This is a genomic window from Comamonas resistens (genome assembly GCF_030064165.1).
GTDB lineage: Bacteria > Pseudomonadota > Gammaproteobacteria > Burkholderiales > Burkholderiaceae_C > Comamonas > Comamonas resistens.
The window spans coordinates 1196536-1252811 of the sequence record NZ_CP125947.1; the positions used below are offsets into that span (position 1 = coordinate 1196536).

The window sequence follows — 56276 nt, forward strand, 5'->3', positions numbered from 1 at the left end:
GTGGCAAAGCATAGAGCGGGCGCTGCAGGCCGAGCAGCCTTTTCCCCGCACCCTCCATGCCCTGGCCGAGCCCGAGGTGGCCCAGGCATTGAAGCCGCAATTGCGCCATCTTCTGCAATACCATTGCGGCTCAACCATGCTGCGCACCCGCCAGCTGATGATGGATCTGCAATCGCTATGAAACCTTCCGCTTCCCCGCGCACCGCGCTTTCGGTCAATGTCAACAAGGTGGCGCTGCTGCGCAATACCCGTCATCTGGGCATTCCGTCCGTGACCCGTGCAGCGCAGATCTGCCTGGAAGCAGGCGCGCAGGGCATCACCATTCATCCGCGTCCCGATGAACGCCATATCCGCGCTCAGGATGTGTTCGAGCTGCATGCACTGATGAAGAACTGGCCCGATGCCGAGTTCAATATCGAGGGCAACCCCACGCAGAACCTGATGGACTTCATCCGCCAGACGCGCCCTCACCAGGCCACGTTTGTGCCCGACAGCGAAGACCAGTTCACCAGCGACCATGGCTGGACCTTTCCGCAGGATGCCGAGCGCCTCAAGCCGCTGATCGACGAATGCAAGGCCCTGGGCGTGCGCGTGAGCCTGTTCATGGACCCCATCTCCGAGCAGATGGCCGCAGCCAAGGCTGTGGGGGCCGACCGCGTGGAGCTCTACACCGAGCCTTTTGCCGCCAACTGGGGCCGGGCCGGCCAGGAGCAACAGCTGCAGACCTATGCCAAGGCTGCGCAAGCCGCGCTGGATGCGGGTCTGGGCATCAACGCCGGCCACGACCTGAACCGCGACAACCTCGCGGCCTTTGTGGCCCGTGTGCCCGGCCTGGCCGAAGTCTCCATTGGTCACGCCCTGATCGCCGATGCGCTGGAGCTGGGCTATGCCGAGACCGTCAAGGCCTATCAGGCCTGCATTGATGCGGGCATGGCGGCCAAGTAATCCTGAAAACATAGCTGCTTGCGCTTGACTGCCAAGCGCTAGAGCCCGATTTGGCTGAAAGGAGTCCCGCATGATCTACGGCATAGGCACCGATATCTGCGATGTGCGCCGCATTCGCGTCAGCCTGGAAAAGCATGGCGAACGCTTTGCGCTCAAGGTGCTGGCCGAGGGTGAAATCGCCACCTGGAAGGCCCGCAGCGCCCGCTGGCCCGAGCGCGGCATCCGCTATCTGGCCACGCGTTTTTCCGCCAAGGAAGCGTTCAGCAAGGCGGTCGGCATGGGCATGCGCATGCCCATGACCTGGCGCCATTGCGAAGTCATCAAGCTGCCCAGCGGCCAGCCTGCGATTCGCCTGCACGGCGAACTCAAGCAATGGTTCGAGCAGAACAATCTGACGGCGCATTTGTCCGTCACGGACGAATCCGATTACGCAGCCAGCTTCTGCGTCGTGGAACGAAAAGAGTGAAATTGGTCTGTAGCGCTTGATGGATAAGCGCGAGTAGCTATCAAATCTGAATCAAACCTCATGAGCATGCACGCCCCTCTCATCATTGATATTGCAGGCACATCGCTGACCGATGTGGATCGAGAACGCCTGGCCCATCCGCTGGTGGGCGGCATCATCCTGTTCAAGCGCAACTGGGAAGACCGGGCCACGCTGGTGCAGCTGTGCGCTGACATCAAGGCCGTCAAGCCCGATCTGCTGATCTGCGTGGACCACGAAGGCGGCCGCGTGCAGCGTTTCCGTACCGACGGCTTCACGCATATTCCGCCCATGCGCGCCTTTGGCGAGATGTGGATGGACGACGGCAAAGGTAAAAAATACCGCGAAGGCAGCGGCGCCATGCGTGCCATGAATGCGGCCACAGCCGCTGGCTATGTGCTGGGCACGGAGTTACGCGCCTGCGGCGTGGACTTCAGCTTCACGCCGGTGCTGGACCTCGACTATGGCGAATCCTCGGTCATCGGCGACCGCAGCTTTGGTCGCGACCCGCGCGTGGTGGCTGCCCTGGCCAAGAGCCTGATGCACGGCCTGCTGCAGGCGGGCATGGGCAACTGCGGCAAGCATTTCCCCGGCCATGGTTTTGTGAAGGCAGATTCGCATGTCGATATCCCCGTGGACAAGCGCAGCCTGTCGGCCATCCTCGATGAAGATGCTGCGCCGTATCCCTGGCTGAGTAGCGTGCTCACGGCGGTGATGCCTGCCCATGTGATCTATCCCAAGGTGGACCAGCGTCCCGCAGGTTTCAGCGAAAAGTGGCTCAAGGACATTCTGCGCAGCCGTCTGCGCTATGACGGAGCCATCTTCAGCGACGACCTCAGCATGGAAGGCGCGCGCCGCATCAATGGCGAGCTCATCAGCTACACCGAAGCGGCCCTGTCGGCGCTGCAGGCGGGTTGCGATATGGTGCTGCTGTGCAACCAGAGCCTGGGCTTTGGCGAGCATGTGGACCAGCTGCTCGATGGCATGGATGCCGCGCTGCGCGACGGCCGCTGGGTGCCTGACGAGGATAGCGAATCGCGCCGTGTTTCCCTGTTGCCCGACACCGAACCCCAGGTCTGGGATGAGCTGATGCGCCAGCCGGCTTATTTGCAAGCGCTGGATCTGCTGCCTTGAGCACAGGTGTAGCTGCGCGGTTCACACAAGAGGCCTGAGGGCCTCTTTTTTTGTGCCCATCCTTCTCAAATACCCAATTTCAGGGAGTTACTTTTTGTAGGAAGCCAGCCATTCTTCTCCAACAAAGGCCAAGTCAAGGGAGAAGTGAAAAATGTCCAGATCGTCATCGCCATCGTCCATGTGGGCGCAAACCTGGAGCCTGATCAGGCCGTATTTCTGGGAATCTCCCCAAAGAGCGTCTGCGCTGGCGCTGATCGCTTTTGTGTTGGTGCTGTCTGTCTTTGGCGGCTGGTGGCAGACCAAGCTGGTCGCCTGGATGGGAGCAAAGACCAATGCCTTGCAGAGCAAGAATCGGGAACAGTTCTATGCATTGCTGCCAGATTTTTGCTGGCTCTTGCTGGTGCTGATTGTGGTGGTGGTGATGGCGTTCTATCTGGCGGAGGTGCTGGAGATTCGCTGGCGGCGCTGGTTTACCAAACGACTGCTGGCTCGCTGGTTCGAGCACAGAGCTTTTTATCAGCTGGAGTTGATGCGCAATATGCCTGGCTCGCAGATGCCGGATAACCCGGATCAGCGAATCCATGAAGATGTTCAGCGATTCGTGAGCAGTACCTGCAGTCTTGTGACCGGATTGATGGTGTCATTGGCGACACTGGTGGTTTTCGGTGCGGTCCTGGCAGGCATAGACGATGGTGCAGATCTGATGATTGCCGGAGAGGCTGTGAATATTCCGGGCTTCATGCTGTGGGTGGCCTTGCTGTACTGCGGCGCGGGAACGCTGATCACCTACTGGCTGGGCCGTGCGCTCAAACAGATGAACTTTGAGTTGCAAAAGCGTGAAGCACATTTTCGCTATCACATGGCCCGCGTTCGTGATAACGCAGAAGCCATTGCTCTCGATCGTGCGCAGGAGATCGAGCATTTTCAGCTGGACCAGAAGCTGGAAGCCTTGCTGCAAAGCAAGTATGCGTTGGTCAAGCGACAGACGAGGCTGAGCTGGTTCACCAATTTCTTCAGCAATCTCTCCATGCTCTTCCCTTATCTGGTATTGGCGGAACGCTATTTCGGCGGTCATATCAGCATGGGAACCCTGGTGGAGGTCAGCATGGCTTTTGGCATGGTGCAGACCTCGCTTTCCTGGTTCATCAACAATTTCAGCGGCCTGGCCGAGTGGCGAGCATCGGCACAGCGTCTGGCTGAACTTGAGTCCGCTCTGGATAGGGCTGTAGAGCCCTCAGCGCTGCATCATGACAGCGTGGATTCGCATCTGGCTGTCGAAGGACTTGAGCTGCGCCTGCCGTCAGGCCAGCTACTGCTGCAGAACATTGCCATACGTATTGAAAAAGGCTGCAATGTGCTGATTGGCGGGCCTTCCGGCTGCGGCAAATCCACCTTGCTCAGGGCTTTTTCAGGCATCTGGCCCTTTGCCAAGGGGCATGTCAGTCTTCCGGACAAAGTGATGTTTATTCCGCAGCAGCCTTATTTCCCCGAGGGGCGTCTGCGGGATGCCCTGGCCTATCCATCTCATGCAGAAAACTATTCAGATACGCAGTTTGCGCAAGCCTTGATGCAGGCGGGGCTGTCGGCACTGCAATCACGGCTGGATGACTTCGAAGCATGGCAAAGCCTGCTGTCGGGAGGAGAGAGACAGCGCTTGGCGGTTGCCCGTGTCTTGCTCAAGCAACCGGCCTGGGTGTTTGCGGATGAGGCTTCCAGTGCGCTGGATAACGCTTCGGAGGCACGGGTATATGAGGCGCTGACCCAGATGGCGCAACGCAATGGCGGTGCGGTGATTTCCGTCGCGCATCGGGACAGCGTGCGCAAGTACCACCAGCAGCAGTGGCTGCTTGATCCGAAGACGCATGGTTTGAATGCAGCGATGGTGACTGAGCGTCCTGCCCCAAGCAGTACTGCGACAGCTTGTTGAGCGAGCATGAGTACGAATGAGTCTGTGCCGCTCAGGTGGCTATCACCGGTCCAGCCTGCTAAAGCCAGGAGGCAAACGTTTGCGCCTTGGCTGCCCATCATTGAGACTGAGATACGGCTCTTATCCGCATAAGGCCGCTGATCACTTCGACAGCCCTGTCCTGCGAAAGCCGGCAGGGCTGTCTTGTTGTCGGACGCCGTGACTTGCTTTTGCCTGGTGCTCCCGGCGAAAGAGGCGAAGCATGCAGGCGGATTTTCGGCCAGGCTTTTCAGAAAACTATTGGCTGGGCCGCGCGAGTTTTTAAGCCTGGCCTCAGTCGGCAGAGGTAAGTTGGTGGCCTGATTCTCACCAGAAGAGGCCGCATGACCACCAACGCATCAGCGGCGGCTGCCCCCGGGCACAGCCGCCTCCATGTCTTCAAGCAGGCATTTGACCTGAGCCGGCCGTACTTCGTTTCCGAGGAAAAAGCCAAGGCCTGGGGCCTGCTGGCCGCCATCGTGGCGCTCAATCTGGCGGCCGTGTTCATGCTGGTGCAGATCAACGAGTGGAACCGCGTGTTCTACGACGCGCTGCAGAACAAGCAGGCCGACGTTTTCTGGCAGCAGCTGTGGCGCTTTCTCTGGCTGGCGCTGGCCTATATCGTCATTGCGGTCTACAAGTTCTACCTGACCCAACTGCTGCAGCTGAACTGGCGGCGCTGGCTCACCCAGCACATGCTGGGGCGCTGGCTGGCGCATCAGGCGTTTTACCGGCTGGAACTGGGGCGCTATGGAGAAGGCTCCGGCAAACGTTCCGGCGCGCCGGACAATCCCGACCAGCGCATCCAGGAAGACCTGAATCTCTTCACTACCTACACGGTGTCGCTGAGCATGGGGTTGCTCAACGCCTGCGTCACCTTCGTGAGCTTTGTCGGCATTCTGTGGGGCCTGAGCGCGGCCATGGATGTGAGCCTGCCGCAGCTGCCGGGTGTCCTGGATGGGGGCGAGCTGCATATCCCCGGCTTCATGGTCTGGATGGCCGTGCTGTACTGCCTGGTGGGCAGCGCCATCACCTTCTGGATCGGCAAGCCGCAGGTCTGGCTCAATAATCGCCAGCAACAGCTGGAGGCCAATTTCCGCCACCACATGATCCGCGTGCGCGAGCATTCCGAAGCCATTGCACTCGATGGCGGCGAGCGTGTGGAGGGGGGCCAGCTGTCGCTGCGCTTCACGGATGCGCTGGCCAACTATCTGCAGCTGATCCGCAAACAAAAGAACCTGATCTGGTTCACCAACTTCTTCGGCCAGGCGGCGGTGGTGTTTCCCTTCATCATCGCGGCGCCGCGCTTTTTCAGCGGTGCCATCCAGCTGGGACAGCTCATGCAGATCGCCTCGGCCTTCAATCAGGTGCAGGACTCGCTGAGCTGGATCGTCAACAACTACGCCGACATCGCCGCCTGGCGCGCCACCACCAATCGCCTGGGTGGTTTTGATGCCAGCCTGCACGGCGAGGAGACCGCAGCCGAAACGGTCCGCGTGCAGACCGGTGCACAACTGCATGCCGAAGCCCTGGAGGTGGATCTGCCCAATGGCGAGCGCATCATGCGGGCCAGCGACCTGAGCGTGCAGCCCGGCGACAGATTGCTGATCAGCGGCCCTTCGGGCAGCGGCAAATCGACTCTGCTGCGCGTTTTTGCGGGCATCTGGCCGTTTGCCAAGGGGCGCGTGCAGCGACCTGCGGATGCCATGTTCATTCCCCAGCGTCCCTATTTCCCCGACGGCAGCCTGCGCGATGCGCTGGCCTATCCCGAGCCGGCTTCGCGTTATGCCGATACGGCGCTGGAGCAGGCGCTGGTCGATGCGCAACTGCCGCGGCTGGTGGGGCAGTTGGACCGGCAGGCGGCCTGGAATGCGCTGCTCTCTGGCGGCGAGCGCCAGCGCCTGGCGATTGCGCGCGTGCTGCTCAAGCGTCCGGCCTGGGTGTTTACCGACGAAGCCAGCAGCGCGCTGGACGGCCAGGCCGAGGCCGAGGTCTACGCGCGCCTGGTGCAACTGGTGGGAGAGCGGGGCGGGGCGCTGGTCTCCGTGGCTCACCGCGACAGCGTGGCGCGTTTTCATGACAAGCGCTGGGTGCTCGATGCCGAGACGGGCAAAATCCGCGCGGCTGGTATTTCCTCTGTGGCGCCAGCTGTTTGAGCGACTGGCGCCGTGGGATGATAGAGGCTGTTCCTGTTTTTGGAGAGTTCCTTCATGCGCGTTGGTGTGTTGACCGGTGGCGGAGATTGCCCAGGCCTCAATGCGGTGATCCGTGCGGTCACCAAATCCCTGATCAACCATGGCCAGTGCGAGGTGCTGGGTATCGCCGATGGCTTTGAGGGCCTGATGGACGAGAAACCACGCGTCAAGCCGCTGAGCTGGGATGAGGTCAGCGGCATTCTGCATATCGGTGGCACCATACTCGGCACCAGCAACAGCGCCAACCCGCTGCGCGATGCTGCCACGCTGGAGCAGGTGGCCCGCAACGTCAAGGACCTGAGCCTGGATGTGGTGGTCGCCATCGGCGGCGATGGCACGATGAGCCTGGCCCATGGCCTGGCCCAGGTGGGGCTGCAATGCGTGGGCGTGCCCAAGACCATTGACAACGACATCGCCAACTGCGAGCGCAGCTTCGGTTTCGATACCGCCGTGACCACGGTGACCGAGAGCCTGCGCCGCATCGAGAGCACGGCCATGAGCCACCACCGCGTGATGATCGTGGAAGCCATGGGCCGCCACGCGGGCTGGCTGGCGCTGGAGTCCGGCATCGCAGGTGCAGCCGACATCATCTTGCTGCCCGAGATCGATTACGACCTGCAGGCCATCGTCGACTTCTGCAAGGCGCGCGAAGAGCGTCAGCGCTACACCATCATCTGCATCGGCGAAGGTGCCAAGGAAAGCGGCCAGAGCCTGACGGTACGCGAGCGCATAGAGCACAGCCCCGACCCCGTGCGTCTGGGTGGTGTCGCTCATGTGCTGCGCGAACGCCTGCAGCCGCACCTCAGGAGCGAGGTGCGCGCCACGGTGCTGGGCCATGTGCAGCGCGGCGGCGACCCCACGCCCTTCGACCGTGTGCTGGCCACCCAGTTCGGCCACCATGCGGCGCAACTGGTGCTGAACGGAAAGTTCGGTCATATGGTCACGCTGCAAAACGGGCGCATCGGCAGCGTGGAAATTGCCAAGGTGGCCAATACCCAGCGCACCGTGCCGTTGGACAGCCCCTTGCTGACCATGGCTCGCGATATTGGCATTTGCTTTGGCGAGGTCTGAGCTGCGCTAAGGTGTGAGCTGGCACGCACTTTGAGCCTGCGTGCAGGAGATATACCGGATGGACCGACATGAAGAAGCCGTGATGCAACTGCTCACGGCCAATGGCGAAACCTTTGTAGCCCCCAAATACGAGCTGGCGGATGGCTGGCAATGCCCGGCTTTTGTGGCGCTGCGCCCCGCACGCAAGCAGGTCTATGTGGTCGAGGTATCTGCCTCGGGCTATCCGCTGGCGCTGGTCAACCGCCTCAACGAACGTGTCGAAAAATGGTATGCGCCGTTGCTGGCCCAGCTGCATGGCCTGGCCATCACCCGGCCCGACTGGGAAATCGCCTGCCTGGTGTTTGTGCGCAGCGACCAGGCCGAGTGGCTCAAGGAGCGCGTCAAGGACATGAGCGGCGTGCATGTGCTGAGCCTGGAGCAGGCCAGCAGTCCCTGGAACTGGGACGACGCGGTGTGGACGGCGGACATGCGGTTCGACAACGCTGGCGGCATCCCGCAGCGCGGCGTCAACCCGGCTGGGCTGACACACTGAAATCTGAATGAAATCGGCTGCAAGCGCTTGTCCTTCAAGCGCTTGCAGCTATTGAATCGATAATGAATTGAATCCAAGGAGATCTCTGTGAGTGAGCGGAACCCTTCCCAAGGCTTTGCCGAACAGCTGCGCCAGTCCTGCATTGCCGACTGGGATGCCTGCGTGCAGCACCGCTTTGTGCACGAGATCTTTGACGGCAGCCTGAGCGATGCGGTGCTGCGCAAATATCTGGTGCAGGACTATCAGTTCATCAACCGCTTCGTGGCCCTGCTGGGGGCGGCGATTGCCAGTGCCGATGTGTTCGCACCGCGTGTGACCCTGTCGCAGTTCGCGGCCATGATCACCAGCGATGAGAACACGTATTTCCTGCGCAGCTTCGATATGCTGGGCGTGCCGCAGCAAGAGCGCCTGGCGCCGGCGCTGACGGCGCCTACCCAGGCCTTTCAGCAGCTCATGCACGAAGCGGCCCAGAGCCTGAACTATGCCAATTGCATGGCGGTGCTGACGGTGGCCGAAGGCATCTATCTGGACTGGGCCGATCAGGAGGCCAAGAAACAGCTGCCCATGCCGGAACGCTTCGAGCATTCGGAATGGATAGTGCTGCATGCCAATGACTTCTTCCGTGGCTTTGTGGGCTGGTTGCGCAGTGAGCTGGACCGTATCGGTCCCGCGCTGGATGCGCAGCAAAAAGCCGAAGCCACCCGCTATTTCCAACGTGCCGTGAAACTGGAGCGCCAGTTCTTTGACCATGTCTATGAATAAAAGCAAAAACTGCCTGGCGATTGCCGCCTTGCTGTTTGCCGCCAGCGCCCCGGTCTTGGCTGGAAACTGGGAGATCTGCGACCTTCAGGTCGAGGTGCGTGACAAGCAAACCGACCGCCACCAGCTGCAGACCCGGGTCATAGAAAGCCAGGCCCAGGCGCAGGCCGAGTGCCCGCAGGCCGGTACGGCGCTGAGCTTCAGGCCGGAGACTGTCGATTACCAGAGCGAGCTGCCGCGTCGCCAATGGCCCAAGCCCGGCACAACGGTGACGGTGCGCTACCGCTATCTGGATGGCGAGTGCAAGGACCGTGGACCCTGCCGCATCCAGCATTACTCGCCGGTACTGCGCTGATTGGTGTGGATGAGCGGGCAGCTTGCACGAGGCATGGCAGGCCCAGGCAATGGGTGCCGTCAAGGTGCAGGAATACCGGTTCGGTATAATGCGGGTCTGGGCTGAGAGGCCGCCCATCTCGCAAAAGCAGACGCACCTTCATCGACTTACGCAAACGGGCCGCAGCTGCGGATGTGCCAAACGGCTTCCTTGAAGCAAACAGGGCCTGATTTGCGCAAGTCGTATCACTGTCGATCGCAAGCATCAAGCTTGCATACCATTCCGGGCGTGTAGCGAGACCTGCCTAATTCACAGGAGTTGGTATGCATACCTCACCCTTATTTCATCCTTTCGAAGCCCGGGTTCCCGAGCGAGTGGCCGCTGTCTTGCGTGCCGCCAAGCTGCTGCATAGGCATGCCGTGGCCGATTCGCGCATGCAGTCGCTGCCCGTATTGCGACGCTTGATTTCCAGTCAGGTTCTTTGGGGGCTGAATCTGCCTCAGCTGTTTGACCAAAAATCCATGGTCCAGCGCAAACATGTGCTGCAGATGCTTGCGCTGGAGGCCGGCATGTCGGACTGGGCCAGCTATCGGGACGCGCTGGCAGGCAACAGCCCGGATGTGCATCTGCCCCTGGAGGCCTTGAGCTTGCATGCGGGCTACCCCAATCACTGGTTCTCCACGCTGGAACAGGCCAGGGCGCATGCGGCGCAGCGCGGGGGGCAGGTGGTGCAGGTCGGTACGCAGGCCGTGGTGTTGCCCAATGTGGCTGAAGCACCCGCAGGGCATTGGGGCTGACCTATGATCGGGGCCCGGCAAAGGTGACTTTGCCGGGCTTTTTTCATGGCGCTACCCATAGATGCCGCACACCTGCAGGATGCACTGATGACCACCTTAGGAACCCCTCTCACCCCCCACGCCACCAAAGTCATGCTGCTGGGCAGCGGCGAACTGGGCAAGGAAGTGCTGATTGCCCTACAGCGTCTGGGCGTGGAAACCATTGCCGTGGACCGCTACGAGAACGCGCCCGGTCAGCAGGTGGCTCACCATGCGCGCACCATCACCATGAGCGATCCGGCTCAGCTCAAGGCACTGATCGAGGAAGTCAAGCCCGATCTGGTCGTGCCCGAGATCGAAGCCATTGCCACGCCCATGCTCGAAGAGCTGGAGGCAGCGGGCGTGGTTACCGTCATCCCCACGGCCCGGGCGACGCGATTGACCATGGATCGTGAAGGCATTCGTCGTCTGGCCGCTGAAACCCTGGGCCTGCCGACCAGCCCCTACCGTTTCTGCGATTCGCTGGCCGAGCTGCAAGCCGCGATTGATGGCAGCGACGGCCAAGTTGCGATTGGCTACCCCTGCGTGGTCAAGCCCGTGATGAGCAGCTCGGGCAAGGGTCAGAGCAAGATCGATGGGCCGGCCGATGTGCAAAAAGCCTGGGACTACGCCCTGGCCGGCGGCCGCGTGGCCAAGGGCCGCGTGATCGTCGAAGGCTTTATCGACTTCGATTACGAAATCACCCAACTGACCGTGCGCGCCAAGGGCGCAGATGGCCAGATCGAAACTCACTTCTGCGACCCCGTAGGTCATATCCAGCAAGCCGGTGACTATGTGGAAAGCTGGCAGCCTCACCCCATGCATCCCGCAGCGCTGGAAAAGTCGCGCCAGATTGCCAAGGCAGTGACCGACGATCTGGGTGGCCTGGGCCTGTTTGGCGTGGAGCTGTTTGTGAAGGGCAAACAGGTCTGGTTCAGCGAAGTCTCGCCGCGTCCGCATGACACGGGTCTGGTCACGCTGTGCACACAGTGGCAGAGCGAGTTCGAGCTGCATGCCCGTGCGATTCTGGGTCTGCCCGTGGATGCGAGCCTGCGCAACCCCGGAGCCAGCGCCGTGATCTATGGCGGCCAGGATGCAGAAGGTCTGGTCTTCGATGGCGTGAATGAGGCCCTGGCCGTTCCCGGCACCGACCTGCGCCTGTTCGGCAAGCCCGAAAGCTTTGTGAAGCGTCGCATGGGCGTGGCGCTGGCGCGCGCGGCCGATGTGGAGCAGGCCCGCGTGAACGCCAAGCTGGCCGCCAGCAAGATCAAGCCTCGCCTGCCGTAAATATTTCCATTCTGGCGCAAACCCTGAGCGCTTGGGGCTGTCCTCCCCCCTCTCTGGGGGCGGAACCGTTCAGGGGGTGTTTGGCGTCACCATAGCAATGGCGCAGGCTTCTTCCTGGGCGCTGGCAGGAGTGTTTTCAGTCACGGCAGGCAGGCCACCCTTCCAGCGGCGTATGACACGCTGAAAGACCAGTGAATTGGGTATCTGCAGCAGGTTGGGCGTACCTGCGGGCGCACTGTCATCCTGCAGCGTGATATAGAGCATGTTGAGGTCCACCACGCGGCCCTTGGCTCCGGGCTTCTCGGCGGTGTCCAGGACTTCGATATGGTCGCCAAGCCGGAAGGGGCCCACCGTCACGATCAACACCGCGCAGAACAGATTGGAGAGCACGCTCCAGGCGGCAAAGAACGCCACTGCACCCACGGTGGCAAAGCCGGTGAAGGCCGTCCACAAGACGGTGGCAGACATGCCCAGGCGCTCCAGGATCGCCAGGATGGCAGCCGCAATGATGAGCCAGCGAAATATGCCGCGCAGCGGCATCAGCAGCTCATGTGGCAGGTCGTAGGCCTTGCCCACGCGCGCAAAAATGCGCTTGAACAGCCAGTTGAGCAACCAGGCGACAAAGATGATGAGAACGATCTGAACGCCAGGGATCAGAACTTCCAGCCAGTCCTGCATCCAGTCGGGCAGGTGCATTTGAAGACGACGCATAACCAAAGCCAATAAAACGCTAGAAGGGCATCCTAGCGTTTTATTGCCGGGCTGCGGCTCAAAGCTGGCGCTGCTCTATGGTGTCCATCTGCATCTCGAAGCTGAAAAAGCGATTGCGGCCTTGCGACTTGGCCGCATACAGGGCCGCGTCGGCCCGCATCAGCATGGACTCGGCGCTGGTGTTGGCATCGGGGATGCAGGTGGTGATGCCTCCCGACAGCGTGAGCAACAGGTCTTCATTGATTCCGGGTGGACGGATTTTCAGGAACTTGAGCATCTGCCCCAGTGCGCGGGCAAACGTCATGGCCCCTGAGCGTGGCGTGTTGGGCAGGATCAGTGCGAATTCCTCACCACCATAGCGCGCTGCAATATCGCGTGGGCGTACGCAGACTTCTCGCAGCAGGCGGCCGATCTGCTTCAGGCATTCGTCGCCCTGGACATGACCGTAGGTGTCATTGAAGTGCTTGAAGTGATCAAGGTCGCAGAGCATCAGCGTCAGCGGCTTGCTTTCGCGCTGGGCTGCGGCAATCTCGGCATGCAGCATGCGGTCCAGGCCGCGGCGATTGACCAGTCCGGTCAATGCGTCAAGCTCCACCATTTCATTGAGCTTCTGGTTGGCCAGATGCAACTCTGCAGATACCGTCACCAGGCGGCGGCGCATGTCCAGCAGGCGGCGCATGGCGCGCAGCTTGGCCACCAGCACGATGGGCTTGACGGGCTTGACCAGATAGTCGTCGCCACCGGCTTCGATACCGCGCCAGACGTCCAGGTCATTGTCCAGGCCGGACAGGAAGATGATGGGGGTCCATTCTCCGGGCTCTGCCTCGCGCAACTGGCGGGCGACCCAGTAGCCATCCTCGCCGGGCAGGCGAATATCGAGCAACACCATGTCGGGGCGTTCGCTGCGAAACAGTGCCAGAGCAGCGCGGCCATTCTCGGCTTCCAGAACCTGGGTCACACCGGCCTGCTTCAGCTCGGTCACCAGCGCCGCGCGCATGACGGCCTGGTCTTCCACCACGAGTACGGAGAAGGGGGCCAAGGAGTTCGGCGACGAAAGACGTGCCCCGGTGGCTTCAATGGCCGCGGAGGCTGGAGCAGTGGGCGGCAATGCTGTCATGGAGGAGAAGATAAGCGCGATCCATTCAGATATTCACGGCGTGTGGCTATGACTGCGTGGGCTTTGTAATCTCTTGTTACTTTATACGACAGATTACAGATCTGGGAGTTTTGCTGTGAATTAGTGGTTCAGGCCAGTGGCAGCGAGGACTGGGCCTTGCTGGCGCTGTCATGCCAGGGGACAAATGCCTGTGCCTCAAGGCAGAAAGTGCTTGGCCCCAACTGCTGCAGAAAGCGGCAGGCGGCGAACCGTTCGGATTTTTGCTCATAGAGCTGGCACCATTCCTGGCGCGCCGATAGATTCTCTGCAGAAACCGGCCAGCGCCGCGCCTGGGTGGAAAGACCGCTGATCCCCATGCGCCAGGGCTTGCCGCTGACGCGGGCTCTGAAGCATTGCTGCTTTTCGCACAGCAGGGCGTAGACGGGGTCTGCCCCCAGTTCCTGAAACAGTGTCTTGACTTCGGGGGCCTGCGGAGCCCATGCAGCATGGGTCACGATCACGCGCAAGCCCTTTGGCGTTTCATAAACGCGCAGACCCCAGTCCGGATGATTGGCCTGTGCCTGCTGCACGCGGGCGACGGCCTGGTCCAGGGCGCGGGCCTGACGCGTCTGCTTCGTCTTTCTGGCGCTCAGCCATTGCTTGAGCCTGGAGTGGAATACTAGGCCCGTGGCTGCAATGATGACGATCAGGACAATCTGCTGAACGCTCCAGACCAGAGGCGTCAGCCACAGCCATGGCAGAGCCAGCAGCATGAAGATCATCGACAAAAACGGGAAACCTGGCAGCGGCTTCTCGCGTGGATAGTCCATGTCGGCAATCGCCACTTGCGCGGTGTTCAGGCAATGGGCGCCGTAGTTGTTGCGGGTCATGACCGTGTCGTTCTGGCGCTCCAGCACTTCCTCGCGAATGGGCGTGCTGCCATACAGGCCATATTCTCCTGCCCATTCCATGCGCTCGAAGTCACTGTCGAGGTGATGCGTTTGCGGGGCCTTGAGTACATCCTCCAGCGCTTGCTGGGCACGCTGCTGGGCATGGTTCTGAGCGTCGGCCTGGCTGATGTCAGACCAGCCCCAACGCAGCACCGTGGCTCCATGGCGAATGCCGGTTTCATGACGCAGCCGCACTTGTGCCCAGTATTGAGGAATCTGCATGGGATTCAGTATAGCCAGCCCCCTGTTACCAGGATTTGACTTGCTTCAGGGAAGACAGGCCCCGGCCGGCGCAGGACCATGGAGCCAAGTTGTCGGCGATGTAATGCAGGGGCCGGGTCTCATTGCGGATGCTGGCGCTGCCGGTCAGCAGCAGGCTGAAACAGCCGAGGCCCAGCCTGGCTGGGCAAGCTCTCAGGACGGAATGGGGGCGAACGGCAGGTAATCGACCTGCGCACCGCGCACGACGATCGCCGTGGACTCGGGCACCTGGGCCCAGGCCTGCGGCAGATCGACCAGCGGCTCGGACACGATCAGATACGCATCGTCACCAACGGCCGCGATGCGCGGGTCGTCGGGATACAGCGCGTGAAGATGCTTGAAGGAGGTGCTGTGATAGAGCGAGCGCGGCGACTGGCCTTCGCTCGCGTAGCGTACGGCCACCAGTTGCTCGCCATCGCTGGCGCAGACGGTCATGCTCAGCGGGTGAGCTATCCCATGCCTGCGCGCCGTGGCCTCGACAAAACCCGCCATGCGCGCGATGGCCGGCACAGGACTGTGCTCCAGCCCGAAAGTCATGGCCAGAAGGAACATGGTCTCCGAGTCCGTCGAGCCTTCCAGCGAGGTGAAGAGCTGCGGATCGATGGCCATGAGCAGATCGCGCCGTACCAGGGGAAAGTCCTCGATCATGCCGTTGTGCATGAACATCCAGCGCCGGTGGCGGAAGGGATGGCAGTTGGTCTCCTGCACAGGCGTATGCGTTGCCGCGCGAACATGCGCAAGAAACATGGGGGCGGACACGGCGCGCGAGAGCTCGCGCAGGTTGTGGTCGTGCCAGGCCGGCTGGATGCTGCGATAGCGAAAAGGCATCTCGTGTGGATGCTGGTACCAGCCCAGTCCGAAGCCATCGCCATTGGTCGTCGTCGCGCCTAGCCGCGAATGCAGGCTTTGGTCGATCAGCGAATGGCGCGCATGGAACAGCATTGTTTCCAGGGAAACAGGATTGCCCGTATAGGCCAGCCAGCGACACATGGCGCTCTCCTTGAGACCTGGAACCGATGATTCATCCTATCGGTTCCAGGTGCTTGCCAGGCAAAGCCTGTTTTTGCCGATTCTTTGATAGCAGGTAGCGCATGCTCTGCTTGGTTTTCAGTAATAAAAATATCTGAAGACCAAGACGGATAAGCGCTAGAAGCTATCAATTTTCAGGCTTACTGTTCGCGACGCAGGGCAGGGAACAGAATCACGTCACGGATGCTGGCGCTGTCCGTCAGCAGCATCATGAAGCGGTCGATGCCGATGCCGCAGCCGCCGGTGGGAGGCATGCCGTATTCCAGGGCGCGCACAAAGTCGTGGTCAAAGTACATGGCTTCGTCGTCGCCGCCATCCTTGGCTTCCACCTGGGCATTGAAGCGCGCGGCCTGGTCTTCGGCGTCGTTCAGCTCGGAGAAGCCGTTGCCGAATTCGCGGCCGGTGATGTAGAGCTCGAAGCGCTCGGTCACCTCGGGGCGCTCGTCGTTGGCGCGGGCCAGCGGCGAGATTTCCGTGGGGTGCTCCATGATGAAGGTGGGGTTCCACAGCTTCTCTTCCACCACTTCCTCGAAGTACAGCACCTGCAGGCTGGCGAGAGTCCGGGTGGACAGCTTGTCCTTGTCTTCCTTCATGCCCAGCTTCTTCAGGGCATTGATCAGCCAGTCGCGGTTGGCCACGCGGCGCTCCGTGCCGCCTTCGATGACTTCGCCGGCTTCGGTGTACTTGACGATGGCTTCCACGATGGTCAGGCGTTCGAAGGGCTTGGTCAGGTCCACGGGCTTGCCGCCATAGGTCAGCTCCAGCGTGCCCACGGCCTTGATGGCGGCGTCGCGGATCAGCTTTTCGGTGTAGTCCATCAGGTCCTGGTAGTTCCAGTAGGCCGCATAGAACTCCATCATGGTGAACTCGGGGTTGTGGCGTACCGAGATACCTTCGTTGCGGAAGTTGCGGTTGATCTCGAACACGCGCTCGAAACCACCGACGATCAGGCGCTTGAGATACAACTCGGGCGCGATGCGCAGGTACATCTCCTGGTCCAGCGCATTGTGGTGGGTGATGAAGGGCTTGGCGTTGGCACCGCCGGGGATAGGGTGCAGCATGGGAGTTTCGACCTCGAGGAAGCCGTGCTCGACCATGAAGTCGCGGATGCCGGCCACGGCCTTGCTGCGGGCCACGAAGCGCTTGCGCGCCTCTTCGTCGGTCATCAGGTCCACATAGCGCTGGCGCACCTTTTGCTCCAGGTCGGCCATGCCGTGGAACTTGTCGGGCATGGGGCGCAGGCTCTTGGTCAGCAGGCGGATCTTCGTGGCCTTGATCGACAGCTCGCCGGTCTTGGTCTTCATCAGCTGACCTTCGACGGCGATGATGTCGCCCAGATCCCACTTCTTGAAGTCGGCGTAGACCTCTTCACCGACGGCATCGCGGGTGACATAGGCCTGGATGCGGCCGGTCGCGTCCTGCACGGTGGCAAAGCTGGCCTTGCCCATGACGCGCTTGAGCATCATGCGGCCGGCTACGCTGACGGCGATGGCGGCAGCGTCCAGCGCCTCGGCGTCCTTGTCGCTGTGTTCGGCAATCAGGGCAGCAGCGCGGTGCTCGGGCTTGAAGTCGTTGGGGAAGGCGACGCCGCCGTTGGCCTTGGAAGACTCGCGCAGGGCTTTGAGTTTTTCGCGGCGCTCGGCGATGAGTTTGTTTTCGTCCTGAGGGGCGGTGATTTCTGCCGCAGAAGAGGTATTTTGTTCAGTCATGAAAATGAGAGCGCCGGCGCCGTGCGCCGCTTGAAGACCACAGGGATGGGGCTGCCGCCGTTGCTGCAGCCCGAAACGAGAGATTTTAAGTTTTTTGCCAAACTAAGGGGCAGATGGCGGTCAAAGCGCGGATTGCCGCTGAGGATTGCGCATGCGTTGCCAGCGGGAAAAGTATTGCTGGTGCTGGAATCTGCTATCTGAATAAGAGCGTCATGCGCAATGTCGTAAAGCGTCAGAGGTTGTTCTTATGCTTATTCCGGTTGGGTTGGTGGTTGGGCTGAGCCGATGCCGTTCTGTTCCAGCACATCGGCCACCAGCTCCAGCCGCAGCAGCGGACTGTCCAGGGTCATCAGCTGTTGCTTGACGCTGACAGGCAGTGGCAGCATCTCGGCCCAGCGATTGGCGACCCAGCCGCAATCGTTGAGCTGCGAGGGTGTGGGCAGGTAGCGGTGGTCGATGTCCTGGCCGTGCATATTCATCAGCACCTGAAACAGCGCGTGTGCCATGTTCAGCAGATGGGGCGGGATGGGCATGGCCGTATCGGCGTCTTGCATGTTCACATCGGCCACCCACAGGCCGTGCGGAAGCTGCCAGCTGTTCTGGATATGAAAGCGCTGCATGCCCAGGCACTGCAGATGCAACAGGCCCGCTTGCAAGGGCTCCAGCGCTTCAATGCGGGCCAGCACGCCTTCGGCAAACAGCTGCTCGGGCTGGGCGCCGGCCTTGCGGACTTCGTGGCCGCTTTGCAGTGCGACGACACCGAATGGCGCACCCGTGCTCTGGCATTTGCGCACCATATCGAGGTAGCGTACCTCGAACACGCGCAGGCTCAGGTGCCCGCCGGGAAACAGGACTGTGCCCAGCGGGAACAGGGGCAGCGAATGCAGACTTGAGGTTTCAGCCATGGTGCCCGGCTATCATCCCACGAATACGACTTACGCAAATGAGGTTCAGGCCAGACGGTTGTCCTATGGGAATGCCTTTGGTGCATCCTTGTTTGCGTAAGTCCTAACGAATACGACTTACGCAAATCAGGTTCAGGCAAGGCGGTTGTCCTATGGAAATGTCTTTGGTGCATCCTTGTTTGCGTAAGTCCTAACGAGAATAGGCAATTCGCCTGCCATCTAATGGACCGAGCCCATGCTGTTTGAAATTGTTGTATTCCTGCTGGATATTGTTGTTGGCCTGATCAGCGGCGCCTGCCTGCTGCGCATGTATATGCAGGCCCAGCGCGTGCCGTTTGGCAATCCCGTGGGGCAACTGGTTTTTGCGCTCAGCGATTGGATTGTTCTGCCGCTGCGCAAGGTCGTCGCAGGCAAGGGGCGCTGGGATATGAGCTGTCTGCTGGCTGCATTTGCGCTGCAACTGGTGGAGATGCTGCTGCTGTGGTTGCTCCAGGGAGCCAACAGCATGGTGCTGGCGCTGCCCTGGCTGGCGGTTTGCGGGCTGGTCAAGGTCGCGCTGTCCGGGCTGATGGGTATTTTGCTGATCTATGCCATCTTGTCCTGGGTGCAGCCCTATTCACCGATTTATGGCGTGCTGCAGCGCCTGGCCGAGCCGGTAGTGGCACCTGTTCGCAAGCGTGTGCCCCTGATCGGCAACGTGGACTTTTCCGCCTTGATCGCGTTGATCGCGCTGCAGGTGTTGCTGATGGTGCTCAACTATGTGCAGGCTGGCGGCTTGCGCTTTCTGGCAGGCATGTAAGGTGGAACCGCTTCCGAGCGGTTTGTGATGTGGCCGTGCAATGAAAAAAGCGGCTGACGTAGATTTAATCTACGTCAGCCGCTTTGCTTTTGATAGCGTCTGGATTTATTCCACGGCGTCGGCAGGCAGGCGTTGCAACATGGCCAGCGAGCTGGAGATGCGGTCGCGCAGTTCGCGGCGGTCCACGATCATGTCCACGGCCCCCTTTTCCTGCAGGAATTCGGCGCGCTGGAAGCCTTCGGGCAGCTTGACGCGCACGGTGGTTTCGATCACGCGGGGGCCGGCAAAACCGATCAGGGCCTTGGGCTCGGCCATCACGATGTCACCGACAAATGCGAAACCGGCAGACACGCCGCCCATGGTGGGGTCGGTCAGCACCGAGATATAGGGCAAGCCTTTCTTGGCCAGGCGGGTCAGCGCGGCATTGGTCTTGGCCATTTGCATCAGCGACAGCAGGCCTTCCTGCATGCGCGCACCGCCGGTGGCGGTAAAGCAGATGAAGGGGACTTTTTGCTCGATCGCTGTTTCCACGCCACGCACAAAGCGCTCGCCGACCACGGAGCCCATGGAGCCGCCCATGAAGTCAAACTCGAAGCAGGCCACGACCACATTGATGCTCTTGACGGAGCCACCCATGACAACCAGTGCATCGGTCTCGCCGGTGTTTTCCAGCGCTTCGGCCAGACGCTCGGGGTACTTGCGGCTGTCCTTGAATTTGAGGGGGTCGACGGGAATGACTTCCTGGCCGATTTCATAGCGGCCCTCGGCATCGAGAAAATGGTTCAGGCGCGCGCGTGAACCGATGCGGTGATGGTGGCCGCAGGTCGGGCAGACGTTCTGGTTCTTTTCCAGATCGGTCTTGTACAGAACGGTTTCGCAGCTGGGGCATTTGATCCACAGACCTTCGGGAATCTGCTGGTGGCGTTCCGTCGGGTTGGTCTGCTGGATTTTTGCAGGCAGAAGTTTTTCAAGCCAAGACATGGTTATTTCCTTTTCAGTTTCCACTGCACTGCGCGCCACCCGCAACCCATGAGAGCGGCGCGGCGCAGGCACTGGCGCAATCCCGGTCAGGGACGGCGAGCAAGGGCCGCCCCGCTGCGAGGCTATCGTCCCCCTACAAGGGGGAAGCGGCAAAGCCGCTCAGGGGGTGGCTGATTTCAGGGCTGCATTATGCGTCGAGAGCCTTTCGCACGCCGCGCAGAAAGTCTATTGCCAGGGGCACGATTTTCTCATGCGGCTGGTTGTCGAGCAGATCGATGATGCGGCTGCCGATGATGACGGCGTCCGAGACGCGGCCCACGGCCTGCGCTGTCTGGGCATCGCGGATGCCGAAGCCCACGCCCACGGGAATGCTGACATGCTGGCGAATGCGGGGCAGCATGGCCTCCACGGCCGAGGTGTCCACCGCTGCCGTGCCTGTGACGCCCTTGAGCGAGACATAGTAGACATAGCCGCTGGCCACGCGCGCGACCTGCTGCATGCGCTCGTCGGTGCTGGTGGGGGCCAGCAGAAAGATCAGGTCCATGTCGCGCTCGCGCAGCTTGGCGGCGAACTCTTCACATTCCTCGGGCGGATAGTCCACGATGAGAATACCGTCCACGCCGGATTCTGCCGCGTGATTGACGAAGGCGTCTTCACCGTGGATCTGGTCGTAGCGCTCTACGGGGTTAGCGTAGCCCATGAGTACCACGGGGGTGGTGCTATCTTTTTTTCGGAACTCGGCCACATAGGCCAGCACCTGCTTGAGGCCCACGCCGTTGGCAATGGCCTTGTCGCCGGCGCGCTGGATGGTGGGACCGTCGGCCATGGGGTCGGAGAAGGGGACGCCCAGTTCGATCACATCGGCGCCGGCCTCCACCATGCCGTGCATGAGCGAGGGCGTGATGGCCGCAAAGGGAAAGCCTGCCGTGATGTAGGGAATCAGCGCCTTGCGGCCTTCTTCCTTGAGCTTGCTGAAGGTGTCAGAAATTCGGCTCATTATTTGTTGCCTCCCGTGGTGGGCGCATGGGGCGCGGCTTTGGCGGCCTCCAGGCTGTGCGCGCCCTTGACGGTCAGGCCGCGCATGGAGGGGCGGTCAAAATATTCGGCACCCGACAGATCGGCCACGGTGCCTATGTCCTTGTCGCCACGGCCCGAGAGGCTGACGAGAATCGACTGGTCGGGGCGCATGGTCTTGGCCAGCTTCATGGCATAAGCCACGGCATGGCTGGATTCCAGCGCGGGAATGATGCCCTCGGCGCGGCACAGATAGTGGAAGGCATCCAGGGCTTCGGTATCGGTGATGCCCACGTACTGGGCACGACCGATTTCCTGCAGCCAGGCATGTTCCGGACCCACGCCCGGATAGTCCAGGCCGGCGCTGACCGAATGGGTCTCGGTGATCTGGCCGTTCTCATCCTGCAGGATGAAGGTGCGGTTGCCGTGCAGCACGCCCGAGCTGCCTTTTTGCAGCGATGCAGAGTGCTTGCCGGACTCCAGGCCTTCACCCGCAGCTTCCACGCCGATCAGCCGGGTGTTCTCGTAGGGGATATAGGGGTAGAAGATGCCCATGGCATTGCTGCCGCCGCCCACACAGGCCACAACGGCGTCGGGCTGCTTTTCGGGGCCGAGGAATTCGGGCATCTGGGTCAGGCATTCGTCGCCGATGACCTTCTGGAAGTCGCGCACCATCATGGGGTAGGGGTGGGGGCCGGCCACGGTACCGATGATGTAGAAGGTGTTGTCCACGTTGGCCACCCAGTCGCGCATGGCTTCGTTGAGCGCATCCTTGAGGGTCTTGGAGCCGGACTCCACGGGCACCACGGTGGCGCCCAGCAGCTTCATGCGGTAGACGTTGGGGCTTTGGCGTTTCACGTCCTCGGCACCCATGTAGATGATGCATTCCAGACCGTAGCGCGCGCAGATGGTGGCCGTGGCCACGCCATGCTGGCCAGCGCCGGTTTCGGCAATGATGCGCGGCTTGCCCATGCGCTTGGCGAGCATGGCCTGGCCGATCACATTGTTGATCTTGTGGGCACCCGTGTGGTTGAGGTCTTCGCGCTTGAGGTAGATCTGCGCACCGCCCATTTCACGCGACATGCGGTCTGCGTGATAGACAGGGGAAGGGCGGCCTACATAGTGGGCCAGCTCGGACTGGAATTCCTTGATGAACTCGGGATCGTTCTGGTGTCTGGCATAGGCGTCGCGCAGCTCGGCCAGCGCGTGGGTCAGGGTTTCGCTGGCGAAGCTGCCACCGTAGCGGCCGAAGTGGCCGAGGGCGTCAGGGTATTGGTATTCAAACATGAGCTTGTCTGCAAATAAGAGGCATCAGCTGCACGGACGGCAGCAATGAAGCGGTGAATCTTGTGGGCATCCTTGATGCCTTTGAGGGGCTTGCCATCGGGGCCGTCGGCCTCGACTCCGGAGCTCACATCAACGGCCAGTGAGAGCCCGCGAGGGCGCACTTGCAAGATGCCATCGGTCACGTTTGCAGGCGTGAGTCCACCAGACAAAACGAGGTGAGAGGCGACGCTTGTTGGCAGAAGTGACCAATTGAATGCTTTCCCGCCACCGCCATAGCCGTCGACATGGGCGTCGAGCAATATGGCCTGGGCCTTTGAATAACGTTGTGCATATTCTACGAGGTCGAACCGGATCGCATCATCCCCAAGGGGTATGCGCGCTGCTCGCATCCAGGGTTGTACGCCCCGGGTTGCGGCCTCGCAGTCCTCGGGCGACTCGTCACCATGAAATTGCACGCAAGCGTTTGGTATACGTGCGCAAGCAGCTATGACATTGTTAGCGCTTTCGTTGACGAACAGCAGAACAGGCGTGACAAAAGGCGGCAGGCGCCCGGCCAGCTGCGCCGCGCGTTCCAGCGTGACGGCACGCGGGCTTTGGGCATAGAGCACAAAGCCGATAGCGTCGGCTCCGGCCTGGACGGCGGCATCGACGTCCTGCTCGCGTGTCAGGCCGCAGATCTTGATGCGGGTACGGGGGGCAATGAAAGACATGACAGGCTTGTGGCGGCGGCAGCTCAAGGCAGCCAGGCAAATGGAGGCGTATCGCCAGGCAGCCCCCAGCGTGCGTCGTAGATGGGGCCGAGGAAGTACAGCCCGTCGGGGGAGAAGGTGGGCGCGGCCACTTCGCGTGAGCGTGCATCCAGCACCTGTTGCATCCACTCTACCGGCTTGGAGCCCTGGCCCACGTAAATCAGGCAACCCATGATGTTACGAATCATGTGGTGCAAGAAGGCGCTGCCTTCGAACTCAAAACGCCAGTAGCCACATTCCATCTGCCCATCTCGCATGGGAGCCTGGCCCGCAGGGCGGTAGTGGATATCGATGCGGTGAAGGGTCTTTACCGGGCTCTTGGCTTGGCAGCCTGCGGCGCGAAAGGACGAGAAATCATGCTCGCCCAGCAGCAGATCGGCGGCAGCGCGCATGCGCTGTGCATCCAGAGGCTGGAACACCCAGCCGACCCGGCCATGGTCCACGCTGGGGCGCACGGGGGATTGCAGCAGCACATAGGCATAGCGGCGGGCGGTGGCGCAGGCGCGGGAGTGAAAGCCATCCAGGCCATCCGGTACTTCGGCCGCCCATTGCACGGCGATGTCTTTGGGAAGAAAGGTGTTGGTGCCGCGCACCCAGGAGTTGGGCACCCGCTGCAATTCGGTGTCGAAATGCACGACCTGCATCAGCCCGTGAACACCGGAGTCGGTGCGGCCGGCGCAGATTGTGGACACCTCTTGAGCAGCAAAGCGGCCCAGGGCCGCTTCGAGTTTGTCTTGTACGGTGTTGCCATCGGGCTGGCTTTGCCAGCCGCGATAGGCCTGACCGTTGTAGCTGACACCAAGAGCTATGCGCATGGCATGGCCCCTGGCGCGGATTTTTCACGCATCAAATTCAACCAATCTGAGAGAGCAAGGCTTGAGCCTTGGCCTTGAGATCGCCATGGGCTTCGGCGATCACTTCTTCGATGAGTGTACGCGCTCCGTCGCTGTCGCCAATGGCGTTGAACTCTTCGGCCAAAGCCAGCTTGGTGGCCATGGGGTCTTCCGGCATGGAGGGGGTGGCCGCGGCAGGAGCCATGGCAGCTTCTGGCGAGGTTCCCAGATCCAGCGACAGACCGCTGAGGTCGAACACAGGCTCCGGCTCAGCCTGAGAAGCAGCATTGGCATGGCTGTTGCCTGCATCCGCATCGACAGGCAACTCCAGTGTTACGTCGTCACCGGCCAGCGACAGTTCCGAATCCGCAGGGGAGGCTTCGACCTTTGCCTGTGGCGGGGCGAAGCTATCCAGGTCGAACTCGAGCGCATTGAATGTGTCGGCAGGCGATGGGGTGGCTGCGGGCTCGGCGACTGCCGGTGCCTGCGCGGCAGGCAGGCTGAAGGAGGAGGCCAGATCGTCCAGGTCCAGATTCAGGCTGTTGTCCGCCGCGGGAGCGGGGACCGGTGCGTCCCACTGTGCCAGCGAAGCGAAGTCTTGCTCGCTGGGCTGAGGAGCCATGACGTCGGGCAGAGGCTGCGCGACAGGAATCTGGGCATCGGCAAGGCCCGTGGGCAGATCCAGATCCAGGCCGAAGTCCATATTCGTGGGCACGGTGGGAGGGCCTTCGTGATCTTGTGCTGGAGTCGGCTCCTTGGGTGCCTGATTGACCGAAGCCAGGGCATCGCCGAATGCCATGCCGCCAGCGACGGCAACAGCAGGAGCCCCCCCCACCGTGTTCTGGCCCATCAGGCCTTGAGAAGCAGAGGCGCTGGCTGCAGCCTGGCCGCCGGGTTGGTACAGGGCGTTGTCGGGATCCAGAGTCCGACCCTGATCGGCCACGCGCTGCCATTCGGAGCCCTTGCCCTGGGTCAGGTTGTAGAGATTGCCTGCGACAGCGGCATAGGCAATCCGGTCGTTGCGCTTGGCATAGATTTCCGCCAGCTTCTGGTGTAGAACCAGACGGTTGGGGTCGGTGCGCAGGGCTTCCTTGAGGATTTCCTCGGCTTGCAGATCACGGCCATAGGCCAGATAGACGTCGGCTTCGGCCAGGGGGTCCACATCACCGGCGTCCAGCTGGCTGGGCGAGTACTGCATGGATTGGCCCGACATCTGGCTGCTGCTTGTGGTGGTGTCCACGCGCTGGCCGCCGCTGGCGCCAAAGAAGGAGTCGGCTGCCAGTTGGCTGTCGCCCAGAGAGCTGTCGGCACTGGCTGCTGCAGCAGCCTTGCGGCGCTGGGCCACCCGGTAGCCGCCATAACCGAGCAGCAGAGCCAGTATGGCTGCGCCCGCCAGCGGAATGGTGGGGTCATCCATCAGGCCGTCTATGAAGCTGGGCTCGGGCGGTGGCTCCACGGGGATCGGGGCCGGCTTGGGCGCAGGTGCTGGCGCAGGGGTTGCGGGGGGCGCTTCTGCAGAGGGGGCATCTGTGGTTGGCGCAGCGGAGTCCGGCGCGCTGCCTGCCTCTGCTGCAGCTGCGGCTGCTGGTTCAGCTGGCTTGGCGGTTTCGGCAGGCTGTGCACCTGCTTCAGGCGCGGGTACAGAAGCCGCAGGAGTTGCAGCGGCGGGAGCAGGAGTGGCTGCCGCATTATTGGCTGCGGTTGCCAGTGGAACGTTTACCCCTGGCGTTGTTACCGGAGCTGCTGCGCTGGCTGCTGGTGCTGCGGCACCGCCGGCCGGTTGTGTGGCAGCGGCGATCTGGCTGAGCTCGGCCATGTTGCGCTTGAGCTCGTCGGTGCGGGCAGACTGATCCGAGGCCTGCTTTTGCTGTGCCAGCTTTTCATCGGCGGCCACGCCCTTGACCGAGCCCTTGGAGAGGGTCAGCTTGTCAGGCGCTGCCGTGTTGGGCTTGCTGTCTTCCACATGGGCCTGAACCTGACCCGACGCACTGCGCGTGGCTGCAGCAACAGGGGCAACCGGTGCGATGCCGGCCAACTGGCGACGGAACTCGTTGAAGTCGCGCGATTGAGCGGCCATGATCTGGCGCGCTTCCTTGTTGGAGGTCGCTTGTGCAGTGGCTGCATCGGGCAGTTGAATCACGGCGCCGCTGCGCATGCGATTGATGTTGCCGTTGACAAAGGCCTGGGGGTTGCTGCGCAGCATGGCGACCAGCATCTGATCCAGCGACACGCCAGCGGGCTTGTTGGCGGATGCAATGCGGCCGGCGGTATCGCCTGTCTTGACGCGAACCGTGTCTGCCTCGTTGCCTTGGGCTTGAGCGGCAGCAGCCTGGCCCTTGTTCCTAGAGGTGCGGGCGGTCTTGGTTGAACCTTCATCCAGATCGCGGTCGTTGCGCAAATCGCGACCTTGCGCGGCGGTCACGGCCGGTGCTGCGGTGGCCTGGGCAGGGCGCTCGACGACCGCTGGGCGGGCAGGGCGAGGCTGCGTCTCCGCAGGAACCTGGGCTGCAGTCACAGGGGCGGGGGTCGACCGGCGGGATGCAGGAGGATCGAGCAGCAGGGTGTAGTTGCGCTGAATCTTGCCGGACGCCCAGTTGGCGTCGATCACCAGATCCACAAACGGGTCGTTCACAGGCTGGAAGCTGCTCAGCTGCAGTACCGCTGAACCGTTGGCACGCTTTTGGACCTTGACGCGCACGGAGTTGGCCGTGCTGGTGTATTCCATGCCTTGAGCGCGGAAGGTGGCTGCGGGCGCGATGGCTGCTTGCAGGCTTTCGGCCTCGGCAGCGCTCAGTTGGGGAATTTCAACTTCTGCACGCAGTGGCTCTCCCAGCGCCGACTGAACGGTGATGCGGCCCAGTGCCAGGGCCCAAGCATCGGTGGCCGTAAGGCTGGACAGAGCGAGGGAGGCAGCGGCTAGCGCAGAGAGTTTCCAGCGTTGCATAAGGCATCAAACTTGGTTTTTGCATCCAGCCCGCTCTATTGTTTTTTTAGCGAGATCCAAGGGTGGATGCGTCAGTCAATGAAATTTCCGACGGTCAGCGAAGTGTTTCTTGGCCCGTAGGACACAGTTTGCATTGTCAACGACGCTATTGCATTGTGAGCAATTGCGTCTTTGTCAAGGCGAAGTAATGTTGTCGATTGGCAACGAGATGCCTGCGAATATAGCGCCAGCCTGGCAGGCTGACTCGGTGAAACAAGCGGGTGATTGTGACCCAAGCCTGGTCTTGGACATGAAAAAGCGCCATCCGCGACGAGCGTGGTATGGCGCTTTTTGCGCTGGCTCAAGCCAGCAAGAGGTGCTTAGCGAGCTCAGGCTGCCAGCAGGATGCGCAGCATGCGGCGCAGCGGCTCGGCAGCACCCCACAGCAGCTGGTCGCCGATCACGAAAGCGGACACGTACTCGGGGCCCATGTTGAGCTTGCGCACGCGGCCCACGGCCACTTCGAGGCCGCCGGTGGTCGCGGCAGGTGTCAGCTCCTTGACGGTCTCTGCGCGGTCATTGGCCACGAACTTGACCCAGGGATTGCCACCCTTGATCAGCGCTTCGATCTCTTCCAGGGGCAGATCCTTCTTGAGCTTCAGCGTCAGCGCCAGGCTGTGGCAGCGCATGGCGCCGATGCGCACGCACAGGCCGTCGACGGGGATGGTGGCTTCGGTGCCCAGGATCTTGTTGACTTCGGCCTGGCCCTTCCATTCCTCCTTGGACTGGCCATTGGGCAGTTGCACATCGATCCAGGGGATCAGGCCGCCGGCCAGAGGTGCGCCGAAGAATTCGGTGGGTACATCGGTACGGATGGTTTCGGCCACCTTGCGGTCGATTTCCAGGATGGCGGAAGCGGGTGTTGCCAGTTCGTCGGCCACGGCAGCGTGCACCACGCCCATGCCCTTGAGCAGTTCGCGCATATGGTTGGCGCCGCCGCCCGAAGCTGCCTGATAGGTCATGGAGCTGACCCACTCCACGAGACCGGCCTTGAACAGGCCGCCCAGGCCCATCAGCAGGATGGAGTTGGTGCAGTTGCCGCCGATCCAGTTCTTGCCGCCGGCGGCGAGCTTCTGCTTGATCAGGCCGTCGTTGACGGGGTCCAGCACGATGACGGCATCGCTCTCCATGCGCAGCGAGGAGGCTGCGTCGATCCAGTGGCCGTTCCAGCCGGCGGCGCGGATCTTGGGGAAGACTTCCTTGGTGTAGTCGCCGCCCTGGCAGGTGATGATGATGTCGCACTTGGACAGCTCGGCGATGTCGTTGGCGTCCTTGAGCTGGGTGTGCACCGTGGCCATCGCGGGGGCCTTGCCGCCGGCATTGGAGGTGGAGAAGAACACCGGCTCAATCAGCGCGAAGTCGCCTTCGACCTGCATGCGGTCCATCAGCACGGAGCCGACCATGCCGCGCCAGCCCACCAAACCTACCAGTTGCTTACTCATTTGAAATGCCCTTTCAGTTTTGAAAACCGTTGTTTTCGACTGCTTCGTCCGGCTCGTCTGAGCCGGAAAGGGCGCACGACGAACCGGGCTGGGTCAGCCTGTAATCGTCTTAATGGTGATTGCGCGCGCGTCCAGACCGGCAAGCATTGCGGGTGTGGCTGTTTCAGTGTTGAAGGTACGTGCGGCAAACATAAGAGTTGTCATTCTAGCGACTAGAGAAAAAGCGTGAAGAATTAAAAGTGCTTAAAACTATAGTCAAAACGTCGAAATAAATTATTTATTTATGACGTTTTGTTTTATCTGGCATCGAAAAATACGACAAACATAAAGCCACCGCTTTTGCGGCGGTGGCTTCGCATCAGCCGTTCATGGTCATTTGATGGCCATCAGTCAGACGCTGGCCAGGGCTTTGACCACGGCATCGCCCATCTGGGCGGTGCTGACCTTGGTCGTGCCTTCGCTGTAGATGTCGGCAGTGCGCAGGCCGTCTGCCAGCACCTTCTGCACGGCAGCTTCAATCCTCTGGGCAGCGGCTTCCTGGTTCAGCGAGAAACGCAGCATCATCGCGGCCGAGAGGATGGTGGCCAGCGGGTTGGCGATGCCCTTGCCGGCGATATCGGGAGCCGAGCCGTGGCTGGGTTCGTACAGGCCTTGCTTCTTGTCGTTGAGCGAGGCCGAGGGCAGCATGCCGATGGAGCCGGTCAGCATCGAGGCTTCGTCGGAGAGGATGTCGCCGAACATGTTGCCGGTGACGACCACGTCGAAGCGCTTGGGTTCCTTGACCAGCTGCATGGCGGCGTTGTCCACGTACATGTGGTCCAGAGCCACATCGGGGTACTGCTTGCCCACTTCGGTGACCACATCCTTCCACAGCTGGAAGGTTTCCAGCACATTGGCCTTGTCCACGCTGGTCACACGCTTGCTGCGCTTTTGCGCGGCCTGGAAGGCGACATGGGCGATACGCTCGATTTCGGGGCGGGTGTAGCGCATGGTGTCGAAGGCTTCCTCGGCGCCGGGGAAGTGGCCGTCGGGAGCCACACGGCGGCCGCGTGGCTGGCCGAAGTAGATGTCGCCGGTCAGCTCGCGGATGATGAGGATGTCGAGGCCTGCGACCAGCTCGGGCTTGAGGCTGGAGGCATGGGTCAGTTCCTTGTAGCAGATGGCGGGGCGGAAGTTGGCGAACAGGCCCAGGGCCTTGCGCAGGCCCAGGATGGCCTGCTCGGGGCGCAGCGGACGGTCCAGCGTGTCGTACTTCCAGTCGCCCACGGCGCCGAACAGGATGGCGTCGGCTTCCTGTGCCAGCTTCAGCGTGGCAGGAGGCAGGGGGTGGCCGGCAGCTTCATAGCCGGCACCGCCCACGGGAGCTGTCTCCATCTCCAGGCCCAGATTCAGGGCCTCAAGCACCTTGACGGCTTCCGCGACGATTTCGGGACCGATACCATCACCGGGCAAAACTGCAATCTTCATGATGTTCCTTTGATTAATTTGATAGCTGCTTGCGCTTGATATTCATAGACTTCATATTGAATTTGCTTGAAAGTCTATGAATGGAGAGCGCTGGCAGCTCATTTATTGATAGAAATGAATCAGCGCTGGATCAATGTGTGAGCCAGCCAGGGCTTTTGCGCCAGACGCTCGGCCTCGAAAGCCTTGATCTTGTCGGCATGGCGCATGGTCAGGCCGATGTCGTCGAAGCCGTTGAGCAGGCAGTACTTGCGGAAGGCGATCACGTCGAAGGGGATCTCCTCGCCCTGGGGCCTCAGGATCACCTGGCGCTCCAGGTCGATGGTCAGTTCGTAGCCGGGGAAGGCCGCCACTTCGTTGAACAGCAGGTCGATCGTGGCCTCGGGCAGAACTATGGGCAGCAGGCCGTTCTTGAAGCTGTTGTTGAAGAAGATGTCGGCAAAGCTGGGGGCCAGAATGGCGCGGAAGCCGTACTGGTCCAGGGCCCAGGGCGCATGCTCGCGGCTGGAGCCGCAGCCGAAGTTCTTGCGCGCGATCAGGATGGAGGCACCTTTGTAGCGCGGCTGGTTGAGCACGAAGTCGGGGTTGGGCTTGCGCTCGGATTCAGGAACGCCGGGCTGGCCGGGCTGGTCCAGGTAGCGCCATTCGTCAAACAGATTGGGTCCGAAGCCGGTCTTCTTGATGGACTTCAGGAATTGCTTGGGAATAATGGCGTCGGTGTCGACGTTCTCGCGGTCCATGGGGGCGACAAGGCCCTTGTGCACGGTGAATTTCTGCATGGTGTGATTCCAGAATCTTGTGTCTTGATGGCTTACGCGAACTTTCGGATATCCACGAAATGGCCGTGAATGGCGGCCGCTGCGGCCATGGCGGGGCTGACCAGATGGGTACGGCCACCGGCGCCCTGACGGCCTTCGAAGTTGCGGTTCGAGGTCGAGGCGCAGCGCTCGCCGGGCTCCAGGCGGTCTGCGTTCATGGCCAGACACATCGAGCAGCCGGGCTCGCGCCATTCAAAGCCGGCGGCCTTGAAGATCTGGTCCAGGCCTTCGCGCTCGGCCTGTTCCTTCACGAGGCCGGAACCGGGAACGACCATGGCCAGCTTGATGTTCTTGGCCACTTTCTGGCCGAGCTTCTTGACCACGGCGGCGGCTTCGCGCATGTCCTCGATGCGGCTGTTGGTGCAGGAGCCGATGAAGACCTTGTCCACGAAGATGTCGTTGATGGGTTTGCCGGGCTCCAGTGCCATATAGGTCAGCGCGCGCTCGATGGCGCCGCGTTTGCCCGCGTCCTTTTCCTTGTCGGGGTCGGGCACGCTGGCGTCGATCCCCAGCACCATCTCGGGGCTGGTGCCCCAGGTCACTTGCGGCACGATGTCGGCCGCGTTGAGCTCGACCACGCGGTCGAACTTTGCATCAGCGTCGGAGTGCAGCGTTTTCCAGTAGGTCACTGCAGCATCCCATTCGGCACCTGTGGGGGCCAGAGGGCGCCCTTTGATGTAGCTGATGGTCTTGTCGTCCACGGCCACGAGACCTGCGCGCGCGCCGCCTTCGATGGCCATGTTGCAGACCGTCATGCGGCCTTCCATGGACAGATCGCGGATCGCTTCGCCCGCGAATTCGATGGTGTAGCCCGTGCCGCCAGCCGTGCCGATCTTGCCGATGATGGCCAGAACAATATCCTTGGCCGTGATGCCAGGAGCCACCTTGCCGTTGACCTGCACCAGCATGTTCTTGGCCTTCTTGGCCAACAGGGTCTGGGTGGCCATCACGTGCTCGACCTCGGAGGTGCCGATGCCGTGGGCCAGCGCGCCGAATGCTCCGTGCGTGGAGGTGTGGCTGTCGCCGCAGACCACGGTCATGCCGGGCAGGGTGGCGCCTTGCTCGGGGCCCATCACGTGGACGATGCCCTGGCCCTTGTCCATGAAGGGGAAGAAGGCCGCAGCACCGAAATCGGCGATGTTGCTGTTGAGGGTGATGATCTGTTCCTTGCTGATCGGATCGGCAATGCCGTCATAACCACGTTCCCAGCCATCGGTGGGGGTGTTGTGATCGGCGGTCGCCACTACGGAGCTGGTGCGCCACAGCTTGCGACCGGCTTCGCGCAGACCTTCGAACGCCTGGGGGCTGGTCACTTCGTGCACCAGGTGGCGGTCGATGTAGAGGATGGAGGTCCCGTCTTCCTCGGTGTGAACGACGTGCTCGTCAAAAATCTTGTCGTAGAGGGTGCGTCCCATGGTGCTATTGCTCTCGTGAGTTGGAGTTGTCGGGTGGTTTATTCGGTACAGGCCAAGGCCGTTTCAGGCCTTGGCGCTGGTGGGGCAAAGATGGTCCACCAGCAGGCGGGCCGTGACGGGCAGGGCGTCAAAATCGCGGGCGACCACGCATAGTTCGCGCAGGGCCCAGTCGTCGCTGAGCTGCACGGCGCGCAGATGGCCCACGCCATGCATGAGCTCGAAGGCGCGGTCGGGCAGCAGGCCCAGTCCCAGGCCGTTGTCGATCATGCGACACATGGCGTCCAGGCTGGTGACCTGGATGCGCTGGTGCAGCGCATGGCCGGCCTGGGCTGCCGCGGCGCGCATGGCCAGGCTGATGGAGGAGCCTGCGTGCAGGCCGACGATGTCCCATTCCAGCACTTCGGAGAAAGCCACGCTCTCGCGCGAAGCCAGTGCATGGCGCTCGGGCACGACGACGACCAGACGGTCTTCGCGGTAGTTGCGGTACTGCAGGGCTACATTGCCCTGAGTAAGCGGCACGGTGGCCTGGTTGCCTTCGCCACTCTTGACATTGCCCAGCGTGCAGATGCCGATGTCGGCCGTGCCTTCGGCCACGGCGCTGAGCACATCGGGGCTCAGGTGTTCCTGCAGATCGATCTTGATCTGGCTGTGTTCGCGGGCAAAGGCGCCCAGGTCTTCGGGCAGGAACTGCACGATGGCCGACATATTGGCATGCATGCGCACATGGCCGCGTACGCCGTCGGCGTATTCGGAGAGCTCGCCCTGCATGCGCTCCAGCCCGTACAGCACATTGCGGGCATGGTGCAGCAGGCTTTCGCCAGCAGGTGTCAATGTCACGCCGCGGCTGTGCCGATAGAGCAGGGCGGTATCCACCGTGGCTTCCAGGTCCGACAGACGCTTGCTGACGGCCGAGGCGGCAATGAACTCGCGCTCTGCGGCACGGCCAATGCTGCCCAGTTCGCATACGGCGACGAACAACTGAAGAGAGGTGAGATCGATGCGGCGCGCAAAACTGCGCTCTGAATTCTTCATGGGGCTGGCTCAAGTCTTCTCATTTTGAGAAGTTCTCTGTATTTTTACCGATTAAAAACCATTCATCCATCTTTGAATGAGATGTCTTGTTTCGCGATGATTAATTGATGAAGATGGTTGTAATCGTGATTTTCGATGGCTTTCGGGGTGCCTGCTTGGGTGTCCGTGCAGGTGTTTCCATATATTTCAAAATTGATAGCGCTTGTCGAGCGCCAGGCAATAGTTTGTGTCAAATTTCATGAATAATTCCGTGGCACGGTATTTGCAACGATGTTTGCAAGTGTTAACCGTCAGTAAAGGGCGTCCTGCATGGGCTATTTGCTGCAAAAATGTGAGTTATGAGAGCCTCCAATACCGAAACAAGCAAGGGTGCAATCGTGGCTGCGCCAACTTTTCCGATACCGCCGAGCGCGGGCAGACGCTGGGGGCAGCTTTGCGTGCTGGCGGTTGCTCTGACGCTGGGGGGCGTGGTCTCCGTGCCTGCTGTCGCCAAGGGCAAGACCAGCACGGCTGCCAAGCCCGCAAGCAAACCTGCCGGCAAGAGTGCGGCTACAGCCGCCAAGCCGGGCAAGGGGGGGAAAGCTGCCACGGGCAAGGCAAGCGGCAAGGCCGCTGGCAAGAAAGCAGCGCGCGGCGGTCATGTCGCGCGTGGCGCTGCGATTGGCGCGGCTGCAGCGGCTGCGCCCATGGGGCTGGAGCACTGGTCGCCCGGTAATGCCAAGTCCGACCATGTGGAGGACGCCAAGGAGTTTGAGTCGATTCGGGCGACCGCCCAGACCGGAGATGCCAAGGCTCAGTATCTGCTGGGATCGCGTTATCGCTTTGGCAAGGGGGTGAAGCAGGATCTGGCGCAGGCCGTGCAGTGGTATCGCAAGTCTGCCGAGCAAGGCTATGCGCCCGCCCAGTCCGATCTGGGTGTGATGTATGCCAACGGGCGCGGTGTGAGCCAGGATGAACAACAGGCGGTGCGCTGGTATGGCAAGGCCGCAGAGCAGGGCGACGGCATTGCCCAGAACAATCTGGGCCTGATGTATGCCGAAGGGCGTGGAGTGGCCAAGGACGAGGCGCAGGCTGTGCAGTGGTTTCAGCGCTCGGCGCAAAGTGGCGAGGCTGCGGGCCAGTACAGCCTGGGGGTGATGCTCTCCAGTGGCCGCGGCATCAAGGAGGATGGCCGCGCATCCCTGCAATGGTTTGAGAAGGCGGCCGAGCAGGGCCATGCCGATGCTCAGTACAACACGGGGATGATCTATGCCGTGGGCGCCTTGGTGCCGCAGGATCTGCCGCGAGCCGCGAAATGGCTGGACAAATCGGCGAACCAGGGTAATGCCGCGGCCCAGTCATCACTGGGCTTTCTCTATGCCAACGGCCAGGGAGTGAGTCAGGATGCCAAGACCGCCGCTCGCTGGTTCGAGCGCGCCTCCAGGCAGGGGTATACATTGGCGCAGTCCAATCTGGCGGCCATGTATGCAGGCGGTCAGGGTGTTGAAAAGGATATGGCCAAGGCTTATTACTGGCTGCTGATTGCCCGCCAGCAAGATCCCGCACTGCAAAGCCGGGTGGAGACGGCAGAGCAGGAGTTGAGTGCTGCCGAGCGGGTTCGCATCCAGCGCCTAGTCAGCGCCTGGAAGCCGGTCAGGGAATAAATCCCCGGGCATGCGATCCACGCGGTCTCTTCAAGAGAACGGGTGTCGTGGGACGGTCTGGCGATGAAAAAAGCCCATCAGGCATTTGCCGATGGGCTTTTTTGCAGGCTTAGCTGAAGAAGCTCTTCAGGCGGTCGGTCCAGCTTTCGCCGCTGGGTGAATGCTTGGAGCCGCCCTTCTTGAGGGACTCGTCCAGATCCTTGAGCAGCTTGCGCTGGTACTCGGTGAGTTTGACCGGAGTTTCCACGACGATGTGGCAATACAGGTCGCCAGGGTAGCTGGAGCGCACGCCCTTGATGCCCTTGCCGCGCAGGCGGAACTGCTTGCCGGCCTGGGTGCCTTCGGGGATATCGATGGCGGCCTTGCCTGCCAGCGTCGGTACTTCGATCTCGCCACCCAGGGCTGCAGTGATGAAGCTCACGGGCACATTGCAGTGCAGGTCGTCGCCATCGCGCTCGAAGATGTCGTGATCCTTGACGCGAATCTCGATATAGAGGTCGCCTGCCGGGCCGCCATTGGTGCCGGGCTCACCGTTGCCGGCAGAGCGGATGCGCATGCCGTCGTCGATGCCGGCTGGAATCTTCACTTCCAGGGTCTTCTGATGCTTGACCTTGCCTTGGCCGCCGCAGCTGGTGCAGGGCTCGGGAATGATCTTGCCGGTGCCGCGGCAGTGCGGGCAGGTCTGCTGAACGCTGAAGAAGCCCTGGCGCATCTGCACCGTGCCCATGCCGTTGCAGGTGGTACAGGTCTTGGTGCTGGTGCCGGGCTTGGCGCCGCTGCCATGGCAGGTGTCGCAACTGTCCCAGCTGGGAATGCGTATCTGGGCATCCTTGCCCTTGGCAGCCTCTTCCAGGGAGATTTCCATGGAGTAGCTGAGGTCGTTGCCGCGATAGACCTGGCGGCCACCACGGCCGCCGCGGCCCTGGCTGAACATATCGCCAAAGATATCGCCAAAGGCTTCGGCGAAGCCGCCAAAGCCTTCACCGCCGCCCATGCCGCGATTGGGGTCGACGCCGGCATGGCCGTACTGATCGTAGGCTGCACGCTTTTGGCTGTCGGAAAGCATCTCGTAGGCCTCTTTGACCTCCTTGAACTGCTCTTCGGCCGCCTTGGCCTTGTCACCCTGGTTGCGATCGGGGTGGTACTTCATCGCAAGCTTGCGATAAGCCTTTTTGATTTCATCGTCCGAGGCGCTTTTGGCAACGCCCAGAACTTCGTAGTAGTCACGTTTGGACATGTTGTTTTCCGGTCGGATAGAACAGCAACGCCGCGCCAGCTCTGTTCAGAGCTCGGCGCGGCGGCAAGCGGTCACGGGTTTGAGGCCAGGACCTGCCCGCGCTTAGTCCTTCTTGACTTCCTTGACTTCAGCATCAACGACGTTGTCGTCAGAAGCAGCGGCCGATGCACCCGCGCCTGCTGCACCGGCTGCAGCTGCCGCTTCAGCACCGCCTGCGGCCTGTGCGTCGGCGTACATCTTCTCGCCCAGCTTCTGGGCAGTGGTCATCAGTGCCGTGGTCTTGGCATCGATGTCGTCCTTGTTTTCGCCCTTCAGAGCTTCTTCCAGTTCCTTGACTGCAGCTTCGATGGCTTCCTTCTCGGAAGCTTCCAGCTTGTCGCCATGCTCGGAGAGGCTCTTCTTGACGCTGTGGACGGCAGCTTCGCCCTGGTTCTTGGCAGTCACCAGTTCCAGCTTCTTCTTGTCGTCAGCGGCGTTCAGCTCCGCATCCTTGACCATCTTCTGGATTTCGTCTTCCGATAAGCCGGAGTTGGCCTTGATGGTGATCTTGTTTTCCTTGCCCGAGGCTTTGTCCTTGGCGCCCACGTGCAGGATGCCGTTGGCATCGATGTCGAAGCTCACTTCGATCTGGGGCACGCCACGGCCTGCGGGTGGAATGCCTTCCAGGTTGAATTCGCCCAGCAGCTTGTTGGCGCTGGCGATTTCACGCTCGCCCTGGAACACCTTGATGGTCACGGCGGGCTGGTTGTCTTCGGCCGTGGAGAAGGTCTGAGCGAACTTCGTGGGGATCGTGGTGTTCTTGCTGATCATCTTGGTCATGACGCCACCCAGGGTTTCGATACCCAGGGACAGAGGTGTCACGTCCAGCAGCAGCACGTCGGAGCGCTCGCCACCCAGCACCTGGCCTTGCACGGCAGCGCCCACGGCCACGGCTTCGTCAGGGTTCACGTCCTTGCGGGGATCCTTGCCGAAGAATTCCTTGACCTTTTCCTGTACCTTGGGCATGCGGCTCATACCGCCGACCAGGATGATGTCGTCGATGTCGGACACGGAGATGCCCGCGTCCTTGATGGCGGTACGGCAAGGAGCGATCGTGCGCTCGATCAGGTCGTCAACCAGACTTTCCAGCTTGGCGCGGGTCAGCTTGATGTTCAGGTGCTTGGGGCCTGTGGCATCGGCCGTGATGTAGGGCAGGTTGATGTCGGTCTGGGCAGAGTTCGACAGTTCGATCTTGGCCTTCTCGGCGGCTTCCTTCAGGCGCTGCAGGGCCAGCACGTCCTTGGACAGGTCGACGCCCTGTTCCTTCTTGAACTCGTCGATGATGTAGTTGATGATGCGCTGGTCGAAGTCTTCGCCGCCCAGGAAGGTGTCGCCGTTGGTCGACAGCACTTCGAACTGCTTTTCGCCGTCCACGTCGGCGATTTCGATGATGGACACGTCGAAGGTGCCACCGCCCAGGTCATACACGGCCACCTTGCGGTCGCCCTTGCCGGACTTGTCCAGACCGAAGGCCAGGGCCGCAGCGGTAGGCTCGTTGATGATGCGCTTGACTTCCAGGCCGGCGATGCGGCCAGCATCCTTGGTGGCCTGGCGCTGTGCATCGTTGAAGTAGGCGGGCACGGTGATGACGGCCTCGGTCACGGCTTCGCCCAGGAAGTCCTCGGCGGTCTTCTTCATCTTGCGCAGCACTTCGGCGCTGATCTGGGGAGGAGCCAGCTTTTCGTCACGCACCTGAACCCAGGCATCGCCGTTGTCGGCCTTGATGATCTGGAAGGGCATCAGGCCGATGTCCTTTTGCACTTCGGCTTCGTCGAACTTGCGGCCGATCAGACGCTTGGCGGCGTAGATGGTGTTCTTGGGGTTGGTGACAGCCTGGCGCTTGGCAGAGGCGCCAACCAGGATTTCGCCGTCGTCTTGGTAGGCGACGATGGAGGGGGTAGTGCGGGCACCTTCGCTGTTTTCAATCACGCGGGTGTTGTTGCCGTCCAGAATGGCGACGCAGCTGTTGGTCGTGCCCAGGTCAATACCAATGATTTTTCCCATAATTCTCTCCGTAATCTGTTGAATGTTTGCTTGAAAGTCAGTTAGGGGCGCTTGTGAAGCTCTTCAAGAGTCCTTGCTCACAATATTTGCGCCCCTGGCTTGCGAATTTGTGGCGATCAGCCTTGAGCCACGGTGACCAGGGCCGGGCGCAAAATGCGGTCGGCAATCACGTAGCCCTTCTGCAGCACGTTGACGACAGTGTTTGCGGGCTGTTCGGCAGGCACCATGCTGATGGCCTGGTGGTAGTGGGGGTCGAACTTCTCGCCGGCGGCGGGATTGATCGCCAGAACCTTGTTGCGCTCCAGGGCCGAAGTCAGCTGGCGCAGCGTGGCATCGGAGCCTTCGCGCAGTTGCTCAGGCGTAGCGTTCTGGATGGCCAGTGCTGCATCCAGGCTGTCGATCACGGGCAGCAGGCTTTCGGCAAAGCCTTCGATACCGAACTTGCGGGCCTTGGCCACATCTTCTTCGGAGCGGCGGCGCACGTTCTCGGCCTCGGCCTTGGCGCGCAGATACTGGTCGGCCAGCTCGCTGCTCTTGGCCTTGAGTTCTTCCAGCTCGGCCTTCAGACGCTCCAGCTCGTCCGACGCATTGGCTGCCATTGCGGTTTCCACTTCCTCAGGGCTGGCGTCATTGAATGGGTTGGGGTTGTTGTTCTCGGTCATAGGTGGTGAAGGTTTCTCAAAACTTGTATCAGTCTGATGACTAGATATGCGCAGGCCGCTCTATTTCAAGCCTTGTCCTCTCTCTGGGTAGAAGGGGATTGCATTGTCAGTCCATAATTGAAAGTTACAGAGGGTTATGGAGAGTGTGAGCACTTCTTCTCTGAGCGTTCTGCCTGGTATTGTCCCGTGACAAGTCCCGGGTTTTCCAGTGCCAAGTGTACAGATAGTCGGGTACTCGGCTAGAATCTAACGTTTTGCCTTGCCGCACCACTACCAGACGCAGTGGGCGGCGTTTTCCCAAAAGGAGTCGTTATGCGTCATTACGAAATCGTTTTGTTGATCCATCCGGATCAAAGCGAGCAAGTTCCTGCCATGCTGGAGCGCTACAAGGGCATGATTACCGCTGGTGGCGGTAAGGTGCACCGTGAAGAAGACTGGGGCCGTCGTCAGCTGGCCTACATGATCAACAAGCTCGCCAAGGCTCACTACCTGTGCTTGAACATCGAAGCCGACCAGGCTGTGATGGCTGAACTGGAACACGCCTTCAAGTTCAACGATGCCGTGCTGCGTCACCTGACTGTGCAGAAGAAGAAGGCTGATACAGCTGCTTCCGCCATGATGAAGACCGTTGAGCGCGAAGAAGCTCGCAAGGCCAACCAGGCTGAGCACGCTTAATAGCATCAGACTCTGAAGGAGTGGAAAACCGCGTTGTGTTGACGGGTGCGCTCGCCGAGCAAGCTGCTCTGCGTTACACGCCCGCCGGACTGCCCGCGCTGGATCTGCGAATTGAACACAGTTCGCAACAGCAGGAAATGGGCAATGCACGCAACGTCACCGCATCTGTAAAAGCTGTGGCCTTTGGCCCGCTGGCTGAAAAGCTGGCCCGCCAGGCTCCGGGTAGCCAATGGACCTTTCAAGGTTTTCTGGCCACCCCGCGCAACAGCAAGATGCTGGTTTTGCACATTCAGGACATCCAACAAAACTAATTTTCAAGAGGTCCAGAAATGGCCACGTTCAAGAAATTCAACAAGGACAAGCGTCCCAAGCGCAACACCCAGTCGCTGCTGTTCAAGCGCAAGCGCTTCTGCCGCTTCACCGTTGCCGGTGTGGAAGAGATCGACTACAAGGATGTCGACACACTGCGTGACTTCATCGCCGAAAACGGCAAGATCGTGCCCGCTCGCCTGACCGGCACGCGCGCCATCTACCAGCGTCAGCTGAACACAGCCATCAAGCGCGCTCGCTTCCTGGCTCTGGTTCCTTACTCTGACCAGCACAAGATCTAAGGAGCACGAACATGCAAATCATTCTGCTCGACAAGGTTGTGAACCTGGGTAACCTGGGCGATATCGTCAAGGTCAAGGACGGCTACGCTCGCAACTTCCTGATCCCTTCGGGCGCTGCCCGTCGTGCGACAGCTGCTGCAAAGGCTGAATTCGAAGCCAAGCGCGCTGAGCTGGAAAAGGCTGCTGCCGAGAAGCTGGCTGCTGCTCAAGAACTGGGCGAAAAGCTGAACGGCGCTTCCGTGAAGATCACTCAGAAGGCTGGCGTTGACGGCCGTCTGTTCGGTTCGATCACCAATGCCGACATCGCTGAAGAACTGGTGAAGGCCGGCTTCGCAGTGCACAAGGCACAGGTTCGCATGCCCAACGGTCCTATCAAGATGGTTGGCGACGCTACCGTGGTAGTGGCTCTGCACACTGATGTGTCCGCAGAAGTGACTGTCTCCGTGTACGGCGACCACTCCTAATTCGGACTCGTTTCCGGATTGGCAAGAAACCGCCTTCGGGCGGTTTTTTGTTTTCTGGCCCTATTGGGTTTACCAGTGTTTTTATAGTCACCTTCGGTGATGAAGTCGCGGCCTCCCGCTACGATGGAGGACTTACCTCAAGGATAGGACTTACGCAAACAAGGATATGCCAAGAAGTGCTTTCCTTGAGGCGAAGCTTTTGCTTGAACCTGATTTGCGTAAGTCGTGAAGGAGTCTCATGTCGTCTGTAATGCCCCCGCTTGATATGGAAGATGATGCGTTCGCGCCCTTGCCCGGCTCCGGTTCCCTTGCGGATCCCGAGGTGGCGCAACTGCGCGTGCCGCCGCACTCCATGGAGTCGGAGTCCTCGGTGCTTGGCGGTCTGTTGCTGGACAACAATGCCTGGGATCGGGTGGGTGACATGCTCAAGCCCGGGGATTTCTACCGCAGCGAGCATCAGCTGATCTTCGAAGCCATAGGCAAGATGATCAACGAGAGCAAGCCTGCCGACGTGATCACCGTCTATGAGCGCCTGCAGGGCATGGGCAAGGCCGAGGAAATTGGCGGGCTGCTGTATCTGAATCAGCTGGCTCAATATGTGCCCAGCGCGACGAATATCCGCCGCTATGCGGAAATCGTGCGCGAGCGCTCGATTCTGCGTCGTCTGGTGACGACCAGCGATGAAATCGCCACCAATGCCTTCAATCCTCAGGGAAAGTCGGTCAAGGACATTCTGGAGCAGGCCGAGCAGAAGATCTTCGCCATCGGCGAGGAAGGCTCGCGCATGAAGCAGGGCTTTCAGTCGCTGGACTCTCTGGTGGTGGATCTGCTGGACCAGGTTCAGGAGATGGCCGACAACCCCATGGATGTGACCGGCGTGCCTACAGGTTTCGTTGATCTGGACCGCATGACCTCGGGTCTGCAGGCCGGCGACATGGTGGTGCTGGCGGCACGTCCTTCCATGGGCAAGACCTCGTTTGCCGTGAATATTGCCGAGCATGTGGCGCTCAACGAAGGCCTGCCGGTTGCCATCTTCTCCATGGAAATGGGGGCTGCCCAACTGGCCGTACGTATCGTGGGCTCCATCGGCCGGGTGAACCAGGGCAATCTGCGTACCGGCAAGCTCAGCGATGACGAGTGGCCGCGCCTGACCGAGGCCATCGAGCGCCTGCGCACGGTGAGTCTGCATATCGACGAAACGCCGGGTCTGACTCCCATCGAGCTGCGCGCCAATGCGCGCCGTCTGGCTCGTCAGTGCGGCAAGCTTGGCCTGATCGTGGTGGACTACTTGCAGCTGATGAGCGGTTCCGGTGGGGCGGGCAGCGACAACCGTGCGACCGAGCTGGGCGAGATCTCCCGAGGCTTGAAGATGTTAGCCAAGGAGTTGCAATGCCCGGTGATTGCGCTGTCCCAGCTCAACCGCTCGGTGGAGCAGCGTACCGACAAGCGTCCCATGATGTCCGACCTGCGTGAATCGGGCGCCATCGAGCAGGATGCGGACATCATCATGTTCATCTACCGTGACGATTACTACAACAAGGATAGCAAGGAGCCCAATATTGCCGAGGTCATCATCGGCAAGCAGCGTAACGGTCCGACAGGTACCGTGAAGCTCTTCTTCCAGAAGAATCAGACACGCTTCGAGAATCTGGCTCAGGGCTACGGCACTGACGAATATTAAAAATCATAGCTGCCAGCGCTGATTGAGAAAGGGTTTTAAAGTTCTATGAATATGAAATCTATGAATATCATGCGCTGACAGCTATCAAAATGACTGCTGCAGAAAAAAGCCCGCAGGCCATAGGCTGTGCGGGCTTTGCTTTGAATGGGGTGATTCAGTGTCTGAATACGTAGACGGCGAGGCTGACCAGGCTGATGCCCAGAGCGCCGCAGGTCCAGGCCAGGCGTTGCGCGCCTATGCGTAATGCACCGACGGTGGTAACGATCTGGGCATTCTGCTCGGCCAGTTTTTCGATGATCTCCAGCGACTGGCGCTGGGATTGCTCAAGCTGGGCGATGCGCTCTTCCTGCTGCTGAATCAATCTCAGAGCCTGCTCGCTCGCAGATGCCGGGGGCGAGAGGTGGGATGCCTGTTGTGCATGGGCTGCCTGTTCGCGCGCCTCTTCCTGAGCATCTTTCTTCTTGAGCATGCTTTGGGCGGCTTTCATGACCTGGGGTGTGGCCTTGATGACCTCGCCCCAGGGCACGAGCTTGAGCGCAGCGATCCAGCTCGCCACTTACAGCACCTCGCTGGCGAAGTCGGCCAGACGCGAGCGCTCTCCGCGCGCCAGGGTGATGTGGCCGCTATGGGGCCAGCCCTTGAAGCGGTCCACCACATAGGTCAGGCCCGAGCTGCCTTCGGTCAGATACGGTGTGTCGATCTGCGCCAGATTGCCCATGCAGATGATCTTGGTGCCGGGGCCAGCGCGCGTGATCAAGGTCTTCATCTGCTTGGGTGTCAGGTTCTGGGCCTCGTCGATGATCACGTACTTGTTCAGGAAGGTGCGGCCGCGCATGAAGTTCATGCTCTTGATCTTGATGCGGCTGCGGATCAGTTCGTTGGTCGCGGCGCGGCCCCATTCGCCGGCGTTGCCACCGTCGCCCTTGGCCAGGAACTCGAGGTTGTCGTCCAGGGCGCCCATCCAGGGGCCCATCTTCTCCTCCTCGGTGCCGGGCAGGAAGCCGATGTCTTCGCCTACGCTCACCGTGGCGCGGGTCATGATGATCTCGGTGTAGCGGCGCTCGTCCAGCACCTGTGCCAGGCCCGCGGCCAGGGCCAGCAGGGTCTTGCCGGTGCCGGCCGTGCCCGTCAGCGTGACAAAGTCCACGTCGGGGTTGACCAGCAGATTCATGGCGAAGTTCTGCTCGCGGTTGCGCGTGGACACGCCCCAGACGGCGTTCTTGGGGTTGCCGAAGTCGCGCAGGGTCTTGAGCACGGCCGTCTTGTCGCGGATTTCGGTCACGCGCATGTAGAGGCTGGGCTCGCCCGGTGCTTCGTGATAGACGAACTGATTGATCATCAGCTGCTCCACGATGGCGCCGCTGACACGGTAGTAGGTGATGGCGCCTTCCTGCCAGCTCTCCACGTTCTTGCCAGCCTTGGTCCAGAAATCGGCGGGCAGTGCCAGGGCGCCCGAGTACAGCAGGTCGCCGTCTTCCAGCACCTTGTCGTTCTGGTAGTCCTCGGCGGCCAGGCCCAGGGCGCGAGCCTTGACGCGCATATTGATGTCCTTGGACACCAGTACCACTTCGCGGTCCTTGTGCTGCTCGCGCAGGGCGGCGACCACACCCAGGATCTGGTTGTCGGCCTTGCCTTGAGGCAGGCTCTCGGGCAGGGCGGCATCCAGCGGCTGGGTCTGGAAATACAGCGTGCCGGTGGCGCTCTTCTGGCCGGTGGCGTTCAGTGGCAGACCCTTGTCCAGGCCGTCGGCGGGCTGGGAGGCAACCAGTGAATCCAGTGTGCGGCTGACCTGGCGGCCATTGCGCGCCACTTCGGTCATGCCCTTTTTGTGGTTGTCCAGCTCTTCGAGCACCACCATGGGCAGGAAGATGTCGTGTTCCTCGAAGCGGAACAGGCTGGACGGGTCGTGCAGCAGCACATTGGTATCCAGCACGAACAAGGTGGTCGGGCCGGTGCTTGTATTGCGTGTACGGCGCGATGGCTTGTCGCTGCTGGCGGAGGTTTTGCTGTTGTTTTTGCTGGCTTTGCCGGTAGTGGCTGGAGCCAATGCCTCGGTTGTCTGCTTGGTTGCAGTCTTGCTGGCAGCCCTGGCGCTTGCGGCGCTGGTCACGCGCTTGGGTTTGGCGATTGCGGCAGCGGACTGAGGCGCCGCTACTGCTGTTGCTGGGCTGGAGGGCTCCAGATCGTCGTCAGCTCTCGCGGTCTGCTTGGCAGTGCTGCGGCTGGACAAAAAGGCTTCTGCGGAAAGCTTTGCGGCGCGGCGGCCGGGTGCGGGTGGCAGGGGCATAGTGGACGAACCGTTCCTCAACAAGATTCAAAAAGCACAAAGCCGCCTGGAAACCGAGGCGGCTTTGGTTGGGTGAGCTGAAAAAACTGCATAGCACTGAGGCATGCCTCATTATGCATAGCTACCGGTGTGCGAAATCGGAATTTGCTGTTTCAGCTTGGTTAAAGACTTTGAAACGCTTTGCGCGTATATGGTGTTTCAAAATCTTTGGGTGCTGCCGCTCAGGCAACCTTCTTGTCTTGGGCCTTCAGAGCCTTGACGGCCTTGAGAACTTCATCCACATGACCGGGAACCTTGAGGCCGCGCCACTCCTGGGCCAGCAGACCGTCGGCGCCGATCAGGAAGGTGGAGCGCTCGATACCCTTGACCTTCTTGCCGTACATGATCTTGTTCTTGACCACGCCGAACATGTGGCACATTTTTTCTTCGGTATCCGCAATCAGCTCGAAGGGCAGTTCCAGCTTTTCCTTGAAGTCATCGTGCGACTTCATGTTGTCGCGCGAGACGCCAAACACCGTGGCGCCAGCCTTCACGAAATCCTTGTATTTATCGCGGAATTGCATTGCTTCCGTGGTACAACCGGGCGTATTGTCCTTGGGGTAGAAATACAGAATCAGAATCTGGCCATTGTGCGAGGTGTTGGACACCTTGATGCCGCCAGTCGCGCTGGCTTCAAATTCTGGAAGGGGTTTGTTGACAACGATCGCCATGCGTTTGTATCTCTCGGGTGTAGTCGTTGAAATGCCGAAGGCGCCGGTGGTATTTTTGTTTTTATCTATCGAACGCCCCCAACCGCAACCTGCGATTTTACTCTGAAATACGTGTTTCTCTCAATGACCCCTTATAAGCCTATGCCTGCAAGAGGGCCGCAATGACATTGCGACCTTCTCCGGCAAGGACGTTGTAGGTACGGCACGCCGAGGCCGTATCCATGGCTTCCAGGCCAATACGTTTTTCCATCAGCGGCTTGAGCCAGGCGGGAGGGGGAAAGCGGTTTTTGCTTCCGCTGCCGAAAATGATGACCTCGACATCAAGCATGGCCAGTTCTTCGAAATCACCGGCGGTCAGATCCTCAAAGCGCACAGGCCTCCAAGGCTGCAGCATGCCGCGTGAGCCGACCAGCATGCTGGTTTCATGATTTTGTTTATCAACCGCAATCCAGCCCTGGCCGTAGCCGGTGATGGTCTGCGCATCGGATTTGTCTGCCTGGAATTTCATGATGAAGAGTGTGCGCAATCGGCGCGCTTGGCGAGGGCGATGGCTGCTGTCTCCATACAGAGGGGGGGGGGACATTGCTGCAGCGCGGAACTGTGTTCAAATTATAGGTTTCACCATGGCGTTTATTGCGCCATGGCGTGTCTGAAATCCTTTTGCATTGACTCGCATGAAAACCGTTCAAAAATCCGCCAAATTAGCAAACGTCTGTTACGACATCCGCGGGCCGATCATGGACGCGGCGAAGAAGATGGAGGATGACGGCCAGAAGATCATCAAGCTCAATATCGGCAATCTGGCTGTGTTCGGCTTCGATGCGCCTGAAGAAGTTCAGCAGGATATGATCCGCAACCTGCCCAACTCGGCAGGCTACTCCGACAGCAAGGGCATCTTCGCGGCGCGCAAGGCTGTGATGCACGAGACGCAGCACCAGGGCATCAAGGGCGTGACGCTCGACGATATCTATCTGGGCAATGGCGCGTCCGAGCTGATCAGCCTGGCCACCAATGCACTGCTGGACAACGGCGACGAAATGCTGCTGCCAGCGCCTGACTATCCGCTGTGGACGGCTGCCACTAGCCTGTCGGGCGGCACGCCCGTGCACTACATGTGCGACGAGGCCAATGGCTGGATGCCCAATATGGCCGACATCCGTGCCAAGATCACGCCGCGGACCAAGGGCATCGTCGTCATCAATCCCAACAACCCCACGGGCGCGCTGTACTCCAGGGAGCTGCTGCTGGAAATCGTGGAGCTGGCGCGCGAGCATGGTCTGGTCATCTTCGCGGACGAGGTCTACGACAAGGTGTTGTACGACGATGCCAAGCACACGCCTCTGGCCAGCCTGTCCATCGATGTGCTGACGCTGACTTTCAACTCGCTGTCCAAGGCCTACCGCAGCTGCGGCTATCGTGCGGGATGGATGGTGATCTCGGGCGACAAAAAACCTGCCAAGGATTACATCGAGGGCTTGAACATGCTCTCGAACATGCGCCTGTGTGCCAACGTGCCCGGCCAGTGGGCCGTGCAGACGGCGCTGGGCGGTCACCAGAGCATCGACGAACTGGTCAAGGAAGGCGGCCGTCTGCGCGTGCAGCGCGATCTGGCCTGGGAGTTGATCAATGCCATTCCAGGCGTGAGCTGTGTCAAGCCGCAAGGCGCGCTGTACATGTTCCCGCGCCTGGATCCTGCGGTCTATCCGATCCAGGACGATCAGGAGTTCTTCCTTGAAGTGCTGCAGGAAACCAAGGTCATGCTGGTACAGGGTACAGGCTTCAACTGGCCCGAGCCCGATCACTTCCGCATCGTTTTCCTGCCGCATGAGGCGGATCTGCGCGAGGCCATCAACCGCCTGGCAGCCTTCCTCGAGAAATACCGCAAGCGCCATGGCACGGACAAGCCCAAGGCAGTGCCGGCCGAGAAGGCGCTCAAGCCTGCCAAGGCTGAGAAAGCCGCGTAACACATCTTTTTGATAGCTGATGGCGCTTGATTTTCAAGCGCTTCAGCGCTTTTTTGACCTTAGAACTTATGAAACCCATCCAAGTAGGCCTGTTGGGCATTGGCACCGTAGGCAGCGGTACTTTCAATGTGCTGGAACGCAATCAAGACGAGATTCGCCGTCGTGCGGGTCGTGGCATTGAAATTACCATGGTCGCCGACTTGGATACCGATCGCGCCAAGAGCGTGGTGGGTGACAAGGTCAAGGTGGTCGGCGATGCACGTGAAGTCATCGCCAACCCCGATATCGATGTGGTGGTCGAGCTGATCGGCGGCTACGGCATTGCCAAGGCCCTGGTGCTGGAAGCGATCGCGGCCGGCAAGCATGTGGTCACCGCCAACAAGGCACTGCTGGCCGTGCATGGCACGGAAATCTTCAAGGCTGCGGCCGAGAAGGGCGTGATGGTGGCCTATGAGGCCGCCGTGGCCGGTGGCATTCCCATCATCAAGGCTCTGCGCGAAGGCCTGACCGCCAACTCCATCCAGTGGGTGGCGGGCATCATCAACGGCACGACCAACTTCATCCTGTCCGAAATGCGCGACAAGGGCCTGGACTTCGACGTGGTGCTCAAGGAAGCGCAGCGTCTGGGCTACGCCGAAGCCGACCCCACCTTCGACATCGAGGGTGTGGACGCTGCCCACAAGGCCACGCTGATGAGCGCGATTGCCTTCGGCATTCCAGTGCAGTTCGACAAGGCCTATGTGGAAGGCATCACCAAGCTGGCCGGTGCCGATATCCGTTACGCCGAACAACTGGGCTACCGCATCAAGCTGCTGGGCATCACCAAGCGCACGGACAAGGGCATCGAGCTGCGCGTGCACCCCTCGCTGGTGCCTTCCAAGCGTCTGATCGCCAATGTGGAAGGCGCGATGAACGCCGTGGTGGTGAACGGCGATGCCGTGGGCACCACGCTGTACTACGGCAAGGGCGCAGGCTCCGAGCCTACCGCCTCGGCCGTGATTGCCGATCTGGTCGATATCGCCCGCATGGACGGTTCCGACCCCGCCCACCGCGTGCCTGCCCTGGCCTTCCAGAGCAGCAGCCTGGCTGCCGCCGGCAGCGAACTGCCCGTGCTGCCCATGGCCGAAGTCGTGACCAGCTACTACCTGCGCATTCGCGTGGCCGATGAGGCGGGCGTGCTGGCCAAGATCACCGGCCTGCTGGCCAATGCCGGCATCAGCATCGATGCCGTGCTGCAGCGCGAAGCCGATGAAGTGGGCGGCGAAGGCTCGACCCAGACCGACCTCATCATCCTCACGCATGACACGCGTGAAGGCGATATGAACAAGGCCCTGGATGAAATCCAGAGCCTGCCCACGGTGCTGGCACCCATTACGCGCATCCGCAAAGAAGAGTTGAACTGAGTTCACCCCCTGAGCGGCCCCGCCGCTTCACCCCTCTCTCTACGCGCTGCGCGCTAAGGGAGGGGGCGATACCTTCGCTGCGCGGCGGCGCTTGCTCGGTATCCCTTAGTTGGAGTGCGCTTGATTTGTGTCCTGTGCTTTTCAGGAGAATTCTGATGTCCTGTTTCGCTCGACTAGATAGTTCCCCCGCTCAGCGCGATCAGCGCACCGCTTTATTCAGCAAAGGCTGGCGTCATTGGATGCTGGCCTTTTTTGTTTTTGCGGCCACTGCGGTGCAGGCTGCGCCGGTTGATGTCTATCGCGGCACGCTGGGCGGCTCTGAAGTGGTGCTGGAGCTGCGCAAGCCCGATGCCGATGGCGAGCTGCAAGGCCGTTACTTCTATCTGCGCCATGGTGTGGATATTCCGCTCAAGGGGACGCTCAATGCGCTGGCTGAAGCCTTGCCGCTTAATGATGGGTGGAGCCGCTCGCAGCCAGAGCTGCCAATCTTTGCGAATGAGCAAGAGCGCAGCGTGAAGTGGAATGTGGCGCAGCAAGGCGATGCACTGACCGGCGAGTGGGTGGATGGCATTCATGGCAAAAAACTGCCGCTAAGCCTTCAACGTATTGCGCAATATGATCCTGAAAAGATAGCGCCGCGCGGTGTGGAGGCGGTGACTTTGGCAATCGTTCAGGGCGCGGGCAGCGGTGTCTCGCAAGATGAGGTGATCTCTGCGCAGAGCACGCCCTATGACTATCTGAAGCTTGGCGAGCAAAAGCTGGAGCAGGGCAAGGAAGTGGTACTTGCTCCAGACCTGGCTTGGCGACCTGTGCGGGACACGCGCACCAAGTTCTGGTATCCGCGGCTGACCCGTCACCCGGATGCCAAGATATTGGCTCAGACCAATGCCGTGCTGGAGCAGCGCCATTGGGGCATGAGCCTGGCTGCTTTGGGTTGCCGAAGTGCCATCTATCGTGACAACGGCCCGGAGGCTGGGACTTTGGGCTATTTCGATCACGAAAGCATTGCCGTGACCTATCTGAGCCGCGCCATGATGAGTGTGGTGGAGTCTGGCGCCACGGGCTGCGGCGGTGCGCACCCCAATAACCACTACGACCCTTTTGTGCTGGATTTGCTGCAGGGTGGCTATATGGACTTCACCCGTTTGTTCAAGGGAGCAAAGTATGGCGACTACAAGCTGGAACTCAGCGAGCAGATGCAGGGCTTCATCCGCAAAGCCGTGGGCAAATACTCCAAGGATGACAAGGAATGCACGGAGGTTCTGCCCAGCTATATGGCACTGATGCTCGATAAGCCGGACAAGATGAGTTTTGTGATTTCCGGCATCGGCCACGCCATGGGCGTGTGCCTGGGCAGCGGCGTCAGTGTTCCATTCAAGATGCTCAAGCCCTATATCAAGCCGCAAGCAGAGCGCTATTTCCAGCGCTGAGGCCATCACCCAAGGCACAGCAGCGATACCGCGTTGGCCGGTCTCTTCAATGGCGCATGGTGGAGGTGGAACTGCTGGCTGATAATGGAGAGCTTGGCGGCATGACTTCTGCCTGTTTGCCTGCCCGTTCCGAATTTTAGTTTTTGGCGAGTTTGAGATGCTGTATCTGTCCACCCGCGGCCATGCTGACCGCAAGCGTTTTTGCGATATTTTGCTGGCCGGTCTGGCTCCCGATGGTGGTCTGTACCTGCCCGTCGAGTACCCCCAGATTGACGACGCCAAGCTGAGCCAGCTGCGCGAGACGCTGGCCACCAAGGGCTATGCAGCGCTGGCCTTCGAGATTCTGTCGCTCTATATCGACGATATTCCTGCTGCCGATCTGCAGGCTTTGTGCGCCAAGACCTATACCAGGGAAGTCTTTGGCACGGACGCCATCGTGCCCGTGCGCCAGCTGGACGGCGTGCTGCACATCGAAGCCCTGTCCAACGGCCCCACGCTGGCCTTCAAGGACATGGCCATGCAACTGCTGGGCAATCTGTTCGAGTACGAACTGGCCCGCCGCAATGAAGAGCTGAACATTCTGGGCGCCACCAGCGGTGACACCGGCAGCGCGGCCGAGTACGCCATGCGCGGCAAAAAGGGCGTGCGGGTCTTCATGACCAGCCCCCACGGTCGCATGAGCCCCTTCCAGCAGGCGCAGATGTTCAGCCTGCAGGACGAGAACATCCACAACATCGCCATCGAAGGCGTGTTTGATGACTGCCAGGACATCGTCAAGGCCGTCTCCAACGACCACGCCTTCAAGGCCCAGTACAAGATCGGCACGGTCAACTCCATCAACTGGGCGCGTCTGCTGGCCCAGGTGGTCTACTACTTTGCTGGTTACCTGCAGGCTACTCAATCCAACGACCAGAAGGTTAGCTTCACCGTGCCTTCGGGCAACTTCGGCAATATCTGCGCAGGCCATGTGGCGCGCCAGATGGGTTTGCCGATTGCCAAACTGGTGGTGGCGACCAACGAAAACGATGTGCTGGACGAGTTCTTCCGCACCGGCGTCTACCAGGTGCGCGGCTCGGCCAACACCTACGAGACATCGAGCCCCTCGATGGACATCTCCAAGGCCAGCAATTTCGAGCGCTTTGTCTTCGATTTGGTGGGCCGCGACGGTGCACGTACCCAGCAACTGTTCGCCGAAGGCGTGGCCAAGGCGGGCAAGTTCGACCTGAGCGCCGACCCAGCCTTCAAGGATGCGGCCGGCAAGTACGGTTTTGTGAGTGGCAAGAGCACGCATGCCGACCGACTGGCCACCATCAAGGACACCTTTGAGCGCTTTGGCCAGATGATCGACACCCATACCGCTGACGGCGTGAAGGTGGCGCGCGAGCATCTGGGAGCGGAGCCTATGCTGGTGCTGGAAACCGCCTTGCCCATCAAGTTCGCGGCCACGATTGAAGAAGCGCTGGGCCGCCAGCCTGAACGTCCTGCCAAGTTCAACGGCATCGAAGACCTGCCCAAGCGCGTGGTCGTGATGGCTGCTGACGTGAACAAGGTCAAGGCTTTTATCGCTGAAAACTGCAAATAAAACCTTGCGGCGTTAAGCTGGAAAAGCACCTGTAGCTTGGCGGCAGGTGCTTTTTCTTTGAATGAAATTGGCCTTTTGCGCTTATCCATCAAGCGCTGATAGCTATCAAAAGCATATTGAAATCAAGATGAAGGTCATAGGCTTTGCCGGGTATTCGGGCGCGGGCAAGACCACGCTGGTCGAGGCCCTGGTGGCGCTGATGAAGCAGCGCGGGCTCAAGGTCTCGGTCATCAAGCATGCCCATCACCACTTCGATGTGGACCGCGAAGGCAAGGACAGCTGGCGCCACCGCAAGGCCGGAGCCTATGAAGTGCTGCTGGCCTCCGACAAGCGCATGGCGCTGATGCGTGAGTATGAGCAGCCCACCGAGCTGAGCGTGAGCGACATGCTGGCGCAGCTGGACCCTGCGGTGGACTGGGTGCTGATAGAAGGCTTCAAGCATGGCGAGCTGCCCAAGATCGAAGTCTGGCGACAGCAGCAGGACCGGCTGGACAAGGGCAAGAGCCAGGCGCCTCTGTACCCTCATGACGCCATGGTGATGGCCGTGGCCACCGATGCAAATCATGATCTGCCGCAGACTCCGACCCAGCCTGTGCTGGATTTGAGCCAGCCGCAGGCCGTGCTGCAGTGGCTGCTGGATCACGCAGACTCACTGCAATACAGGAATTAAGGAAAGACACCGCAATGCAAGCCCCACAGACGCCTCGCAAACCCCTCAAGCCTCTGGATGACGCCCTGCAGGAGCTGCTGGCCCATGCCCAGCCGATGGCGGGCGTTCAGCAGGTCGATACCTTCGATGCCGATGGCCGTGTGCTTTTGCAGGCCGCCGTTTCGCCGTTGCAGGTGCCACCCCAGGACAATTCGGCCATGGACGGCTATGCCGTGCGCGCTGCCGAATGTGCGAGCGCAGACGCCGTGCTGCCCGTGTCCCAGCGCATTCCTGCGGGTACGGCGCCCGAGGCGCTGGCTGCTGGCTCCGTCGCCCGCATCTTCACGGGCGCGCCCGTGCCTGCCGGCGCGGACGCCATCGTCATGCAGGAAGACTGCGAAGTGCTGGGAGATGGCCGCGTGCGCATCAAGGCCCAGCCTGTGGCCGGCCAGTGGATTCGCCGCTCGGGCGAAGACATCACCCAGGGAGCGACCGTGATCGAAGCCGGCACGCGTCTCACGCCCGCGCATCTGGGTCTGGCCGCCAGCATGGGCTTTGCCAGCCTGCCCGTGGCGCGCAAGCCGCGCGTGGCGCTGTTCTCCACGGGTGACGAACTGGTCATGCCCGGCACCGTGGCGCCCCAGGATATGAAGCCCGGCAGCATCTACAACAGCAACCGCTTTTTCCTGCGTGCGCTGCTGCTGCGCATGGGCTGCGAGGTCACGGATCTGGGCATCGTTCCCGATGACCGCGAAGCCACGATTGCCGCACTGGCCGATGCGGCCATGGACCATGATGTGATCGTCACCAGCGGCGGCGTCTCCGTGGGCGAGGAAGACCATATCAAGCCTGCCGTGCAGCAGCTGGGCCAGCTGGATCTTTGGCAGATCAGCATCAAGCCGGGCAAGCCCTTTGCCTATGGTCGCGTCAATCGCGAATATGGTTCGGGCTTTGCCCATTTCATCGGACTGCCGGGCAATCCGGTCTCCAGTTTTGTCACCTTTCAGGTGCTGGTGCGGCCCTTTTTGCTGCGTCTGCAGGGCGTGCAGCAAGTGCTGCCGCGCTCCATTGCGGCGCGGGCCGATTTTGTTTGGCCCAAGGGCGACAAGCGCCGCGAGTTTCTGCGCGTGCGCTACAACGAGCGCGGGGGGCTGGAGCTGTTCAAGAATCAGAGTTCGGGTGTGCTGACTTCCACGGCCTGGGGCGACGGCGTGGTGGACAACCCTGCCAACACCACGATTGCCGAAGGCGACAGCGTGCGCTTTATTCCATTTGCCGAGCTGATGGCCTGAAGGAGACGGACATGAACCAGATTACCGTGCGTTATTTCGCCTCCATCCGTGAAGCCATGGGCACAGGCCACGAAAGCCTGCAGACAGCGGCGGCCACCGTGGATGCACTGCGTGCCGAGCTAATGGGCAAAAGCGATGCCGCCGCCCAGGTGCTGGCCGAAGGCCGTGCCGTGCGCATGGCGCTGAACCAGGACATGTGTACCGGCGATGCGGCTTTGAAGAGCGGTGACGAAGTGGCTTTCTTCCCGCCCGTCACCGGCGGCTGAGCGCCGTTTCTGCTCTGCCCGCAAAGGCCTGCGCTTTCCAATAGCTCAGGCTTTTTTCATCGCCGGGCCGCCCCAAGGTGAAAAATCCCTCCTCGGGGAGCATGGGCTGCCATTTTTCATACGTAAGTCTCCTATCGTGTGATTGCTTACTAGGGTTAACCCAGGAGAGTTTTCACCAGGCTGACGCCTTTCCTTCATGACAATCCGCGCTTTCTAAAAGAGAGACAGAAAGCGCTTACTCATGACAACTCACGTCAATATGGAGGAAACCCGCTCTGCGCGCTTTGCCATGCGCTGCGCCAGCTGGGCGGAAAAGTGGTTCCCGGATTCCTGGGTGTTTGCCGTGGTCGGCATCTTCATCGTGGTGCTGGCTGCCTTTGCGATCGGTGCGCCTGCCGCCGAAACCAGCAAGGCTTTCGGCAAAGGCTTCTGGAGCCTGATTCCCTTCACCATGCAGATGGCATTTGTGGTGATTGGCGGCTATGTGGTGGCCAGCTCCAAGCCGGCATCCAAGTTGATCCACGCCCTGGCTCTGGTGCCCAAGACCGGCCGTGGCGCCGTTGCCTGGGTGGCTTTTGTATCGCTGACCGCATCGTTGCTGAACTGGGGCCTGAGCCTGGTGTTCGGCGGCCTGCTGGTCAAGGCGCTGGCACGCCGCACCGATATCAGAATGGACTACCGCGCGGCCGGTGCTGCCGTCTATCTGGGCCTGGGCGCCGTATGGGCGCTGGGCATTTCCTCGTCGGCCGCGCAGCTGCAGGCCAACCCCGCCAGCCTGCCGCCCGGCATTCTGGCCATTACCGGCGTGATTCCATTCACGCAGACCATTTTCATGTGGCAGTCCGGCGTGATGCTGGCCGTGCTGATGGTGATTTCCATCGTTGTGGCCTATATGACTGCGCCTGGCGAAAAAACGGCGCGTGATGCCGGCCAGTGCCAGGTCGATCTGAGCGAAGAAGTGGTCAAGGAAGTCAAAAAGCCCAGCCGACCCGGCGAATGGCTGGAGTACAGCCCCATTCTCATCATCCTGTTGGTGGCGCTGACCGTGGGCTGGATGGTGGAGGAGTTCTCCAGCAAGCCTTTCATTCAGGCGATCTCGGGCCTGAACACCTACAACCTGCTGTTCCTGATGGCCGGTGCGCTGCTGCACTGGCGCCCGCGCAGCTTTCTCGATGCCGTGGCCCGTGCCGTGCCCACCACGACCGGCGTGCTGATCCAGTTCCCGCTGTATGGCGCCATCGCGGCCATCATGACGGACGTCAAGGGAGTGGATGGTGCCAGCATCGCCCACCATATCTCCACCTTCTTCACCAGCTTTGCCACGCACGACACCTATGCGCTGCTGATGGGCACCTACTCGGCCGTGCTGGGCTTCTTCCTGCCCTCTGGCGGCGGCAAGTGGATTGTGGAGGCCCCCTATGTGATGCAGGTCGCCAACGATCTGCAATACCACCTGGGCTGGGCCGTGCAGATCTATAACGCGGCCGAGGCGCTGCCCAATCTGATCAACCCCTTCTACATGCTGCCGCTGCTGGGCGTGCTGGGCCTGAAGGCACGTGATCTGATCGGCTACAACTTTGTGCAACTGCTGGTTCATGCGCCGGTGGTGCTGTTCCTGTTATGGTTCCTGGGTCAGACCCTGAGCTATATCCCTCCCGTAATGCCATGACCCAAGCTACCGATTTGCCATCCACCGAGGCTGCGCCCGCAGTCAATCCGGAGATCAGCTCCCGAACCCGCAAGGCTTTGGCCGAAGCGCGCGAGCGCGGTGTGAAGCTGGGCACGGCTGGCGCGGCCAATATCCGCGCCACGGTGGAAAAGCGCAAATCGGCGGCCGATGCCTTTGCCAGGCAGCATGAAGCGCTGTTTGTGCAGTTGCAACAGCAGGGTCTGACCCACCGCGCCATGGCGGCCGAACTCAATGCCCGTGGCATTGCGGCAGCCAAGGGCGGGGAGTGGACCCATGGTCAGGTGCAGCGCATTCTGAATCGCTATGCCGACTGGAAGGCAGCTCAATCAGACGCAGCCTGATCGGTTGTACGCATGAAAAGGCACCCCACGCTCCCCGCTGTGCGTGGTCGCTACCCCTCCGAGAGGGCCTGGGCACCCCCGGCGTTTTTCATCTTGGGGCGGCCTGGCGATGAAAAAAGCCGTGCAGTGAAAACTGTACGGCTTTTGTTTTGATAGCTGTCAGCGCTTGATGGATAAGCGCTTGAGGCTGGTTTGATACTTATTCTGCATTGCCGGCTGGTAGCAGCGGCGCTCGCCACTCCAGCAACTCGGCCACGCGCTGCACGATCCAGCCGGCCTCGGGCGGGCTGACAACCGAGCCTTCGGCCGCCAGGCCCGCATGCATGCCCAGCAGCACCTGTTCCTCGGAGGAGTTGCCCGAGTGGTAAAGAGTCTGTGCCTGCTCGGTCAGATGGCAGGCCAGGTCTTCGCAGAGTTCATAGCGCGCCACCACCTCGGCAATGGGGGCGGACAGCTTGCCGCTGCGTGTGCGAAACAGCTCGGCAAAACTCGGTGGAGGCTGAATCTGGCTGGTGTCGTCCATGGCTCAGCTCGGCTCGAACAGGCGCTCGAAACGTGCCAGGTCGTCGGCCAGCTCGCAGGTGATGAGCTGGCCCGACTTGTTGTCGCGCTTGCGGTGGGCCGCAAACAGCGTGGCCTTGCCCTTGAAGTTGTAGTCGGGCAGATG

At 61.0% G+C, this 56276-nt stretch carries 54 protein-coding genes (2 of these 54 only partly in view); 28 read left to right on the forward strand and 26 right to left on the reverse strand.

All coding sequences use genetic code 11. From position 1 onward, the window contains the following. From recO to purT, 12 genes are all read left to right on the forward strand, one after another. Positions 1 to 181, forward strand: partial view of a DNA repair protein RecO gene (gene recO, locus QMY55_RS05405; RefSeq protein ID WP_283487652.1) — the final stretch only. 599 nt of this gene lie to the left of the window's left edge; only the last 181 of its 780 coding nucleotides appear in the window; its start codon lies off the left edge, out of view; it ends in the stop codon at positions 179 to 181. After that, the gene (locus QMY55_RS05410) at positions 178 to 945 is read left to right on the forward strand and encodes a pyridoxine 5'-phosphate synthase (RefSeq protein ID WP_283487653.1); all 768 of its coding nucleotides are present in this window, start codon (positions 178 to 180) and stop codon (positions 943 to 945) included. Before recO ends, QMY55_RS05410 begins: the two co-directional genes overlap by 4 nt. Positions 946 to 1015: 70 nt before the next feature. Beyond that, on the forward strand, positions 1016 to 1411 hold the full coding sequence (gene acpS, locus QMY55_RS05415; RefSeq protein WP_283487654.1) for a holo-ACP synthase: 396 nt from the start codon (positions 1016 to 1018) through the stop codon (positions 1409 to 1411). 60 nt (positions 1412 to 1471) lie between these two features. Further along, a complete protein-coding gene (gene nagZ / locus QMY55_RS05420) occupies positions 1472 to 2563 on the forward strand; it encodes a beta-N-acetylhexosaminidase (RefSeq protein WP_283487655.1) in 1092 nt (363 codons plus the stop codon). A 151-nt stretch (positions 2564 to 2714) separates the two neighbouring features. Beyond that, a complete protein-coding gene (locus tag QMY55_RS05425) occupies positions 2715 to 4490 on the forward strand; it encodes an ABC transporter ATP-binding protein/permease (RefSeq protein WP_283487656.1) in 1776 nt (591 codons plus the stop codon). A 362-nt stretch (positions 4491 to 4852) separates the two neighbouring features. Next, positions 4853 to 6664 carry an ABC transporter ATP-binding protein/permease gene (locus tag QMY55_RS05430; RefSeq protein WP_283487657.1) on the forward strand — a complete coding sequence of 604 codons (1812 nt, stop codon included), beginning with the start codon at positions 4853 to 4855 and terminating at the stop codon, positions 6662 to 6664. A gap of 54 nt (positions 6665 to 6718) precedes the next feature. Continuing rightward, a complete protein-coding gene (locus tag QMY55_RS05435) occupies positions 6719 to 7774 on the forward strand; it encodes a 6-phosphofructokinase (RefSeq protein ID WP_283487658.1) in 1056 nt (351 codons plus the stop codon). A gap of 58 nt (positions 7775 to 7832) precedes the next feature. Further along, complete coding sequence (locus tag QMY55_RS05440) at positions 7833 to 8306, forward strand: hypothetical protein (RefSeq protein ID WP_283487659.1); 474 nt, start codon at positions 7833 to 7835, stop codon at positions 8304 to 8306. Between the two features lie 87 nt (positions 8307 to 8393). Further along, the gene (locus QMY55_RS05445) at positions 8394 to 9068 is read left to right on the forward strand and encodes a TenA family protein (protein ID WP_283487660.1); all 675 of its coding nucleotides are present in this window, start codon (positions 8394 to 8396) and stop codon (positions 9066 to 9068) included. After that, the gene (locus QMY55_RS05450; RefSeq protein WP_283487661.1) at positions 9061 to 9420 is read left to right on the forward strand and encodes a hypothetical protein; all 360 of its coding nucleotides are present in this window, start codon (positions 9061 to 9063) and stop codon (positions 9418 to 9420) included. Before QMY55_RS05445 ends, QMY55_RS05450 begins: the two co-directional genes overlap by 8 nt. 302 nt (positions 9421 to 9722) lie before the next feature. Then, positions 9723 to 10196 (forward strand): hypothetical protein, encoded by a 474-nt coding sequence (locus tag QMY55_RS05455; RefSeq protein ID WP_283487662.1) that lies wholly within the window; start codon positions 9723 to 9725, stop codon positions 10194 to 10196. Positions 10197 to 10283: 87 nt separating this feature from the next. Then, a complete protein-coding gene (purT, locus tag QMY55_RS05460) occupies positions 10284 to 11501 on the forward strand; it encodes a formate-dependent phosphoribosylglycinamide formyltransferase (RefSeq protein ID WP_283487663.1) in 1218 nt (405 codons plus the stop codon). Between the two features lie 69 nt (positions 11502 to 11570). Here the strand turns inward: purT and QMY55_RS05465 are convergent, their stop codons facing one another. The 6 genes from QMY55_RS05465 to QMY55_RS05490 all read right to left on the reverse strand — a co-directional run bounded on the left by QMY55_RS05465 (position 11571) and on the right by QMY55_RS05490 (position 18162). Beyond that, a complete protein-coding gene (locus QMY55_RS05465) occupies positions 11571 to 12212 on the reverse strand; it encodes a mechanosensitive ion channel family protein (protein ID WP_283487664.1) in 642 nt (213 codons plus the stop codon). A 58-nt stretch (positions 12213 to 12270) separates the two neighbouring features. Then, on the reverse strand, positions 12271 to 13329 hold the full coding sequence (locus tag QMY55_RS05470) for a diguanylate cyclase domain-containing protein (protein WP_283487665.1): 1059 nt from the start codon (positions 13327 to 13329) through the stop codon (positions 12271 to 12273). Between the two features lie 128 nt (positions 13330 to 13457). Continuing rightward, complete coding sequence (locus QMY55_RS05475) at positions 13458 to 14480, reverse strand: hypothetical protein (protein WP_283487666.1); 1023 nt, start codon at positions 14478 to 14480, stop codon at positions 13458 to 13460. A gap of 192 nt (positions 14481 to 14672) precedes the next feature. After that, positions 14673 to 15509 (reverse strand): class II glutamine amidotransferase, encoded by an 837-nt coding sequence (locus QMY55_RS05480; protein ID WP_283487667.1) that lies wholly within the window; start codon positions 15507 to 15509, stop codon positions 14673 to 14675. Between the two features lie 179 nt (positions 15510 to 15688). Beyond that, positions 15689 to 17257 (reverse strand): lysine--tRNA ligase, encoded by a 1569-nt coding sequence (gene lysS / locus QMY55_RS05485; protein WP_283487668.1) that lies wholly within the window; start codon positions 17255 to 17257, stop codon positions 15689 to 15691. Positions 17258 to 17508: 251 nt separating this feature from the next. Then, complete coding sequence (locus QMY55_RS05490; protein WP_283487669.1) at positions 17509 to 18162, reverse strand: LON peptidase substrate-binding domain-containing protein; 654 nt, start codon at positions 18160 to 18162, stop codon at positions 17509 to 17511. Positions 18163 to 18397: 235 nt separating this feature from the next. Between QMY55_RS05490 and QMY55_RS05495 the strand changes: the two genes are divergently transcribed. Beyond that, positions 18398 to 18961 carry a YggT family protein gene (locus QMY55_RS05495; protein ID WP_283487670.1) on the forward strand — a complete coding sequence of 188 codons (564 nt, stop codon included), beginning with the start codon at positions 18398 to 18400 and terminating at the stop codon, positions 18959 to 18961. A 105-nt stretch (positions 18962 to 19066) separates the two neighbouring features. Here QMY55_RS05495 and accD read toward each other — a convergent pair whose 3' ends face one another. The 11 genes from accD to QMY55_RS05550 all read right to left on the reverse strand — a co-directional run bounded on the left by accD (position 19067) and on the right by QMY55_RS05550 (position 32979). Then, complete coding sequence (gene accD, locus QMY55_RS05500) at positions 19067 to 19942, reverse strand: acetyl-CoA carboxylase, carboxyltransferase subunit beta (RefSeq protein ID WP_283487671.1); 876 nt, start codon at positions 19940 to 19942, stop codon at positions 19067 to 19069. 187 nt (positions 19943 to 20129) lie between these two features. Continuing rightward, positions 20130 to 20939 carry a tryptophan synthase subunit alpha gene (gene trpA / locus QMY55_RS05505; protein ID WP_283487672.1) on the reverse strand — a complete coding sequence of 270 codons (810 nt, stop codon included), beginning with the start codon at positions 20937 to 20939 and terminating at the stop codon, positions 20130 to 20132. Beyond that, positions 20939 to 22243, reverse strand: a complete 1305-nt coding sequence (trpB, locus tag QMY55_RS05510; RefSeq protein WP_283487673.1) for a tryptophan synthase subunit beta — start codon at positions 22241 to 22243, stop codon at positions 20939 to 20941. The genes trpA and trpB overlap by 1 nt, the downstream gene beginning before the upstream one ends. Further along, positions 22168 to 22953 (reverse strand): phosphoribosylanthranilate isomerase, encoded by a 786-nt coding sequence (locus QMY55_RS05515; protein ID WP_283487674.1) that lies wholly within the window; start codon positions 22951 to 22953, stop codon positions 22168 to 22170. Before QMY55_RS05515 ends, trpB begins: the two co-directional genes overlap by 76 nt. A gap of 23 nt (positions 22954 to 22976) precedes the next feature. Next, on the reverse strand, positions 22977 to 23807 hold the full coding sequence (gene truA / locus QMY55_RS05520) for a tRNA pseudouridine(38-40) synthase TruA (RefSeq protein WP_283487675.1): 831 nt from the start codon (positions 23805 to 23807) through the stop codon (positions 22977 to 22979). 37 nt (positions 23808 to 23844) lie between these two features. Next, on the reverse strand, positions 23845 to 26769 hold the full coding sequence (locus QMY55_RS05525) for a FimV/HubP family polar landmark protein (protein WP_283487676.1): 2925 nt from the start codon (positions 26767 to 26769) through the stop codon (positions 23845 to 23847). A 368-nt stretch (positions 26770 to 27137) separates the two neighbouring features. After that, on the reverse strand, positions 27138 to 28250 hold the full coding sequence (gene asd / locus QMY55_RS05530) for an aspartate-semialdehyde dehydrogenase (RefSeq protein WP_283487677.1): 1113 nt from the start codon (positions 28248 to 28250) through the stop codon (positions 27138 to 27140). A gap of 390 nt (positions 28251 to 28640) precedes the next feature. After that, positions 28641 to 29717 carry a 3-isopropylmalate dehydrogenase gene (leuB, locus tag QMY55_RS05535; protein ID WP_283487678.1) on the reverse strand — a complete coding sequence of 359 codons (1077 nt, stop codon included), beginning with the start codon at positions 29715 to 29717 and terminating at the stop codon, positions 28641 to 28643. Between the two features lie 119 nt (positions 29718 to 29836). Further along, positions 29837 to 30493 carry a 3-isopropylmalate dehydratase small subunit gene (gene leuD / locus QMY55_RS05540; RefSeq protein WP_283487679.1) on the reverse strand — a complete coding sequence of 219 codons (657 nt, stop codon included), beginning with the start codon at positions 30491 to 30493 and terminating at the stop codon, positions 29837 to 29839. A gap of 32 nt (positions 30494 to 30525) precedes the next feature. Further along, on the reverse strand, positions 30526 to 31947 hold the full coding sequence (gene leuC, locus QMY55_RS05545) for a 3-isopropylmalate dehydratase large subunit (RefSeq protein WP_283487680.1): 1422 nt from the start codon (positions 31945 to 31947) through the stop codon (positions 30526 to 30528). Between the two features lie 63 nt (positions 31948 to 32010). Next, positions 32011 to 32979 (reverse strand): LysR substrate-binding domain-containing protein, encoded by a 969-nt coding sequence (locus QMY55_RS05550; protein WP_283487681.1) that lies wholly within the window; start codon positions 32977 to 32979, stop codon positions 32011 to 32013. Between the two features lie 437 nt (positions 32980 to 33416). Here QMY55_RS05550 and QMY55_RS05555 point away from each other — a divergent pair, with 437 nt between their 5' ends. Further along, positions 33417 to 34622, forward strand: coding sequence for an SEL1-like repeat protein (locus QMY55_RS05555; RefSeq protein ID WP_407650634.1), 1206 nt, complete (start codon positions 33417 to 33419; stop codon positions 34620 to 34622). Positions 34623 to 34731: 109 nt separating this feature from the next. On the opposite strand, the gene dnaJ is transcribed toward QMY55_RS05555, so the two are convergent. The 3 genes from dnaJ to grpE form a co-directional block, all read right to left on the reverse strand. Then, the gene (gene dnaJ / locus QMY55_RS05560; RefSeq protein WP_283487683.1) at positions 34732 to 35859 is read right to left on the reverse strand and encodes a molecular chaperone DnaJ; all 1128 of its coding nucleotides are present in this window, start codon (positions 35857 to 35859) and stop codon (positions 34732 to 34734) included. A gap of 102 nt (positions 35860 to 35961) precedes the next feature. Further along, a complete protein-coding gene (gene dnaK / locus QMY55_RS05565) occupies positions 35962 to 37902 on the reverse strand; it encodes a molecular chaperone DnaK (protein ID WP_283487684.1) in 1941 nt (646 codons plus the stop codon). Positions 37903 to 38018: 116 nt separating this feature from the next. Next, positions 38019 to 38564 (reverse strand): nucleotide exchange factor GrpE, encoded by a 546-nt coding sequence (grpE, locus tag QMY55_RS05570; RefSeq protein ID WP_283487685.1) that lies wholly within the window; start codon positions 38562 to 38564, stop codon positions 38019 to 38021. Positions 38565 to 38876: 312 nt separating this feature from the next. On the opposite strand from grpE, the gene rpsF reads away from it, so the two are divergent. The 5 genes from rpsF (at position 38877) to dnaB (ending at position 41995) form a co-directional block, all read left to right on the forward strand. Continuing rightward, positions 38877 to 39239 (forward strand): 30S ribosomal protein S6, encoded by a 363-nt coding sequence (gene rpsF, locus QMY55_RS05575; RefSeq protein ID WP_218242734.1) that lies wholly within the window; start codon positions 38877 to 38879, stop codon positions 39237 to 39239. A gap of 20 nt (positions 39240 to 39259) precedes the next feature. Then, positions 39260 to 39550: a primosomal replication protein N gene (gene priB, locus QMY55_RS05580; RefSeq protein WP_283487686.1), complete on the forward strand. Its 291-nt coding sequence runs from the start codon at positions 39260 to 39262 to the stop codon at positions 39548 to 39550. 18 nt (positions 39551 to 39568) lie between these two features. Continuing rightward, entirely contained in the window at positions 39569 to 39850 is a 282-nt protein-coding gene (gene rpsR / locus QMY55_RS05585) for a 30S ribosomal protein S18 (protein WP_158386426.1), read from the forward strand. Between the two features lie 11 nt (positions 39851 to 39861). Continuing rightward, entirely contained in the window at positions 39862 to 40314 is a 453-nt protein-coding gene (gene rplI, locus QMY55_RS05590) for a 50S ribosomal protein L9 (RefSeq protein ID WP_283487687.1), read from the forward strand. A 238-nt stretch (positions 40315 to 40552) separates the two neighbouring features. Further along, complete coding sequence (dnaB, locus tag QMY55_RS05595) at positions 40553 to 41995, forward strand: replicative DNA helicase (protein ID WP_283487688.1); 1443 nt, start codon at positions 40553 to 40555, stop codon at positions 41993 to 41995. A gap of 154 nt (positions 41996 to 42149) precedes the next feature. Here dnaB and QMY55_RS05600 read toward each other — a convergent pair whose 3' ends face one another. The 4 genes from QMY55_RS05600 to QMY55_RS05615 form a co-directional block, all read right to left on the reverse strand. Next, positions 42150 to 42551, reverse strand: coding sequence for a hypothetical protein (locus tag QMY55_RS05600; protein WP_283487689.1), 402 nt, complete (start codon positions 42549 to 42551; stop codon positions 42150 to 42152). Further along, positions 42552 to 44282: a PhoH family protein gene (locus tag QMY55_RS05605; RefSeq protein WP_283487690.1), complete on the reverse strand. Its 1731-nt coding sequence runs from the start codon at positions 44280 to 44282 to the stop codon at positions 42552 to 42554. It lies immediately after the preceding gene. Between the two features lie 221 nt (positions 44283 to 44503). Then, positions 44504 to 44992: a peroxiredoxin gene (locus QMY55_RS05610; protein ID WP_283487691.1), complete on the reverse strand. Its 489-nt coding sequence runs from the start codon at positions 44990 to 44992 to the stop codon at positions 44504 to 44506. Positions 44993 to 45131: 139 nt separating this feature from the next. Further along, positions 45132 to 45500 carry an Mth938-like domain-containing protein gene (locus QMY55_RS05615; protein WP_283488890.1) on the reverse strand — a complete coding sequence of 123 codons (369 nt, stop codon included), beginning with the start codon at positions 45498 to 45500 and terminating at the stop codon, positions 45132 to 45134. Between the two features lie 166 nt (positions 45501 to 45666). On the opposite strand from QMY55_RS05615, the gene QMY55_RS05620 reads away from it, so the two are divergent. From QMY55_RS05620 to QMY55_RS05660, 9 genes are all read left to right on the forward strand, one after another. Continuing rightward, on the forward strand, positions 45667 to 46956 hold the full coding sequence (locus tag QMY55_RS05620) for a pyridoxal phosphate-dependent aminotransferase (RefSeq protein WP_283487692.1): 1290 nt from the start codon (positions 45667 to 45669) through the stop codon (positions 46954 to 46956). A 68-nt stretch (positions 46957 to 47024) separates the two neighbouring features. After that, positions 47025 to 48359 carry a homoserine dehydrogenase gene (locus tag QMY55_RS05625; protein ID WP_283487693.1) on the forward strand — a complete coding sequence of 445 codons (1335 nt, stop codon included), beginning with the start codon at positions 47025 to 47027 and terminating at the stop codon, positions 48357 to 48359. Positions 48360 to 48598: 239 nt separating this feature from the next. Further along, positions 48599 to 49789, forward strand: coding sequence for a hypothetical protein (locus QMY55_RS05630; protein ID WP_283487694.1), 1191 nt, complete (start codon positions 48599 to 48601; stop codon positions 49787 to 49789). Positions 49790 to 49946: 157 nt separating this feature from the next. Next, complete coding sequence (gene thrC / locus QMY55_RS05635) at positions 49947 to 51371, forward strand: threonine synthase (RefSeq protein WP_283487695.1); 1425 nt, start codon at positions 49947 to 49949, stop codon at positions 51369 to 51371. 127 nt (positions 51372 to 51498) lie between these two features. Next, positions 51499 to 52041, forward strand: a complete 543-nt coding sequence (gene mobB, locus QMY55_RS05640) for a molybdopterin-guanine dinucleotide biosynthesis protein B (RefSeq protein ID WP_283487696.1) — start codon at positions 51499 to 51501, stop codon at positions 52039 to 52041. A gap of 14 nt (positions 52042 to 52055) precedes the next feature. Beyond that, positions 52056 to 53312 carry a molybdopterin molybdotransferase MoeA gene (locus tag QMY55_RS05645; protein WP_283487697.1) on the forward strand — a complete coding sequence of 419 codons (1257 nt, stop codon included), beginning with the start codon at positions 52056 to 52058 and terminating at the stop codon, positions 53310 to 53312. Positions 53313 to 53323: 11 nt separating this feature from the next. After that, positions 53324 to 53578, forward strand: a complete 255-nt coding sequence (gene moaD, locus QMY55_RS05650; RefSeq protein WP_283487698.1) for a molybdopterin converting factor subunit 1 — start codon at positions 53324 to 53326, stop codon at positions 53576 to 53578. Between the two features lie 241 nt (positions 53579 to 53819). Further along, entirely contained in the window at positions 53820 to 55247 is a 1428-nt protein-coding gene (locus tag QMY55_RS05655; RefSeq protein ID WP_283487699.1) for a short-chain fatty acid transporter, read from the forward strand. After that, the gene (locus QMY55_RS05660) at positions 55244 to 55609 is read left to right on the forward strand and encodes a recombinase family protein (protein ID WP_283487700.1); all 366 of its coding nucleotides are present in this window, start codon (positions 55244 to 55246) and stop codon (positions 55607 to 55609) included. The genes QMY55_RS05655 and QMY55_RS05660 overlap by 4 nt, the downstream gene beginning before the upstream one ends. A 199-nt stretch (positions 55610 to 55808) precedes the next feature. Here the strand turns inward: QMY55_RS05660 and QMY55_RS05665 are convergent, their stop codons facing one another. Both QMY55_RS05665 and QMY55_RS05670 read right to left on the reverse strand, forming a co-directional pair. Next, positions 55809 to 56132, reverse strand: coding sequence for a hypothetical protein (locus tag QMY55_RS05665; RefSeq protein WP_283487701.1), 324 nt, complete (start codon positions 56130 to 56132; stop codon positions 55809 to 55811). A 3-nt stretch (positions 56133 to 56135) separates the two neighbouring features. Further along, a protein-coding gene (locus tag QMY55_RS05670; RefSeq protein ID WP_283487702.1) for a hypothetical protein crosses the window boundary here: on the reverse strand, positions 56136 to 56276 show its 3' portion. Its footprint extends 114 nt past the window's final position; only the last 141 of its 255 coding nucleotides appear in the window; the start codon falls outside the window, past its right edge — the gene reads right to left on this strand; the stop codon is at positions 56136 to 56138.

Excerpts from the sequence above, each read along its gene's own strand:
- QMY55_RS05410 (WP_283487653.1), top strand. The coding sequence starts at position 178 with ATGAAACCTTCCGCTTCCCCGCGCACCGCGCTTTCGGTCAATGTCAAC.
- acpS (WP_283487654.1), top strand. The coding sequence starts at position 1,016 with ATGATCTACGGCATAGGCACCGATATCTGCGATGTGCGCCGCATTCGC.
- nagZ (WP_283487655.1), top strand. The coding sequence starts at position 1,472 with ATGAGCATGCACGCCCCTCTCATCATTGATATTGCAGGCACATCGCTG.
- QMY55_RS05425 (WP_283487656.1), top strand. The coding sequence starts at position 2,715 with ATGTCCAGATCGTCATCGCCATCGTCCATGTGGGCGCAAACCTGGAGC.
- QMY55_RS05430 (WP_283487657.1), top strand. The coding sequence starts at position 4,853 with ATGACCACCAACGCATCAGCGGCGGCTGCCCCCGGGCACAGCCGCCTC.
- QMY55_RS05435 (WP_283487658.1), top strand. The coding sequence starts at position 6,719 with ATGCGCGTTGGTGTGTTGACCGGTGGCGGAGATTGCCCAGGCCTCAAT.
- QMY55_RS05440 (WP_283487659.1), top strand. The coding sequence starts at position 7,833 with ATGGACCGACATGAAGAAGCCGTGATGCAACTGCTCACGGCCAATGGC.
- QMY55_RS05450 (WP_283487661.1), top strand. The coding sequence starts at position 9,061 with ATGAATAAAAGCAAAAACTGCCTGGCGATTGCCGCCTTGCTGTTTGCC.
- QMY55_RS05455 (WP_283487662.1), top strand. The coding sequence starts at position 9,723 with ATGCATACCTCACCCTTATTTCATCCTTTCGAAGCCCGGGTTCCCGAG.
- purT (WP_283487663.1), top strand. The coding sequence starts at position 10,284 with ATGACCACCTTAGGAACCCCTCTCACCCCCCACGCCACCAAAGTCATG.
- QMY55_RS05465 (WP_283487664.1), bottom strand. The coding sequence starts at position 12,212 with ATGCGTCGTCTTCAAATGCACCTGCCCGACTGGATGCAGGACTGGCTG.
- QMY55_RS05470 (WP_283487665.1), bottom strand. The coding sequence starts at position 13,329 with ATGACAGCATTGCCGCCCACTGCTCCAGCCTCCGCGGCCATTGAAGCC.
- QMY55_RS05475 (WP_283487666.1), bottom strand. The coding sequence starts at position 14,480 with ATGCAGATTCCTCAATACTGGGCACAAGTGCGGCTGCGTCATGAAACC.
- QMY55_RS05480 (WP_283487667.1), bottom strand. The coding sequence starts at position 15,509 with ATGTGTCGCTGGCTGGCCTATACGGGCAATCCTGTTTCCCTGGAAACA.
- lysS (WP_283487668.1), bottom strand. The coding sequence starts at position 17,257 with ATGACTGAACAAAATACCTCTTCTGCGGCAGAAATCACCGCCCCTCAG.
- QMY55_RS05490 (WP_283487669.1), bottom strand. The coding sequence starts at position 18,162 with ATGGCTGAAACCTCAAGTCTGCATTCGCTGCCCCTGTTCCCGCTGGGC.
- QMY55_RS05495 (WP_283487670.1), top strand. The coding sequence starts at position 18,398 with ATGCTGTTTGAAATTGTTGTATTCCTGCTGGATATTGTTGTTGGCCTG.
- accD (WP_283487671.1), bottom strand. The coding sequence starts at position 19,942 with ATGTCTTGGCTTGAAAAACTTCTGCCTGCAAAAATCCAGCAGACCAAC.
- trpA (WP_283487672.1), bottom strand. The coding sequence starts at position 20,939 with ATGAGCCGAATTTCTGACACCTTCAGCAAGCTCAAGGAAGAAGGCCGC.
- trpB (WP_283487673.1), bottom strand. The coding sequence starts at position 22,243 with ATGTTTGAATACCAATACCCTGACGCCCTCGGCCACTTCGGCCGCTAC.
- QMY55_RS05515 (WP_283487674.1), bottom strand. The coding sequence starts at position 22,953 with ATGTCTTTCATTGCCCCCCGTACCCGCATCAAGATCTGCGGCCTGACA.
- truA (WP_283487675.1), bottom strand. The coding sequence starts at position 23,807 with ATGCGCATAGCTCTTGGTGTCAGCTACAACGGTCAGGCCTATCGCGGC.
- QMY55_RS05525 (WP_283487676.1), bottom strand. The coding sequence starts at position 26,769 with ATGCAACGCTGGAAACTCTCTGCGCTAGCCGCTGCCTCCCTCGCTCTG.
- asd (WP_283487677.1), bottom strand. The coding sequence starts at position 28,250 with ATGAGTAAGCAACTGGTAGGTTTGGTGGGCTGGCGCGGCATGGTCGGC.
- leuB (WP_283487678.1), bottom strand. The coding sequence starts at position 29,717 with ATGAAGATTGCAGTTTTGCCCGGTGATGGTATCGGTCCCGAAATCGTC.
- leuD (WP_283487679.1), bottom strand. The coding sequence starts at position 30,493 with ATGCAGAAATTCACCGTGCACAAGGGCCTTGTCGCCCCCATGGACCGC.
- leuC (WP_283487680.1), bottom strand. The coding sequence starts at position 31,947 with ATGGGACGCACCCTCTACGACAAGATTTTTGACGAGCACGTCGTTCAC.
- QMY55_RS05550 (WP_283487681.1), bottom strand. The coding sequence starts at position 32,979 with ATGAAGAATTCAGAGCGCAGTTTTGCGCGCCGCATCGATCTCACCTCT.
- dnaJ (WP_283487683.1), bottom strand. The coding sequence starts at position 35,859 with ATGTCCAAACGTGACTACTACGAAGTTCTGGGCGTTGCCAAAAGCGCC.
- dnaK (WP_283487684.1), bottom strand. The coding sequence starts at position 37,902 with ATGGGAAAAATCATTGGTATTGACCTGGGCACGACCAACAGCTGCGTC.
- grpE (WP_283487685.1), bottom strand. The coding sequence starts at position 38,564 with ATGACCGAGAACAACAACCCCAACCCATTCAATGACGCCAGCCCTGAG.
- rpsF (WP_218242734.1), top strand. The coding sequence starts at position 38,877 with ATGCGTCATTACGAAATCGTTTTGTTGATCCATCCGGATCAAAGCGAG.
- rpsR (WP_158386426.1), top strand. The coding sequence starts at position 39,569 with ATGGCCACGTTCAAGAAATTCAACAAGGACAAGCGTCCCAAGCGCAAC.
- rplI (WP_283487687.1), top strand. The coding sequence starts at position 39,862 with ATGCAAATCATTCTGCTCGACAAGGTTGTGAACCTGGGTAACCTGGGC.
- dnaB (WP_283487688.1), top strand. The coding sequence starts at position 40,553 with ATGTCGTCTGTAATGCCCCCGCTTGATATGGAAGATGATGCGTTCGCG.
- QMY55_RS05605 (WP_283487690.1), bottom strand. The coding sequence starts at position 44,282 with ATGCCCCTGCCACCCGCACCCGGCCGCCGCGCCGCAAAGCTTTCCGCA.
- QMY55_RS05610 (WP_283487691.1), bottom strand. The coding sequence starts at position 44,992 with ATGGCGATCGTTGTCAACAAACCCCTTCCAGAATTTGAAGCCAGCGCG.
- QMY55_RS05615 (WP_283488890.1), bottom strand. The coding sequence starts at position 45,500 with ATGAAATTCCAGGCAGACAAATCCGATGCGCAGACCATCACCGGCTAC.
- QMY55_RS05620 (WP_283487692.1), top strand. The coding sequence starts at position 45,667 with ATGAAAACCGTTCAAAAATCCGCCAAATTAGCAAACGTCTGTTACGAC.
- QMY55_RS05625 (WP_283487693.1), top strand. The coding sequence starts at position 47,025 with ATGAAACCCATCCAAGTAGGCCTGTTGGGCATTGGCACCGTAGGCAGC.
- QMY55_RS05630 (WP_283487694.1), top strand. The coding sequence starts at position 48,599 with ATGCTGGCCTTTTTTGTTTTTGCGGCCACTGCGGTGCAGGCTGCGCCG.
- thrC (WP_283487695.1), top strand. The coding sequence starts at position 49,947 with ATGCTGTATCTGTCCACCCGCGGCCATGCTGACCGCAAGCGTTTTTGC.
- mobB (WP_283487696.1), top strand. The coding sequence starts at position 51,499 with ATGAAGGTCATAGGCTTTGCCGGGTATTCGGGCGCGGGCAAGACCACG.
- QMY55_RS05645 (WP_283487697.1), top strand. The coding sequence starts at position 52,056 with ATGCAAGCCCCACAGACGCCTCGCAAACCCCTCAAGCCTCTGGATGAC.
- moaD (WP_283487698.1), top strand. The coding sequence starts at position 53,324 with ATGAACCAGATTACCGTGCGTTATTTCGCCTCCATCCGTGAAGCCATG.
- QMY55_RS05655 (WP_283487699.1), top strand. The coding sequence starts at position 53,820 with ATGACAACTCACGTCAATATGGAGGAAACCCGCTCTGCGCGCTTTGCC.
- QMY55_RS05660 (WP_283487700.1), top strand. The coding sequence starts at position 55,244 with ATGACCCAAGCTACCGATTTGCCATCCACCGAGGCTGCGCCCGCAGTC.
- QMY55_RS05665 (WP_283487701.1), bottom strand. The coding sequence starts at position 56,132 with ATGGACGACACCAGCCAGATTCAGCCTCCACCGAGTTTTGCCGAGCTG.